Annotated in this window: 52 protein-coding genes and 1 pseudogene (2 of these 53 running past the window's edge); 22 read left to right on the top strand and 31 right to left on the bottom strand. The window is 47.5% G+C overall.

The features are described from left to right. A protein-coding gene (locus tag M8332_RS05800) for a restriction endonuclease subunit S (RefSeq protein ID WP_252779884.1) crosses the window boundary here: on the top strand, window positions 1-637 show its 3' portion. 56 nt of this gene lie to the left of the window's left edge; only the last 637 of its 693 coding nucleotides appear in the window; its start codon lies beyond the left edge, outside the window; its stop codon occupies window positions 635-637. Window positions 638-693: 56 nt separating this feature from the next. On the opposite strand, the gene M8332_RS05795 is transcribed toward M8332_RS05800, so the two are convergent. Further along, the gene (locus tag M8332_RS05795; protein WP_252779882.1) at window positions 694-1,623 is read right to left on the bottom strand and encodes a tyrosine-type recombinase/integrase; all 930 of its coding nucleotides are present in this window, start codon (window positions 1,621-1,623) and stop codon (window positions 694-696) included. A gap of 73 nt (window positions 1,624-1,696) precedes the next feature. Continuing rightward, complete coding sequence (locus tag M8332_RS05790) at window positions 1,697-2,341, bottom strand: restriction endonuclease subunit S (RefSeq protein WP_252779881.1); 645 nt, start codon at window positions 2,339-2,341, stop codon at window positions 1,697-1,699. 355 nt (window positions 2,342-2,696) lie between these two features. Here M8332_RS05790 and M8332_RS05785 point away from each other — a divergent pair, with 355 nt between their 5' ends. The 5 genes from M8332_RS05785 to M8332_RS05765 all read left to right on the top strand — a co-directional run bounded on the left by M8332_RS05785 (window position 2,697) and on the right by M8332_RS05765 (window position 12,033). Then, the gene (locus M8332_RS05785) at window positions 2,697-9,227 is read left to right on the top strand and encodes a mucin-binding protein (protein ID WP_252779880.1); all 6,531 of its coding nucleotides are present in this window, start codon (window positions 2,697-2,699) and stop codon (window positions 9,225-9,227) included. Between the two features lie 453 nt (window positions 9,228-9,680). Next, the gene (locus M8332_RS05780) at window positions 9,681-9,962 is read left to right on the top strand and encodes a DUF1492 domain-containing protein (RefSeq protein WP_252779879.1); all 282 of its coding nucleotides are present in this window, start codon (window positions 9,681-9,683) and stop codon (window positions 9,960-9,962) included. Window positions 9,963-10,112: 150 nt separating this feature from the next. Beyond that, on the top strand, window positions 10,113-10,358 hold the full coding sequence (locus M8332_RS05775) for a DUF2922 domain-containing protein (protein ID WP_353937862.1): 246 nt from the start codon (window positions 10,113-10,115) through the stop codon (window positions 10,356-10,358). Window positions 10,359-10,434: 76 nt separating this feature from the next. Then, window positions 10,435-10,926 (top strand): hypothetical protein, encoded by a 492-nt coding sequence (locus M8332_RS05770; RefSeq protein ID WP_252779877.1) that lies wholly within the window; start codon window positions 10,435-10,437, stop codon window positions 10,924-10,926. Between the two features lie 30 nt (window positions 10,927-10,956). Then, on the top strand, window positions 10,957-12,033 hold the full coding sequence (locus M8332_RS05765) for a hypothetical protein (protein ID WP_252779876.1): 1,077 nt from the start codon (window positions 10,957-10,959) through the stop codon (window positions 12,031-12,033). A 20-nt stretch (window positions 12,034-12,053) separates the two neighbouring features. Here the strand turns inward: M8332_RS05765 and M8332_RS05760 are convergent. The 5 genes and pseudogenes from M8332_RS05760 to M8332_RS05740 form a co-directional block, all read right to left on the bottom strand. Then, window positions 12,054-12,990 (bottom strand): annotated as a pseudogene (locus M8332_RS05760) (IS30 family transposase). 218 nt (window positions 12,991-13,208) lie between these two features. Beyond that, window positions 13,209-14,024 carry an IS3 family transposase gene (locus tag M8332_RS05755; RefSeq protein ID WP_252780820.1) on the bottom strand — a complete coding sequence of 272 codons (816 nt, stop codon included), beginning with the start codon at window positions 14,022-14,024 and terminating at the stop codon, window positions 13,209-13,211. Between the two features lie 35 nt (window positions 14,025-14,059). Continuing rightward, complete coding sequence (locus M8332_RS05750) at window positions 14,060-14,542, bottom strand: helix-turn-helix domain-containing protein (protein WP_252779875.1); 483 nt, start codon at window positions 14,540-14,542, stop codon at window positions 14,060-14,062. A gap of 127 nt (window positions 14,543-14,669) precedes the next feature. After that, on the bottom strand, window positions 14,670-15,461 hold the full coding sequence (gene map, locus M8332_RS05745) for a type I methionyl aminopeptidase (RefSeq protein ID WP_252779874.1): 792 nt from the start codon (window positions 15,459-15,461) through the stop codon (window positions 14,670-14,672). A 107-nt stretch (window positions 15,462-15,568) separates the two neighbouring features. After that, window positions 15,569-16,084, bottom strand: a complete 516-nt coding sequence (locus tag M8332_RS05740) for a hypothetical protein (protein ID WP_252779873.1) — start codon at window positions 16,082-16,084, stop codon at window positions 15,569-15,571. 156 nt (window positions 16,085-16,240) lie between these two features. Between M8332_RS05740 and M8332_RS05735 the strand changes: the two genes are divergently transcribed. After that, entirely contained in the window at window positions 16,241-17,182 is a 942-nt protein-coding gene (locus M8332_RS05735) for an alpha/beta hydrolase (protein ID WP_252779872.1), read from the top strand. A gap of 41 nt (window positions 17,183-17,223) precedes the next feature. On the opposite strand, the gene M8332_RS05730 is transcribed toward M8332_RS05735, so the two are convergent. The 10 genes from M8332_RS05730 to M8332_RS05685 form a co-directional block, all read right to left on the bottom strand. Continuing rightward, window positions 17,224-19,161, bottom strand: coding sequence for a M13 family metallopeptidase (locus tag M8332_RS05730; RefSeq protein WP_252779871.1), 1,938 nt, complete (start codon window positions 19,159-19,161; stop codon window positions 17,224-17,226). 79 nt (window positions 19,162-19,240) lie between these two features. Then, entirely contained in the window at window positions 19,241-20,149 is a 909-nt protein-coding gene (locus M8332_RS05725; RefSeq protein ID WP_435370790.1) for a glycine betaine ABC transporter substrate-binding protein, read from the bottom strand. A 16-nt stretch (window positions 20,150-20,165) separates the two neighbouring features. Next, window positions 20,166-21,041: an ABC transporter permease gene (locus tag M8332_RS05720; protein WP_252779870.1), complete on the bottom strand. Its 876-nt coding sequence runs from the start codon at window positions 21,039-21,041 to the stop codon at window positions 20,166-20,168. After that, complete coding sequence (locus M8332_RS05715) at window positions 21,034-22,257, bottom strand: quaternary amine ABC transporter ATP-binding protein (RefSeq protein WP_252779868.1); 1,224 nt, start codon at window positions 22,255-22,257, stop codon at window positions 21,034-21,036. The genes M8332_RS05720 and M8332_RS05715 overlap by 8 nt, the downstream gene beginning before the upstream one ends. A 198-nt stretch (window positions 22,258-22,455) precedes the next feature. Further along, a complete protein-coding gene (locus M8332_RS05710) occupies window positions 22,456-23,160 on the bottom strand; it encodes a VIT1/CCC1 transporter family protein (protein ID WP_252779866.1) in 705 nt (234 codons plus the stop codon). 28 nt (window positions 23,161-23,188) lie between these two features. Then, the gene (locus M8332_RS05705) at window positions 23,189-23,881 is read right to left on the bottom strand and encodes a VIT1/CCC1 transporter family protein (protein WP_252779864.1); all 693 of its coding nucleotides are present in this window, start codon (window positions 23,879-23,881) and stop codon (window positions 23,189-23,191) included. Window positions 23,882-24,001: 120 nt separating this feature from the next. Next, window positions 24,002-25,138, bottom strand: a complete 1,137-nt coding sequence (locus tag M8332_RS05700) for a DUF3290 family protein (RefSeq protein WP_252779863.1) — start codon at window positions 25,136-25,138, stop codon at window positions 24,002-24,004. A 108-nt stretch (window positions 25,139-25,246) separates the two neighbouring features. Next, window positions 25,247-25,690: a Fur family transcriptional regulator gene (locus M8332_RS05695; protein ID WP_252779861.1), complete on the bottom strand. Its 444-nt coding sequence runs from the start codon at window positions 25,688-25,690 to the stop codon at window positions 25,247-25,249. Between the two features lie 96 nt (window positions 25,691-25,786). Beyond that, the gene (locus M8332_RS05690; RefSeq protein ID WP_252779859.1) at window positions 25,787-28,141 is read right to left on the bottom strand and encodes an ATP-dependent DNA helicase; all 2,355 of its coding nucleotides are present in this window, start codon (window positions 28,139-28,141) and stop codon (window positions 25,787-25,789) included. Between the two features lie 75 nt (window positions 28,142-28,216). After that, window positions 28,217-28,558 (bottom strand): hypothetical protein, encoded by a 342-nt coding sequence (locus M8332_RS05685; protein WP_252779858.1) that lies wholly within the window; start codon window positions 28,556-28,558, stop codon window positions 28,217-28,219. Between the two features lie 188 nt (window positions 28,559-28,746). Here M8332_RS05685 and M8332_RS05680 point away from each other — a divergent pair, with 188 nt between their 5' ends. Together M8332_RS05680 and M8332_RS05675 are read left to right on the top strand one after the other, a co-directional pair. Further along, on the top strand, window positions 28,747-29,721 hold the full coding sequence (locus M8332_RS05680) for an asparaginase (protein ID WP_252779856.1): 975 nt from the start codon (window positions 28,747-28,749) through the stop codon (window positions 29,719-29,721). Between the two features lie 17 nt (window positions 29,722-29,738). Further along, a complete protein-coding gene (locus M8332_RS05675; protein ID WP_252779854.1) occupies window positions 29,739-30,908 on the top strand; it encodes a hypothetical protein in 1,170 nt (389 codons plus the stop codon). 94 nt (window positions 30,909-31,002) lie between these two features. Here the strand turns inward: M8332_RS05675 and M8332_RS05670 are convergent, their stop codons facing one another. Continuing rightward, window positions 31,003-31,833 carry an aldo/keto reductase gene (locus M8332_RS05670; protein WP_252779853.1) on the bottom strand — a complete coding sequence of 277 codons (831 nt, stop codon included), beginning with the start codon at window positions 31,831-31,833 and terminating at the stop codon, window positions 31,003-31,005. Between the two features lie 354 nt (window positions 31,834-32,187). Between M8332_RS05670 and M8332_RS05665 the strand changes: the two genes are divergently transcribed. Next, on the top strand, window positions 32,188-33,204 hold the full coding sequence (locus M8332_RS05665) for an NADP-dependent oxidoreductase (protein WP_252779852.1): 1,017 nt from the start codon (window positions 32,188-32,190) through the stop codon (window positions 33,202-33,204). A gap of 58 nt (window positions 33,205-33,262) precedes the next feature. Here M8332_RS05665 and M8332_RS05660 read toward each other — a convergent pair whose 3' ends face one another. Next, window positions 33,263-33,463 carry an LBP_cg2779 family protein gene (locus tag M8332_RS05660; RefSeq protein WP_252779851.1) on the bottom strand — a complete coding sequence of 67 codons (201 nt, stop codon included), beginning with the start codon at window positions 33,461-33,463 and terminating at the stop codon, window positions 33,263-33,265. A gap of 48 nt (window positions 33,464-33,511) precedes the next feature. Then, the gene (locus M8332_RS05655) at window positions 33,512-35,347 is read right to left on the bottom strand and encodes an FAD/NAD(P)-binding protein (protein WP_252779850.1); all 1,836 of its coding nucleotides are present in this window, start codon (window positions 35,345-35,347) and stop codon (window positions 33,512-33,514) included. 93 nt (window positions 35,348-35,440) lie between these two features. Between M8332_RS05655 and M8332_RS05650 the strand changes: the two genes are divergently transcribed. Next, window positions 35,441-35,761, top strand: a complete 321-nt coding sequence (locus tag M8332_RS05650) for a hypothetical protein (protein WP_252779849.1) — start codon at window positions 35,441-35,443, stop codon at window positions 35,759-35,761. A 224-nt stretch (window positions 35,762-35,985) separates the two neighbouring features. Beyond that, entirely contained in the window at window positions 35,986-36,408 is a 423-nt protein-coding gene (locus tag M8332_RS05645) for a DUF4231 domain-containing protein (protein ID WP_252779848.1), read from the top strand. A 51-nt stretch (window positions 36,409-36,459) separates the two neighbouring features. Here the strand turns inward: M8332_RS05645 and M8332_RS05640 are convergent, their stop codons facing one another. Beyond that, complete coding sequence (locus tag M8332_RS05640) at window positions 36,460-37,071, bottom strand: YdhK family protein (protein WP_252779847.1); 612 nt, start codon at window positions 37,069-37,071, stop codon at window positions 36,460-36,462. Between the two features lie 390 nt (window positions 37,072-37,461). On the opposite strand from M8332_RS05640, the gene glyA reads away from it, so the two are divergent. Together glyA and M8332_RS05630 are read left to right on the top strand one after the other, a co-directional pair. Continuing rightward, the gene (gene glyA / locus M8332_RS05635; protein ID WP_252779846.1) at window positions 37,462-38,697 is read left to right on the top strand and encodes a serine hydroxymethyltransferase; all 1,236 of its coding nucleotides are present in this window, start codon (window positions 37,462-37,464) and stop codon (window positions 38,695-38,697) included. Window positions 38,698-38,768: 71 nt separating this feature from the next. Further along, window positions 38,769-40,505, top strand: coding sequence for an ABC transporter ATP-binding protein (locus tag M8332_RS05630; RefSeq protein WP_252779845.1), 1,737 nt, complete (start codon window positions 38,769-38,771; stop codon window positions 40,503-40,505). Between the two features lie 119 nt (window positions 40,506-40,624). On the opposite strand, the gene M8332_RS05625 is transcribed toward M8332_RS05630, so the two are convergent. Then, a complete protein-coding gene (locus tag M8332_RS05625; RefSeq protein WP_252779844.1) occupies window positions 40,625-41,107 on the bottom strand; it encodes a methylated-DNA--[protein]-cysteine S-methyltransferase in 483 nt (160 codons plus the stop codon). Further along, window positions 41,107-42,357 carry a peptidase T gene (gene pepT, locus M8332_RS05620; RefSeq protein WP_252779843.1) on the bottom strand — a complete coding sequence of 417 codons (1,251 nt, stop codon included), beginning with the start codon at window positions 42,355-42,357 and terminating at the stop codon, window positions 41,107-41,109. The genes M8332_RS05625 and pepT overlap by 1 nt, the downstream gene beginning before the upstream one ends. Before the next feature lie 123 nt (window positions 42,358-42,480). Between pepT and M8332_RS05615 the strand changes: the two genes are divergently transcribed. Continuing rightward, window positions 42,481-42,852, top strand: coding sequence for a hypothetical protein (locus M8332_RS05615; RefSeq protein ID WP_252779841.1), 372 nt, complete (start codon window positions 42,481-42,483; stop codon window positions 42,850-42,852). A gap of 188 nt (window positions 42,853-43,040) precedes the next feature. Here the strand turns inward: M8332_RS05615 and asnB are convergent, their stop codons facing one another. The 7 genes from asnB to M8332_RS05580 form a co-directional block, all read right to left on the bottom strand. After that, window positions 43,041-44,942 carry an asparagine synthase (glutamine-hydrolyzing) gene (gene asnB, locus M8332_RS05610; RefSeq protein ID WP_252779840.1) on the bottom strand — a complete coding sequence of 634 codons (1,902 nt, stop codon included), beginning with the start codon at window positions 44,940-44,942 and terminating at the stop codon, window positions 43,041-43,043. Window positions 44,943-45,072: 130 nt separating this feature from the next. Continuing rightward, window positions 45,073-45,726, bottom strand: a complete 654-nt coding sequence (locus M8332_RS05605; RefSeq protein WP_252779839.1) for a helix-turn-helix domain-containing protein — start codon at window positions 45,724-45,726, stop codon at window positions 45,073-45,075. Window positions 45,727-45,806: 80 nt separating this feature from the next. Continuing rightward, complete coding sequence (locus M8332_RS05600) at window positions 45,807-46,274, bottom strand: universal stress protein (RefSeq protein ID WP_252750603.1); 468 nt, start codon at window positions 46,272-46,274, stop codon at window positions 45,807-45,809. Window positions 46,275-46,285: 11 nt separating this feature from the next. Next, the gene (locus M8332_RS05595) at window positions 46,286-46,795 is read right to left on the bottom strand and encodes a YbhB/YbcL family Raf kinase inhibitor-like protein (protein WP_252779838.1); all 510 of its coding nucleotides are present in this window, start codon (window positions 46,793-46,795) and stop codon (window positions 46,286-46,288) included. A gap of 77 nt (window positions 46,796-46,872) precedes the next feature. After that, on the bottom strand, window positions 46,873-47,460 hold the full coding sequence (locus M8332_RS05590) for a hypothetical protein (protein ID WP_252779837.1): 588 nt from the start codon (window positions 47,458-47,460) through the stop codon (window positions 46,873-46,875). Between the two features lie 78 nt (window positions 47,461-47,538). Further along, window positions 47,539-49,155 (bottom strand): APC family permease, encoded by a 1,617-nt coding sequence (locus M8332_RS05585; protein ID WP_252779836.1) that lies wholly within the window; start codon window positions 49,153-49,155, stop codon window positions 47,539-47,541. 35 nt (window positions 49,156-49,190) lie between these two features. After that, window positions 49,191-49,574 (bottom strand): VOC family protein, encoded by a 384-nt coding sequence (locus M8332_RS05580; RefSeq protein WP_252779835.1) that lies wholly within the window; start codon window positions 49,572-49,574, stop codon window positions 49,191-49,193. Window positions 49,575-49,694: 120 nt separating this feature from the next. Here M8332_RS05580 and M8332_RS05575 point away from each other — a divergent pair, with 120 nt between their 5' ends. Together M8332_RS05575 and add are read left to right on the top strand one after the other, a co-directional pair. Then, window positions 49,695-51,236 carry an ABC-F family ATP-binding cassette domain-containing protein gene (locus M8332_RS05575; RefSeq protein ID WP_252779834.1) on the top strand — a complete coding sequence of 514 codons (1,542 nt, stop codon included), beginning with the start codon at window positions 49,695-49,697 and terminating at the stop codon, window positions 51,234-51,236. A gap of 138 nt (window positions 51,237-51,374) precedes the next feature. Then, window positions 51,375-52,394 (top strand): adenosine deaminase, encoded by a 1,020-nt coding sequence (gene add / locus M8332_RS05570; RefSeq protein ID WP_252779833.1) that lies wholly within the window; start codon window positions 51,375-51,377, stop codon window positions 52,392-52,394. 70 nt (window positions 52,395-52,464) lie between these two features. Here the strand turns inward: add and M8332_RS05565 are convergent, their stop codons facing one another. Next, a complete protein-coding gene (locus M8332_RS05565) occupies window positions 52,465-53,370 on the bottom strand; it encodes a proline iminopeptidase-family hydrolase (RefSeq protein ID WP_252779832.1) in 906 nt (301 codons plus the stop codon). Between the two features lie 146 nt (window positions 53,371-53,516). On the opposite strand from M8332_RS05565, the gene M8332_RS05560 reads away from it, so the two are divergent. The 5 genes from M8332_RS05560 to xylB form a co-directional block, all read left to right on the top strand. Next, window positions 53,517-54,674: a cation:proton antiporter gene (locus M8332_RS05560; RefSeq protein WP_252779831.1), complete on the top strand. Its 1,158-nt coding sequence runs from the start codon at window positions 53,517-53,519 to the stop codon at window positions 54,672-54,674. After that, complete coding sequence (locus tag M8332_RS05555; RefSeq protein WP_252779829.1) at window positions 54,671-55,252, top strand: guanylate kinase; 582 nt, start codon at window positions 54,671-54,673, stop codon at window positions 55,250-55,252. Before M8332_RS05560 ends, M8332_RS05555 begins: the two co-directional genes overlap by 4 nt. A 42-nt stretch (window positions 55,253-55,294) precedes the next feature. Then, on the top strand, window positions 55,295-55,768 hold the full coding sequence (locus M8332_RS05550) for a hypothetical protein (protein WP_252779828.1): 474 nt from the start codon (window positions 55,295-55,297) through the stop codon (window positions 55,766-55,768). A 3-nt stretch (window positions 55,769-55,771) separates the two neighbouring features. Beyond that, window positions 55,772-56,569 (top strand): DUF6681 family protein, encoded by a 798-nt coding sequence (locus M8332_RS05545; RefSeq protein ID WP_252779827.1) that lies wholly within the window; start codon window positions 55,772-55,774, stop codon window positions 56,567-56,569. Between the two features lie 91 nt (window positions 56,570-56,660). Then, on the top strand, window positions 56,661-57,671 hold the 5' portion of the coding sequence (gene xylB, locus M8332_RS05540) for a xylulokinase (protein WP_252779826.1). Its footprint extends 489 nt past the window's final position; 1,011 of the gene's 1,500 nt are visible here — the first part of the coding sequence; it begins with the start codon at window positions 56,661-56,663; its stop codon lies off the right edge, out of view.

Raw genomic sequence — 57,671 nt, 5'->3', positions numbered from 1 at the left:
ACAATTAAGTCAGGTTACGGTTAACTTAGATGTTAAGCGAATTCCAATTGCTAAAAGTAAGCGAATTCCCGGCACGACTCCCTATTATGGCGCAAATGGTATTCAGGATTACGTTCAAGGCTTTACCCACCAAGGGAAATTTATTTTAATTGCTGAAGATGGGGCCCGGGATGTTAATGATTATCCAATTCAGCTGGTAAGTTATAGGATTTGGGTTAATAACCATACGCACGTCCTTGCCCCGAAAGAAACAGTAGATTGGTGGTTTATTGGGATGAGTTTGCACAAAGTCAACATGCGCCCGTATCTTACTGGGACAGGCAGAGTGAAGCTAACTAAAGCGGATCTACAGAGAATCACAATTACGATGCCGACTCGGGCTGAACAAACTAAAATTGGGGCGTTCTTTCAAACATTCACCCAACTTATTACTGTAAAACAGCGTAAGCTTGCTAAGTTGCGACAGCTAAAAAAGGCGTTACAACGCCATCTCTTCCCTGCTCCCGGCCAGTTAACCCCGGGCTTTAGATTTGCTAATTTCGCTGATAATTGGCAACAGCGAAAACATCATTTTTCCTGCAAAAATTTAAAAGTAACTAAAAAACACCAAAATCATAATTTAGTCCTTTCCTCATGAAAATTAGACAAACATCTAATTTTTGTGGTTAGCCTTATGATTTTGGTGTTTTTTAGTTAGTTTAATTTTGACATTTGGTGCATAATTTTCTCATTATCCTTGGCTTCTAGCTCACGAATAATGTGAATATAAGTTTCCTGAGTAGTCGTCATGCTAGAATGACCTAGTCGTTCGGCTACCGTAGCAATTGAAACATCTCCAAACAAGAGCAAGGAAGCATGGGTATGACGGAGCCCGTGGACGGTGATAACTGGGATATCGGCTTGCTTGCATAATAATTTTAAATGATTGTTAATCGTAGAATTAAAAATCCGTTTGTTGGAAATAAAAATGGGTTTCTCTGGTGGCATTCCGTGAATTAGCAACGAAAATTGCATGGATAATTGCCAGTCTAATTGGATGCTACGCACAGAAGCTTCATTTTTGGTTTTTTGAAAGCCCCCCTGAATGGATTTATAGTCCCAGGTTTTATTAATGCGAAGCATTTTGGAATTAAAATCAAAATCATTTGGAGTAACGGCAAGGGCTTCTGAAAAACGAAGGCCAGTTTTAATGATTAATAGTAAAAACCAGTCCCAATTAATTTCGTTACCTAAGTCCAACTGCTGGATCAATTTTTTTAGTTCAGCTTCATTTAAAAATTTTAATTTCTTTTTCCGGGGAGTTTTACCTTTAATGACTGCATTTCTGGTAGGGTTACTGGGAATTAGCCCTTCGTCAACGGCATCTAAAATCGCACTTTTAATTTGGTGATGAAAATCTAAAGTAGTCTGGTGTTCATGCGTAACGGCATATTCGTTAATAATTTCTTGATAGGTCCGTTTGGTTAGATCCTTTAAATATAAAGTGGGCGCAATTCTGCGGACCCATTTTAAGCTACTTCGATATTTATTAAGAGTTACGTCGCGGACGGCGTCTTGTTTATAGATTTTAATCCAGTCAGCAAGATACTCGTAAAATAATTGTGATTCTTTGTTTTTAGTCATTTCATAAGCTCCCTTGATTATCATACTGTGCACAAATAAATGCACCAGTAACATTATCTAGGAATATTTGCATTTATAAAATCATTTTTTGCAAAAGTGCTTTTTTTAAGCCTTCTAACTTGGCTATTTTCTGGTTAGTAATGGTGATTTGTTGATCCACTATGGTTAGAAGATCGGCAATCATTTTTTGTTCCTGATAGCTACCAAACTTTAATTTCATTTCAGCTAATTGTTCGAATGATAATGTATCGCGAATTCCACGATTTGATAATCTACGTCGTTGGTTAATAAAAGCATCTGTTTGTAACCATTCCCAAAAATATTGATCGTTGATACCTGGGATGGTATAGAACGAGACATATAATGGTGATACCAAACAAGCATGTGAACCGGTTTTATAAGCAATTGAGCCTACGTTAATTCGAGATGGATTGTAAGCAAAATAACCGGGGTTAACAATATAGTAGTTGCTTAAATTGGTTGGTGACAGTGAAGCATTTGGAAATTGACTGGTTTGTTTAACAAAACCAGATTGATTTGAAATTGATTCCACGTTGTTTAGGGTTGACTGTTTGTTTTTAGTTGTGTTGCGAATAATTAAATTAGCGATGTCTTGCTGTTGCCAATTATCAGCGAAATTAGCAAATCTAAAGCCCGGGGTTAACTGGCCGGGAGCAGGGAAGAGATGGCGTTGTAACGCCTTTTTTAGCTGTCGCAACTTAGCAAGCTTACGCTGTTTTACATCTACAATTAAAAGTGATTGGTTGATTAAAAATAACTGGGGTCTGGATAATTTGTGAAAGGCTAGTTTAGAAGCTACTGCGTACGGTCGTTTTGAAATTGAAGAATTAATTTTTGACTGCTCGTCTTGTTATAAAAACAAGGCGGGCAGTTTTAATTATTTATAGGTTTATTTTGCGAGCGTTAGGTTTTGCAATCGTATGTTGTACAAACAATGATTGCATAAAATCATCTTTAATCATATAGTGTGGGCAGTTATATATATAACCATTTTTATATTTTTGGCTCTAGTTAATTAAGGAGGAATTTTTATGCCGTTTAAAGACAGCAAAATGCATTATAAAATGTACAAAGCTGGGAAAAGATGGTTATTTAGTGCCATTACGGTAACTGCTATTTCTGCCAGTTTTTATTCATTCAATGTTAATGATGTGCACGCTGATACTAGTTCTTTACCCACCCAAGCGACGGCCGATTCCGGTGGTAGTTCTAATCAAGCGCAAAATAAGCTTGGGCAAGAACAGCAAGCTCCTGCCAAGCAACCGGCAGCGGTTCAACCACAAGTTGAGCCAGCTGCTCCGAAACCGAATGTCACTACGCCGGGTAGTGATTCAAATCCCACTAAAAACCCTGAACCAGCACCATCCACGACTGATTCTGCTGGCCAAGCCAGTTCAAAAACGACTGACCAGACCAGTAATGAACCGACTGTAAGTCAGCAGGGAAACCAGTCTAATTCTAAAGCAGACGAGCTGGATTCAAAAAGTACAGGTAAAACTGAGGATAAGCAAGCAACCGCTCAACAGGCGCTTACTCCGGTAAATCAAGCCCAACCAGCGGATGAATCAGCAACCACCAAGACCGATGTGCCAGCACCTGAGGCAGCTAAGCCGGAACCAGCCGTTCCAGAGTCGCAGACTGATTCCACCAGTGCACCAAGCTCCACCGCGCAAACCGCTTCTGAAAGCGAAGCCAAGGCTACGAACCCAGTTGCGAACCCAGTTACGAATCAAACAAAACAAGCAGTTGAGCAAATTAAGGCTGCCCAAACTAATTTAGCTAGTAACGTAGTTGATGAAAATGGATTAAAAATTGAAGTTGGTGATCCGGATTATGGCGGTCGTTGGACTGATCCAGATGCAAATCACTATACCTTTCAATATGACCGAGTAGTTAAGGGATTTAACCAAGCCAATGGAGTTCGCACGATCGTGTTCTCGACGGATCGAAATGGCGATGGAACCTTATATGTTTTTGAACTGGATGACGATAATCGGATTATCGGGCAGTACGTTCTGCAAAGAGATCCGGCTGGTCGACAAACGAGACAAGACTCGAAAAACTTAGAGGATTTCTATTACAGTAATAATGGTGATTTTACCGGGGGACTTGATACTAGTTCTTCCTCGCCAATTCGGTTTAACCGAGACTGGATGCTGGCTGATCACAATGGGAGCAAAATTGACTTAGGAATCGAAAAAGTGCAAATTCCACGCAACGTGGAGCATACGGTCCGCTACGTTGATCAACAGACGCACCAAACAGTTTATGAATCACACTTTAATGGCTTGACCGGGCAAGACTTTAAGGTAACGGGATTACCTAATAAAGTTAAAGATGGTTATTACTATATTAGTCAAATCCCAGATAATGCGAGTGGTAGTATTTCACCGTTTGGAAAAGTGGGGACGGTGTGGACGACCCATTATGGAGATGGATCTGTCCTCAAAATCACGGAAACTGATGATCATGGTGGAATGGACGCGCGCCTTTACAGTCCCGATGGAACCCAGTATGGCGAAACTTATCACATTGATGCTAACTACAAATTTAACGATCAAACCCGAGAATATGGTTGGGCAGTCCAAAATCGCAACCATGATGCTAGTTTACCTGGAACGGGATTCTACGCCCTTTATCCAATCTATGTTCCACAGACTAGAAACATCGTTTTTGAAATTAATAAATTAAGTAAGTTAGTTCCAGTTGACAAGCAAGGAAATCCGATTGACAACGGAAATCATGATGTTCCCTATACCCTTGATCCTAATGATCCAACGAAGGCTAACCCGACTCCATTGCCAAACATTCCAGGGTACGTTCCGTTAGATCCAAATGATCAGAGTAAAACGACTACTCCGGGAACCAAAGTCCCAATTACCAATCCTGGAGCAGAAACCCGGGTGCCCTATGTAGTTGATCAGCAAAGTGCTGTGATTCACTATATTGATGATCAGGGGAACGAACTCCACACCGATCACGTTAGCGGCAAGCTCAATGAAAAGTCTAATTATTCACCTGCTGATGAAACTAAAAATTTGGAAAATCAGGGCTACAAACAAATTAGTAGTGATTTTCCTGAAAATGGGATTATTCTTTCTTATAACGATGGCAATCAATTAGTCTATACAATTAAGTTTAAGAAAACGGTCGAACAGATAACCGATAATTCAGGAGTTTCAGACGTTACCATTAAGTATACTTATGGCGATGGCCCACAGGCAGGAAAGCAGGCCGCTGCCGATAAGACTTTCCGGTTTACTTATCACCGATTCGGAACTAGAAACCTTGAAACTAATAGCATTACCTGGGGTAACTGGATTCCAAATGAAGATAATAGTTATGATGTTCCGTCACCGCAAATTGATGGTTATACTCCAGATAAACCACGAGTAGTCTCGCAAAATGTGCTTGAAGGTACTGAAGAAACGGTTATTGTTCGCTACATTACTAATTATGAAAAAGCAACCGTTCAATATATTGATCAGGATGATCACGATAGAGTTATTAGTAGTGATACGTTAACGGGTAAGTTTGGGGATACGTCGGACTACTCCACAAAGACGAAGATCGCTGACCTCGAAAAACAAGGTTACGAACTAGTAAACGATGGCTACACGCCAAACTACAAGTTTGGGACGGATGAACCGACGTTCAAGGTAACGTTGAAACACAAGACGAAGACGGTGACGCCGGATAATCCAGGTCAACCAGGACAACCAGTTGACCCGAACAATCCGGAAGGACCAAAATACCCGGATGGAACGGACGAAAGTCAGTTAGTGAAGAACATTACGCGGACGATTCACTACCGGTACGCGAACGGGCAAACGGCCGCTAACGACGTAACGGAAACGGTGAAGTACACGCGGAGCCTGACGTTTGACCAAGTAACCGGAAAGATCATTGAAACCGGCAAGTGGGAAAGCGACAAGGACAGTTACGACGAAGTAAACTCGCCAGCGATCCCTGGTTACACGGCTGACCAACCGACGGTTGGGGCGGCTACAACGACTCCGGATGATCAGGATCGTGAAGTTACGGTTACGTACCACGCTAACGACGAAAAAGCCCACGTTGTTTACGTTGATCAAGATGAAAACAACAAGACGATTAGTAGTGATACGTTAACGGGTAAGTTCGGGGATACGTCGGACTACTCCACGAAGACGAAGATCGTGGACCTTGAAAAACACGGTTACGAACTAGTAAACGATGGCTACACGCCAAACTACAAGTTTGGGACGGATGAACCGACGTTCACGGTCACGTTGAAACACAAGACGAAGACGGTGACGCCGGATAATCCAGGCCAACCGGGACAACCAGTTGACCCGAACAATCCGGAAGGACCAAAATATCCGGATGGAACGGACGAAAGTCAGTTAGTGAAGAACATTACGCGGACGATTCACTACCGGTACGCGAACGGGCAAACGGCCGCTAACGACGTAACGGAAACGGTGAAGTACACGCGGAGCCTGACGTTTGACCAAGTAACCGGAAAGATCATTGAAACCGGCAAGTGGGAAAGCGACAAGGACAGTTACGACGAAGTAAACTCGCCAGCGATCCCTGGTTACACGGCTGACCAACCGACGGTTGGGGCGGCTACAACGACTCCGGATGATCAGGATCGTGAAGTTACGGTTACGTACCACGCTAACGACGAAAAAGCCCACGTTGTTTACGTTGATCAAGATGAAAACAACAAGACGATTAGTAGTGATACGTTAACGGGTAAGTTCGGGGATACGTCGGACTACTCCACGAAGACGAAGATCGTGGACCTTGAAAAACACGGTTACGAACTAGTAAACGATGGCTACACGCCAAACTACAAGTTTGGGACGGATGAACCGACGTTCACGGTCACGTTGAAACACAAGACGAAGACGGTGACGCCGGATAATCCAGGCCAACCGGGACAACCAGTTGACCCGAACAATCCGGAAGGACCAAAATATCCGGATGGAACGGACGAAAGTCAGTTAGTGAAGAACATTACGCGGACGATTCACTACCGGTACGCGAACGGGCAAACGGCCGCCAACGACGTAACGGAAACAGTGAAGTACACGCGGAGCCTGACGTTTGACCAAGTAACCGGCAAGATCATTGAAACCGGCAAGTGGGAAAGCGACAAGGACAGTTACGACGAAGTAAACTCGCCAGCGATCCCTGGTTACACGGCTGACCAACCGACGGTTGGGGCAGCCACAACGACCCCGGATGATCAGGATCGTGAAGTTACGGTTACGTACCACGCTAACGACGAAAAAGCCCACGTTGTTTACGTTGATCAAGATGAAAACAACAAGACGATTAGTAGTGATACGTTAACGGGTAAGTTTGGGGATACATCGGACTACTCCACGAAGACGAAGATCGCAGACCTTGAAAAACACGGTTACGAACTAGTAAACGATGGCTACACGCCAAACTACAAGTTTGGGACGGATGAACCGACGTTCACGGTTACGTTGAAACACAAGACGAAGACGGTGACGCCGGATAATCCAGGCCAACCAGGACAACCAGTTGACCCAAACAATCCGGAAGGACCAAAATACCCGGATGGAACGGACGAAAGTCAGTTAGTAAAGAACATTACGCGGACGATTCACTACCGGTACGCGAACGGGCAAACGGCTGCCAAAGACGTAACGGAAACAGTGAAGTACACGCGGAGCTTGACGTTTGACCAAGTAACCGGCAAGATCATTGAAACCGGCAAGTGGGAAAGCGACAAGGACAGTTACGACGAAGTAAACTCGCCAGCGATCCCTGGTTACACGGCTGACCAACCGACGGTTGGGGAGGCCACAACGACCCCGGATGATCAGGATCGTGAAGTCACGGTTACGTACCACGCTAACGACGAAAAAGCCCACGTTGTTTACGTTGATCAAGATGAAAATAACAAGACGATTAGTAGTGATACGTTAACGGGTAAGTTTGGGGATACGTCGGACTACTCCACGAAGACGAAGATCGCGGACCTTGAAAAACACGGTTACGAACTAGTAAACGATGGCTACACGCCAAACTACAAGTTTGGGACGGATGAACCGACGTTCACGGTTACGTTGAAACATAAGACGAAAACGGTGACGCCGGATAATCCAGGCCAACCAGGACAACCAGTTGACCCAAACAATCCGGAAGGACCAAAATACCCGGATGGAACGGACGAAAGTCAGTTAGTAAAGAACATTACGCGGACGATTCACTACCGGTACGCGAACGGGCAAACGGCCGCTAACGACGTAACGGAAACAGTGAAGTACACGCGGAGCTTGACGTTTGACCAAGTAACCGGCAAGATCATTGAAACCGGCAAGTGGGAAAGCGACAAGGACAGTTACGACGAAGTAAACTCGCCAGCAATCCCTGGTTACACGGCTGACCAACCGACGGTTGGGGCGGCCACAACGACCCCGGATGATCAGGATCGTGAAGTCACGGTTACGTACCACGCTAACGACGAAAAAGCCCACGTTGTTTACGTTGATCAAGATGAAAATAACAAGACGATTAGTAGTGATACGTTAACGGGTAAGTTTGGGGATACGTCGGACTACTCCACGAAGACGAAGATCGCGGACCTTGAAAAACACGGTTACGAACTAGTAAACGATGGCTACACGCCAAACTACAAGTTTGGGACGGATGAACCGACGTTCACGGTTACGTTGAAACATAAGACGAAAACGGTGACGCCGGATAATCCAGGCCAACCGGGGCAACCAGTTGACCCGAACAATCCGGAAGGACCAAAATACCCGGATGGAACGGACGAAAGTCAGTTAGTGAAGAACATTACGCGGACGATTCACTACCGGTACGCGAACGGGCAAACGGCTGCCAAAGACGTAACGGAAACGGTGAAGTACACGCGTAACCTGACGTTTGACCAAGTAACCAGCAAGATCATTGAAACCGGCAAGTGGATTTCTCAGGGTGGTAGTTGGAACGAAGTGAAGTCACCAGTGGTTAATGGCTACTACACTAAAACTCCAGTAGTTAATGCTGTTACGGTTACCCCGGAAACGCAAGATGCTGAAGTCACAGTTATCTACCTACCACTAGGTCACTTAGTTCCGGATGTTCCGGGATCTAATCCGGAAATCTATCCTAACGATCCGAATGATCCAAGTAAGATCAACGATCCGTTGATTCCAGATATTCCTGGTTACACGCCGGTTGACGGAAATGGGAACAAGTTGGTTCCTGGAACGCCTTATCCAATTGCACCAGAAAATATTGGAAAAGATACCCCAATTCATTACATTAAAAATGAAGTTCCAACGAAACCAGTGGAACCAACCCAACCAACTCCGGATCAGCTAGGTGAGCCACAACAGCCAAGCACTCCGGTTCAACCCGATGCACCCGTTCAGCCACAACCGGCTCAACCAATGGCGCCAGCACCAGTAACTCCAAAAGCTACGTCGGCACCACAAAAGCAAATGTTGCCACAGACTGGTGAAGACCAAGCAACTGGGATTTTGAGTATGATTGGGGCATTGTTACTAGCGTTCCTTGGAATCTTTGGTTACAAGCGTCGTGAAGAGAAATAATCCAATCTAAAGAGGTGATAAAAACTGCGTAGCGCATAAAGCTCAGCTACCAAGGATTTAATAAAAAAAAATATGATTTCATTTTTAAGGATTTATGCCGATGGTTATTCGGGATAAATCCTTTTTTATTTTTTGAAAATAACCGAGCACCTCAGTAACCCCCAAATGTAGTGAGAAGTAACTATGATCAAAATAACGGATAAATTATTATAATCTTTTTTATTTTACACCAACTGATGGTGATTAATTAAGAATTCAAATTTTTATAGAGTAACATAGTAAGGTTCGATGTGGAGGAAGCCGAGCACCGTCAAGGCAAAGTCATTAAGTTAGTGGGCAGGACGCGAACCGTTTGAATTTACGGAGCTGTTTTCGCCGTTGCCCTTGCCTTGCTACGGACGCATTTTCAGTAATTAACAAGTCGGCAACGTGGTTGGCAAAGAATGGGTTTGAATGTCATTCCAAGCTGGCAGAAGCTTTCTGGGCAACCTTGCCTTTAATAATCATGCTCAAGATGACTTGGATACTAAAATTTATCTTGAACTGGTATTAAGTCATCTAACTGATCATGAACAACGATTATTACAGTTATTGTATATAGATGGAAAAACGATTTTGTTAATTTCCGCAGAACTAAAGGTATCTCGCAAAACTTTTTATCAATGGTGGAAAAGCATCCAACAAAAATTAATTTCAATTCTGGGTAACACATTTATGAGAAGAAAAGTTGGTTAAAAACGACTGCAACGTACACGATGGTAGGATTAGGACACTAAAAAGGAATGCGACGTGGTTTTGAAAACCTTACTGATGATCTAACTGCTTACCAAGTGAGTTTGGGGAGATTTTAGCGGAACTAACCGGCGATACGGCGTAAACAGGAGGATTTTATATGAAAATTTTATAATTAGTATTGTATTCAAGACGGAACAATACAAGGTTCGGACGTTACAATTGAACTATGCAAATCAGAATTCAGAAGTGGCAAAAGTGGAAGATTTGATGAATCTAATTTCAGCTTTGGAAATGTTTAAAAAGGATGGAATAAATCTTTATGCTACTCCGGTGGCTACCCGATATGCGGAAAATAGTAAGTACCCAATTTTTGGATATTTTAAGCAAGTTGCATAAACAATGTTAAAATTAGTCATATAATTATATTATTAAAAATAAAATATATTTTTAGAATAAATTCATGGAGGATTTGATGTATTCTAATAACTCAAATAAAAAAATAGGTTTTCTTTTCGGGGCAGGTGCTGAAATGAGTTATGGTATGCCTAGTGGAAGTAAGTTTGCATTAGATATATTTCGACAACCGGTAACTGAAAGTAAAGATAAATTAAGAACAATGAGGGAAAATGTTAATGCTAGCTCAAATTACGCATCAACATGGTTACCTAAAGATTATGGAAAGAAAAGTATATCATCCTATGGGAAATCTGTATTCAATACAATAATTAAAGATACTATTGGGAATAACAGAAAATTAATAATAGAAAAAATAAATAATTTTGATACTCTGGCACAAAAAGCTATTAAAGATGTATTTACTGAAAATGACAATGATAATAATTCTGATAGTATCAGCCAGACAGATAAATTTAAAAAAATTATTGCAGAAAAGTTAAAAGATAAAGAAGACGATAAAGGACATAAAATTAAAATAGAGAATATGCATTTATCTCAACTTATTTAATATGATAAATTTTTTGATGATGGAAATGAATTGTTTGAAAGTGATTACTTTGGGATGCTTATATTCTACTATAAATATAACGATTTTAATGACTCAATAAATATTAAAAATTTTTTAAGGGATCTTTTAACTGCAATTTTCCAATTACAGCTTGGAGCATTGAGTGAAAATATTTCAAGACAAACTGAAGAATCTGTTTTTGAAAAAAATGAATTAAATCTTGATTTTTTCGATGATCTCGGAGGTACTCTAAATATTAATTATGATGCTGCTGGTATTGCTGGACTTAATTTACTCTCTGAAAGCTATGATGATAAATTATATCCAGATCCAATTATTAAAGTAGCTTATAAAATAGTTGAACAAATATATGCTGATGTTATTGATTATAAAACGTTGATTGATTCAAATTGGCATTATTTATATAACCCTAAAAACGAGTGGGCAAAGTTTTCTAAAATCGTAGTGTTTCTTTACACTGTTAGAGATTATATAGAAAAAAAGTCTAAGCACATGAGAATAAATAAGGGTGGTTACTACTCAGATTTACATGATCATTCATCTTTAATTAATGTTATTGCGACAACTAATTATAGTAATTTTATTGATGAAGCTTTGAATGAAGGTAAAGAAGACAAAGATAAAAAAAATATACTTTTTTTAAATGGAGGTGTAGATATTTACTATGATCCATATATAAACTCATTAGTTAATAAATCGGATGAAAATGATCATATAATTGTTCCATTATTATTTACACAAAGTGGAACAAAGCCAATGACATCAATCGATATGCTTAAAAAATATGTTGACTTTTTTGATAGATTAAAAGCCTCTGATTATATTTGTTCCGTTGGATTTGGGTTTCATCCTGATGACGAACATATAAACGGTATAATTAGAACTTTAATAACTAGATTTAAAAAGAAGTTAGTTATTATCGATGTTAGTTCAGATGATTTAGATAAAAAAAGGACAAAATTAGCTGAAAAATTAAAAATAGAAGAAAAAAATAATATAAAATATATAAGAGTTAATGCTAATACTAGATGTAACAATGAAGGACAGAAATGGATAGATTTGTTAGAAGAGGAAAAATTTGAATAAGTCAAATTACAAATTTATTTCTAACGGTCTTTAAAAACCGTAATTGTAGTACAATAATAATGAATTTTTAACTGCCACTTATTAATTAACTCTAAGGCTTCAAAAAGTTCATCATCAGAAACATTTTCAAATTTAGTTTGCTTTGGGAAAAAACATCGTAATCTTCGGTTGAAATATTCATTACTACCTCTTTCCTAAGGCGAATAGGCGTAACAGAAATAAACATCCACCTTATATTTACTTTGTAATACCTGATTAACCATAGAATTCTTTGTTGTGGTCGACTGTAATCGATTTAACGTTTGAACCAAAAATGTCCATGAATTTTTCAAAAGCAGTGTTTAATGACGATTAAGTTCAATCAGAAATTTTAATTGCTCAAAGTAAGCTGGAACTTCGTTCAACAAAGGTTGCTAAACTGTTTTTAGCTTTTCCACGTTCAGATAAACCTGGATCTAATTCTTAGTGACCTAAGTCACCGCAATCATTAATATCGTTAGGTCTGGTTTCAATGGTTTGATTGATTTTGAAGGTTCCACGCTTATCTGATTTTCGCTTTCGTCTAACATTTTGATTAGGTAAACAAGCTAAACTGAAATCAATCCAACCGCGGTTTAACCAATTATAAATAGTGACCGTATCTACTCCATAAAAACGTTTAATCAAGGCTGGTGACCACGTTAATTTCAACTGATTCTCCACAACTTGTTTTAACGAAACAGTTAATTTGGTTTTTCTACCACATTATTTTTTCCGTTTATAATCTGCATCAGCTTAAGTTAATCCTGGATTATAAGTAGTTAATCACGATAGTTCATAATGAATCGTTGATTTAGAAAAAACTATTTTATCAGTCATTTCACGAAGTGAAAGGCCTTCATTAACTAATTGTGTTAACGCACCGCGATCATAAGATGCTAAAATGGAATATCTCCTTACTGGTTTTTTTTGGTTAATACCATTGTAAGTTATTACTTTATTTTTTTATTTTATTTAGCGTTTGAAACAATTATAGAATTTGCGTAAGTAAATACAATATTTTTATCATTTTTTGTTACCTCAAATATTACTTTAAATAGTCGTATTCACTAATTAGATGGTTTTCCTCCAATTTAAAATAAATAGCAAAAGAAATTGAGGTGTACCCCATAAGTTAAAGTAAATATTTGTCGCGATTAGGCGGCTTGTTTCTGATATTTTATCGGCGACAAGCCGCCTAATTTTGTTTGAACTCGTTCCGTGTTGTAATAATTAATCCATTTTTTGATTTTCACAATTAATTCCTCAGAGGAATTGAATTGTTTAAGATTGCCAATTTCTACTTTCAATTTGTTGAAGAAACTCTCAATACAAGCGTTATCTAAGCAACAACTTCTTCGTGACATACTTTGTGTAATTTTAGCTTTTTTAAGCTCCATCCGCCATCGTCGATGGCGATATTGCCAACCCTGATCAGTATGAAGCATTAGCTTATAACCGGTTTTAGGTAGCTTAAGCCGAAGATCTTCCAGTGGTTTAACTGCAAATTTTAAATCAGGACTTTCATCTGTGATTGAATAAGTCAAAATTTGATTGTTATATAGATCCATAATTGGTTCCAAATAAACCTTTTCTCCGTTTTTAACTTTAAATTCTGTTACATCTGAAACCAGCTTTTGATATGGTCGATTACTATAAAACCGACGGTTTAATTTGTTTTTAACTCGTTTCCCTTCTGGTCCCTTGGAAGAATCATATTTCCTAATTTTTTTCGTGTATCCAATTCCGAAAATATTTAGTTCATTCATGATTCTTTTAACCCGCTTATGATTAATTTTAAGTTGGTATTTGTTTTTTAGGATAGCAGTAATCCGTAGGATTCCTAAGTGTTTATCTTCACTCCAAATCCGATAGATTAAGTCATTCAAATTGATTTCTTTGATATTACAATTTTTAAATTTACGTTTCCAGTAACATAAGGTATTCATATTGATTGGAACAACTTTTAAGATATCAACTAATCTAAATTCCGCCTCGAGTTGGCATACTACTTGTGCTTTTTGTCGGTTGGTTGCTTCATCGAGGCGAATAATTTTAAAGCTTTATTTTTAATACGAAGCTCTAAATTTTCTTGTTCTAATTGTTTAATTTTGTTTTGTTCTGGAGTTAATTCTTGCTTGTTTTTCTTTTGTTTTGTCATTTTGGGTTCCCGTCCTTTTTTTAAAGACAATAACCCATTTTGACCATTTTGGCGATATATTTTTTCCCATTGATAAATTTGAGCGATTCCTAAATATCCAAATTTTTTAGCTATTTGAATATAAGAGGCATTATTTCTGATTTTATATTCAGTAAGCATGATTCTAAAGGAAGCAGTTACTTGGGGTGGTTTAAACAATACATCTGAACCGAAGGTTCTAAACCCACTGATTAACATTCTAAGTGCCATACTATTGAATACATATTTTTCTCTTATATATCTACGAGACTTGTTTTCATAAAAATACTGCATCATTGCTTTATACTTCATTTGTTTTGAAATTTTAGTCATAAAAAATACCCCATAGGTTAAAGTAAAAACTTTAATTTATGGGGTATAGCTCATTATATAAAAACTAGTAAAGAAGCTTTTTTCTATACTTATTATTAATTCAATCTTACAAATACTTCGCATCTGCCTCCGGATCCTGCGACGTCAGAATCTTTGGGCCGTCTTCCGTAATCGCCAGGGTGTGTTCATACTGGGCTGAGAGGGAACCGTCTTCGGTAACGTAATAGGTCCAGTCATCTTTGTCGTCGAAGCGGTCTTTGATTCGCCAGCCCCCGAGCGTCACCATCGGTTCAATCGTGATCGTCATGCCAGGCCGTAGCCGTAGCCCACGGCCTTTTTCTCCGTAGGCCGGAACGGCTGGGTCTTCGTGAATCGTGGGTTGGATGCCGTGACCGATTAGTTCCCGCACGTCGCCCATGTGGTTTTCGTTTTCGACGTAGTGTTCGATGGCGTAGCCAATGTCACCAATCCGGTTGCCAACTTGGGCCTGGTCGATTCCCTTGTACAGGGCTTCCTTGGTGACGTCCATTAGTTTTTGGGCTTCAGGACTAATCTTACCCACGGCATACGTCCAGCAGGAGTCACTTTCAAAGCCGTCCTTGTTGACACACATGTCGACCTTGACGAGGTCCCCGGACTTGAGCTTCAAGCCCTTGCGGGGGATGCCGTGGGCCACTTCGTCGTTGATCGAGATACAGGTTCCAAACTTGTAGCCGTCAAAGCCCTTTTCAGACGGGGTCGCCCCGTGGTCGGTGATGTATTTATCCGCGAATTCTTCGATTTCCCAGGTATCTAAGCCCGGCTTAATTAACTTTTGCAGGCCTTTGTGAACCCCCGCTAGGACGGCGCCGGATTCGGCCATTTTCTTAATTTCACGTTCTGATTTTAAAGTTATCAATGTTGTTCTCCTTTGGTGCTAGTGCAGTAGTGCTTCTGAGTCGCTATCATCACTATACCACGAATGTGGCGGTTCGGGTTCTCACGCCGTCGAGGCACCGCTTACTGCTATTGTTTATTCTTAATCGTGTTTTTGACGATCGGGAGCATTCGCTTGATGAAGCGTTTTTCCCGTTTGCCACTGGTTAGGTAACTAACGAAGTAGTGACCCGCGAAGAAGATGAGCAGGCTGACCACGATAAAGATCACGATTCCGATTCGACCGAGGGCGAGCTTTTCGATGATTAGTTCGTACGTGGAACAGACCCCGTTTAAAAAGCCGGCGTAGGACACGAAGTACCACGCGAGCCCTTTGTTATAAAAGCTGTAGAAGTTTTGAAAGTCTTCTTTGTTATTAATCAGATCATTGATTTGCGCCTTGCCCGCCGTGCGTTTAATCCGCCGGAACAGGAGGGGGGGAATCATCCATTCCAACAAGCTGGCGTTTTTGGGTTTGTGGCCCTTGATTTGATACTTGGCAAACACGGAGTTTGACTCCATCAGCTCCATTTGGCCCTGGTAGAGGGGAAAGATGAAGAGTAGCCAATCTCCGATAAAGCCTAAAATTCCAATAACTACTTCCATGATTAATCTGACCTCCAAAATATTTGTCTCCTACCTATTAAATAATTAATTAGTGAAAAATGCAATTCTTGCCTGGTTCAACTAGGGGCTTCGTAATGATCTGTGGTAAGATAAGCATAGACACTTTTAGTCGAAACTAATGTAAAAGGTGATTTTTTGAACAAAAAAATATTTCATAAATGGGACTTCGTGGTCCTTGTCATTGGCTTAACTGCCGCTTTCTTAGGTTTTTGTTACGTTCACTACGGTAGCTTTACCCCGAGCAAGTTGCACAAACCCCAGCAGGCACCCATCATGTTTGTGTCCGACCAAAACCGCACGTCAACCGCGGCTCGGCACTTGGTGACGACGGCGAGTCGCTCTGGCGGTTCCGTTGCCATGCACATCGACGTGTTGAGTGATGGTCAGATTAACTACTACCCCAATGGCAATTTAAAGGCGAAACAGCCGATTATAGAGGTTAATTTCAGTGACCGGAGTAAGACCACTAAGGAGCAATCAGTGGCCTTAAATCGCATCCTGCGCCATTTAAACCGTAAGTATCAGTACGAACAGTATGATGCGATTGGATTTGGTTCGGGAAGCCTTGCGGTCTTTACGAACGCGACGACCTACGGGCTGAAGCAGAACCGGATGAAGTTAAAGCACTTCGTGTCGGTCGCTGGTCCGTACCAAGGGGTAACGGTCAACGTCCCGCCACTGAGACAGCAACCGGGCCAACCCGGCAACGGGAACCAACCAACCCAGGCCAAGCCTAACCAGGCGCATCCCGCAGGCCCCACTCCAGCGTTACTCCGGCAACAAGCTCTGGAACGCCAGCAGGCGATTAACAGCCGCTATCCGTCCTATGCGGAATTAAAACAGATGGCGAAGCATTTAGAGCAAAATACGCAGGTGCTTAACATCTACGGGGTGATCGACAAACGGACGAACTCCGACGGACGGGTGTCAGCCAAGTCGGCGACGGCATTGCAGCACCTTGTTCCGACCAAAAACTATGAGTCGCTCCGGCTGACTGGTCCGATGGCGGAGCACTCCCAGATCTTAGACAATCAGGTTTCTGAACGCATCATTAACCGCTTCTTATTTAACGAATAACAAGGCAAAAGCCCGCTGACTGGTGTCAGTGGGCTTTTTGCTTACCAAATTTGGACGCGTTTATCTGGTTCAAGGTACATGGCATCACTGGGTTGGATGTCAAAGGTGGTGTAGAAGTCGTCGAGGTTTTTCACCTGCACGGTCGCCCGCAATGGACCGGGCGCGTGGACGTCAATCGTCAGTAACAGTTGTTGATATTCCGCTGTTGCCTTCATGCGCCAGATCCGGGCCCAGTTCGTGAAGAACTCGTAGAGATCGGCCTCCGGTTCTTCCTTCGTGGCCGCTTCGGCACAACTAAGTCCCCCGGCGTCTGCGATGTTTTCTGAAACGGTCAGCTTCCCGTTGACTTGCCCCCCGGCATACGGCAACCCGTCGAATTCATTGATCATCTGTTGGGCGAGCTGGGTGAAGTGCTGGCGGTCGGCGTCCGTCCACCAGTTGTTCAGGTTCCCAGATTCATCAAAGAGGGCACCGTTGTTATCAAAGGCGTGCGAGATTTCGTGGGCAATCACGGCTCCGATGCCCCCGTAGTTAGCACTCGCCGACTGGTCGAGACTGTAGAAGGGAGCCTGGAGGATCGCCGCTGGGAACACGATGATGTTTTTAAACGGATGGTAGTAGGCGTTCACCGTGTTCGCGCTCATTTCCCACTTATCCCGAGCGACCGGTTTGTTCCACTTGGAGAACATGTCCTTTGTTTCGAGGTAGTCAAAGTGGAGCAGGTTGGCAAGGAGGCTCGCCTTTTCGTCAACCTTGAACTGGTAGTAAATTGGCTCGATGATGTCTGGATAGCCAACTTGAATTCCGAGTCGTTTCAACTTCTTGATCGCCATGGCCTTTGTTTCGGCACTCAACCACTGGTTATCAGTGAGTCGTTGTTGGTAAATGCCGATCATTTTTTCAACCATGTGGTGGACGTCGGCCTTGGCTTCTGGTCCAAAGTAACGTTTTCCGTAGTAGTCTCCGACCACATGTTTAAAGGTCCCAGAAGCGAGGTAGAAGGCTGCTTTTTCGGGTTTAACGGCTTCCTTTTTCCCGGAGAGGGCCCGACTGAACTGCCCGCCGACCTGCCGGAAGGCTTCGGAGAGGGACCCGGCGAGCCCGTTGACCGTCTTTACCAGCATCCAGGCCTTCAGGTTGTCAAAGTTTGCGTCCGTTAGCAGGTCGTTTAGGTGGGTAAAGTAGTCCGGTTCCGTCACGATGATTTTCTCCGGGACGGCGCCGACTAAGCCCCGGACGGTCTGTTGCAAGTTGACCGCGTTCGTACTGGCCGCTAGTTCAGCGGTCGTGTACGGGTTGTAAGTCTTACTGTAATCAGCGGCTTCTTCGGCGGACTTCACGTGGGGGGCAATTTGGGCATCAAAGTCCTTGGCTGCCGCTACAAGTTTCTGGGCCTCCGGGGCTGAGTAGCCCGCCATGGTTAGCAACTGTTCACTCATCTTGGTAAAGACGGGCATCAGTTGGGTGTAGGCCTGGTTTTCGGGTTCGTAGTAGGTTTTGTCCGGCAGAAAGAGCCCCGGACCACTCGCAAAGAGGGCGTTGACCTGGGCGTTCTTCATGTCGGCATCGATGTCGAAGCTAACCGGGGTCGGGTAGCCCTGCAGTACGAGGTCTGCTAGTTGTTGGTTGAGGTCGGCATAGTCGGCCAGTCCTTCGATCCGTTTTAAGCGGGGCCGAAGGGGAGTGGCACCTTCGGCGTCGCGGCGGGTAAAGTCCATCGCCTGCCGGTAGAACTTGACGTATTCACTCATTTCGGGAGTCGGGACGTCTAAGTCACCCTGCGCCAAGGCATCGGAGTCGTGCATCAGGGTTTTGTCGATGTCATCGACCAGGTCCATGAAGCCGCCGACCGACGAGTGGTCAGCGGGAATCTTAGCCTGTTTAACCCTGGCACCGTTGACGGCGTCGTAGAGGTTCGTTTTAATTTCCGCTTGGTTAACGGGGAAAGCTGCTTGTACCATACTAATTCCTTCTTTCATTGGTTAGGTTACTGGCTATCTTACCAAAAAAAGCGGCGTTAAGGAAAACTTAACGTCCGCTTTTCGAATGCTACCAACTTTATTTTTTCAAATCTTCGATTGAGTTCACGTTCTTCATGTACTTCGGCACGGCTAAGCCGACCCGAGCGCCCGGACAGTTGGTCCCGACCACTTCGACCTGATCCTTGAACTTAGCGTACAAGGGACCGGAAGTGACGGGCATCCAAGCAGCGGTCGTAACGTCGGCAGATCCGCGCGCAATGGAGGACCATTCTGGTTGGGCTTCCATCGCGGTCATCGTAACCTTGTACCCCTTATCTCGCAGGATTTGGGCGGTAACGTTAGTCGAGGCAATCGCATCATCCCACGTTACGTAGGTCATGCGGACTTGCTTCCCGTTTCCGTCGGGGACGCCGGCCGTCCACTGGGCAACTTCCTTGGGGTGTTGCTTGATGAACTGTTTCGCCGTCTTTTGTGGATCGGCCCCCTTAAAGTTGGCGTACATTACGTCACCCATCAGGTCCGGATTCCACTTGAACTGCTGGAAGAACTTGTAGGCCCCAGGATTATCCTTTTGAAAGCCCTTGCGTGCGACCGTGTCGATCTGTTCGGACTTACCGTAGATTCCCTTCGGATCCTTCAAGAACTTGATTGGGTACTTTTTGAACATCCAGTGGGGTTGCCAGGCGGTTACCACGATCGGTTGCTTGTACCGAATCGATTTTTCTAACTGGCTACACATGGCCGCGGTCGAACTGGTTTGGAGTTGCCAGTCCTGTTGCTTTAAGCCGTAACCAGTAAGCGCCTTTTGCGTGGAAGCCATGATTCCAGCTCCCGCGTCAATCCCAGTGATCGTCTTGTGAACTTGGGGTCCGACGCTTTCGTGAGGATTATACTGCTTCGGGGTCACACTACAAGCTGATAGTGTGATTGCCAGAATACTTAAACTGACGAGGCCGATGCAGCGTTTCATCGTTGATTTTTTCATTTGACCGCTCCCTCCTTTACTCGTTGTGGGATTGGTTACTACCGCTAACCCCTTCGGATAGGCGGTCCAGGATAATGGCCAAGATCACGATGGCGATTCCGGCTGCAAATCCAGCTCCGGCATCGTTGCGACCAACGGCGAAGTAAACGAGGGAACCAAGTCCCAACGTTCCAATCATGGAAGCAATTACGACCATGGAAAGGGCCAACATCATGCCCTGGTTAATCCCGGAAATAATCGTGGTTTTTGCCAAGGGAAGTTCGACCTTAAACAGTTTTTGCCAAGGGGTACAACCAAAGGACACAGCAGCTTCGTTTAGGTCAGCCGGCACCTGTTGAATCCCGAGGCAGGTCGTACTAACAATCGGAGGGAGGGAGAAGATCACGGAAGCAACCACTCCGGGGACCATTCCGATTCCAAACAAGGCCACGGCTGGAATCAGGTATACAAAGGCGGGCATCGTCTGCATGAACGAGAGGATTGGCCGAACAATCACGTTCACCATGTGACTCTTAGCCATCCAGATTCCGAGCGGCACCCCCAACACGATGATGATCAAACTCGTTGCTAACACCAGGGTTAACGTTTGGGTCATGTCGTGCCAGTAACCCTGGTTCCAAATTAAGCCCAGCCCGAGGACTTCAAAGAGCATGAAGCCCCAGTGCTTCGTCTTGCGGAGGATAAACCAGGTTAACAGTAAGATTAAAATAATAAAGAGCCAGGCGGGGAAGAGGTCTAAGACCCATTGGATGGCATCTAAGATGGCTCCAATCCCAGCCGTGAGGGCGTTGAAAAAGCCCGCGAAGCCAGTTAGCCAGTTAACAAAGGCGTTAATCCACTTTGCAATTGGTAAAACGGGCACGCCACTTAAAATTGCCAGAAAACTATTCATTAGTTGCGCCTCCTTCATCGTTACCATTTGAACCAGACATTGCTTCTAGAATGGTACTCCGTAGGATGATTCCTTCTAAGCGATCGTCCTTGTCGACTACGGCGTATGGCAGTGGTGACTTGGAAATCTTGTTAAAGAGGTCAGCGATCGGAGTATCCGGACTAGTGGTTGGTAAACCAGTCTTTAAGACCGTTGACATGTCTCGTTGCTGATTTTCAATCAACTTGATCACGTCGTCAGCATCGATTAAACCGAGTAAGTGCTGGTCGTCATCCACCGCAAAGATACTGGAGATGTGGTCTTCCTTCATTCGCCGAAGCGCCAGTTTTGGTCCGTCCTTTTTGATGTTAATCGTGTTTGGATGAATCATCACGTTTCCAGCGGTCAAGATCTTGGACCGGTCCACGTTTTGGATGAACTTCTTGACGTAGTCGTTCTTTGGATGCGTCAAGAGGTCTTCTGGCGTATCGATTTGTACGACGTCTCCGTTGTGCATCATCAAGATCCGGTCGCCGATTCGTAAGGCTTCGTTTAAATCGTGACTGATGAAGATGATGGTTTTGTGGAGTTTGTGTTGCAAGTCGATCAGTTCGTCCTGCATGTCGCGCCGGTTCAACGGATCCAGGGCGGAGAAGGCTTCGTCCATGAGGAGGATGTCCGGGTCATTCGTGATGGCCCGGGCTAAGCCAACCCGTTGTTGCATTCCACCGGAGAGTTCGCTAGGTAGTTGGTGATCGTAACCCTTTAACCCAACCATTTCGAGCGATTCGTGGGCCTTAGTTTCCCGTTCTTCCTTCGCCACGCCCTGCACTTCGAGTCCGAAGGCCGCGTTTTCTAAGATGGTCCGGTCGGGTAAGAGGGCAAAGTTTTGGAACACCATGCTCATCTTTTTCCGGCGTAATTCGAGCAACCCCTTTTTATCGAGTTGCATGATGTTTTCACCATCAACGTAGATAGTTCCCAACGTGGGTTCAATCAGCCGGTTAAACATCCGGAGCATGGTTGATTTCCCAGAGCCAGAGAGTCCCATGATGACAAAAATTTCGTTGTCATTAATTGTAAAGTTAGCGTTATCGACTCCGACCGTACTCCCGGTCTTGGCTAAGATTTCTTCTTTGCTTTTTCCTTCAGATAAAAGCTCTTGTGCTTTATTAATATGCGGACCAAAGATTTTGGTCAAGTGATCAACTTTGATCTTTTCGTTATTTTCTGTCACAGAACTTCTCCTTTCTATTCGTGGGTCAATTTAAGTAAAAATAAAAAACCCTCTATCTAACATAACAAGTTCCTGTTTGGCTTGTCAAATAAACGGCAAGGCAAAACGGCGCGATAGGGGGATTTTATTAGTGTTTCACGGATGAAAAAGGCTGGGCATTGCCAAAAAATTCGGATTTTGGAAAGGCTTACACGGAGGTTAGATAAAGTGATCGAGCATGATTCCGACGAAGTAGTGAATGAACATCGTGAGGATCCCGACGATCACGTTTCGAATGATGGCAATCTTCACTAGTCCGTTCCCAAGTTTAGCACTGCAAAAACCGGTCAGAGCCACTGCGATGATGACGGCAACGATTGTCCCACTCCATTTGAGCTCCTGGGGTAACATGGTCATGGCAAGTAGCGGGAGGGTGCCCCCTGCGGCAGCTGAAACCAGCGAGGAACCGGCGGCCGACCAGGGATTCATGTACTTTCCGAGCTGAAGGTCATACTTAACGGCGACGAGCGTTTGCAAGGGGTTCTTTTGTAACAGGTCATCGGCGATTTCCTGGGCCGTTGTGGCGGAAATGCCCCGACTTTGGTAGTAGTCAATCACGTCCTGGCGTTGACCAGCGTAGTCAGTCGTTAGCAGGCGTTGTTCTGCGGCCACCGCGGATTCCTCGGTGTCACGCTGGGAACTAACGGAGGCGTACTCCCCACCGGCCATCGAGAAGGCACAGGCGAGCAGGTCGGACAGCCCCGCGATGAAAATGGTAAAGGGATTGGTGGTGGCCACGCCGACGGAGAACAGCACGCCGACGACGGTTAAAATCCCGTCGTTGGAGCCGAGGACGCCCGCCCGCAGGTTATTTAACTTTTCGTCCATCGATTGCTTGGATTTTGCTTTTACTGGGTGCTTCATGAGAGGTTCCTCCTTTGATAACGATAACTTAGGCGACGAGTCCAACGAGGGCGCCGATTAGGTAGGTGACGGACATGGTGACAATGCCTGAAATGACGTTGCGGAGCACGGCCCGAACCCGGTTCGCCTTACTCAGAATGGCAGCCAGGTAGCCGGTGATGGCAAGGGCGATGATGACCGCGCTAAAGGTGGTCAAAATGTGCCAACGGGCGGGTCCCACAAAGATGGAGATCAGGGGTAGCAAGGAACCCAGGGGAAAGGAGATCAGGGAGGCCACGGCGGCCGCGTAGGGGCTCGTGAACTTGCTTGGGTCAAAGGAATAGCGTTCCCGGACCACGGTGGTCAGCGGATCATCAGCCATCATTTCGCTGGTCGCTTGGTGGGCAAGGGTAGCGTTCATTCCGGTTTGGCGGTATTTATGTTCGACGTAATCGAATTCGGCTTGGTAGTTCGTTTGCAGCGCGGTGCGCACGGTCGTAATGGCCTGGCGTTCCGAATCTTTTTGGCTGTTGACGGAAACGTATTCACCCATTGACATCGAGACGGTTCCAGCGAGCATCCCGGCCAGCCCGGAAATCAGGATGGCCCAGTTACTGGTGGAAGCGCCGGCGACCCCGAGAACGATCCCGGCAATCGAGAGGATGCCATCGTTAGCGCCCATCACACTCGCCCGTAAGACGTTGATTTTTTGGGCAAGCGACATTTTTGCTTGGTTAGCCATAAATAAGTCAGTCCTTTTGTAAAGTTTATAATTTTGTAACAAATATATTGTAATCGATTAGGGTAAATTAGTAAAGGACCAAATTGAAAAAGCTCCCGAATTTGGCTTCGGGAGCTTGACTTAGGGTTTAAATTTGCTGGTAATGCGTTCGTTTTGTGGGTAGAGAACGAGGTTTAACTTCCCGTTTTCAAACTGTCCCAGGTACACGTTTTTTAACGTGACGTGCTGGTCTTTTAACAGCTTGTTAACGTCATCCGTAGTTAGCTTGAGGTGTTTCAAGGTCGTCAGATCAATTTGACCATCGGTGATAATCGGGTAGTTCACGCTATCGTCATTGTAGGTGGTAGCCGTCAACTGACCATTTTGTTCCAACGTTGCGGTTTTCACGTTACTAATGTCATTAATGCCGTCGGTCCGGAGTTTAAACGACAGTTCGTTGGCGTTGATGCCATTTTTTAGGGCGCGCCGGACGTTCACCTTCCCGTCTTGAATGAGAACCTGGGGCGTCCCGTTGACGATGCTGTCGAGGATGTTACTCTGGCTGGTAAAGAACTTAATCGCAAAGACGATGACCGACCAGATTAAGAGGATGGCGACGAATTGGAGCACCGTAATCTGTGAGTTGTAGATGACCCCACCAATGATTCCCCCGAGAATGTAGTTTTGTAGTTGATCCAGGGCGTTAGACGGCGCGAGGTTTCCCTTCCCGGAGAGGTTGATTTGTAACACAATCATGATGAACCCGACGATGAACTTCAGGGCAATCGTGCCGTAATCGACACCGTTGTTATCTCCGCCCCCGAATTTAAACTGGCCCTTCGTGATGTACTTCGGGTGACTAACGAGGCGAGTTTCTTTCATACTATAGTTGGTTTTATCGTTATTAAAGTTTAACACGTAGAAGTGCTTACCGACCTTGATGGTCATCCCATCGCTTAGCGCATTACTACTAGAGTAGACCTGGTTAATCGGGACGTGCTTTTGCTTGGCGATGCTCTTTAGGATCTGCACGGTCTGACCAGTTTGACTGTCACTACTGCGCTGTTCGTTGATCCGTCCGGCTTGGAGCGCGATTACGAGGGCACCGACGAGCGACACCAGGATGAACAGGTTCCGGAACCGGAAGTCATTTTGGTTACGGTAGTAGATGTACCCAGTGATGAGAATGAAGGCGGCCACAAAGATGATGAGGCCGAGATACAGGTAATTCACGATGCTAAAGTTGTGAATTAAATATTGATACGAATAAAGGTTCACGATTGTCACTCCTACAATTAAATTTTAAGTTCATTATACTGGACTTAAATCGGAGTTCAAAGCGAAAAAAGACCATTGTAGGTCACAATGGTCTTTTTTTAATCGAAATTATTCAGCTTTAGCTTGGCATTCGGCACAGATTCCGTGAATTTCAACGTTCGTCACCTTCGGATCAAAGCCGGTTTTTTTGGCGAGTTCCGTGAAATGCTCGTTAATTTTGTCGAAGTCGGGGTCATCGATGTCAAAAATCTTGTTGCACTGGTCGCAAGCAGCGTGCAAGTGGGGGTGATCGAAGAAATCATACCGGTACCCACCGTCAGAACTAGGCATCTCGATGATTAGGTTCAACTTCTTAAATAACCGCAGGTTGTTGTAAACCGTTGCCATACTTAGGTTAGGAAAGGTTTTTTCCAGGATGTGGAAAATGGTTTCCACTGACGGGTGTTCATCCGTTTCAATCATGTATTTCAAAATAATTTGCCGTTGGGGAGTGATACGCACGTTATTCTCCTTTAAACGGTTCATTGCTTCTTCGTAACGTTTGTCAGTCATAATGACGATACCTCTTTCTTAAAAATAAAAGTATTAAAATCTCAAAAGTTAATTATATCATAATCACTAACTAAATGGGATTTCAAGTAATAACAATTACAAATCGTGGTGTTGGTGCCAAAAAAACTGCAACTGCCGCTGTAACTCGGATAAATTGTGGACGAGGTGGTAGTGCTTCCAGGTCGCTGGAAACCAGGTCCGGTACCGAGTTTGGGCAAAGCGTTGGTCTAACAGTAACACCACCCCGTGATCCTGCATGCTACGCACCACCCGTCCGGCCGCCTGAAAGACGTGGTTCAGACCTGGGAGTTGGTACGCAAAGGCAAAGCCCTGGCCGGTTCGGGCTTCATAGTAAGCTTGAATCAAGTCGGTTTCCGGATTGAGTCCCGGCAGACCAACGCCAACAATCGCAACCCCAATCAGTTTGTCTCCGACCAAATCAATTCCCTCCGAAAAAAGGCCCCCCAATAAGGCAAAGCCGACCACGGGTTGCGTTGCGGGTTGCTGAAACGCAGCTAGGAACTGGTCCCGCTCGTCCGTGGTCATAGCAGCAGTTTGGACTACGACGGTTTGGGTGGGGAAGTGCTGACGATAGGCGGCGTAAATTTGCTCTAAGTAGGCATGGGATGGAGCAAAGATGAGGTAGTTACCCGGTCGACTAGTAACTAATTCATGGATACTGGCTATAATTTTTGCTAAACTATTGGTTCTTTGATTATAAGTTGTATTAATGTAAGTTGCAATCAATATAGTTTGTGAATTAGTGGGAAAAGGGGATGGAAGTTGATATTTCAAGGTTTCGGGATTATCACCTAAGACTTGTTGGTAGTAGTCTAAGGGCGAGAGGGTGGCGGAAAACAGAACGGCGCCCCGCCCGGCGTCTAATTGTTCACTAATGAACGGAGCGGCATCCAGACAAAAGAGACGCACGGTGAGGTGGTGCTCCTGCTGGACCAAGCGAAACCGGAAATTGGAGCCGAAAAGTTCGGTGATTTTTAAATAGGTCGTGCAGGCAAAGAAAAACTGGAGGATTGGATCAAGCTGGGGTTTCGCGGGCTGCTGGGGGAGCCACTGGCGCAGCGCAGTGGTGAGTTGGTTCACGGCGCTTGTGAAGCCGTCGTCGAGGGCGACGTTGTTGGACTGGAGTTCGCCTGCTTCCAGGGCGGTTTGCAACCGGCGAAAGTGGCGCCGGAGGTTTTTCAACTTTAGTCGAACGGCATGATTAGCCTTATTTTCTGGAATTAGCGCTAGGATGGGCGTGAGGTCTTTTGCGGATAAACTCGTGGAGTACATTGCTCGTGCGCGGTCGACCAGGTTATGGGCTTCATCCACCAAAAAGAACTGGCGGTCATTGGTAGCCGCAAAGAAGCGTTGTAACCGGACGACGGGATCAAACAGGTAGTTATAGTCGCCGATGATGACGTCACAGAACTGGCTGACGTCTAACGAAAATTCAAAGGGATCCAGTATGTATTGACGCGCGTAAGTTTGAATGAGAGCCGGAGTCAGGTGGCGGTGCTCGGTCAAAATCGCTTTGAGGGCGGGTTTTAACCGGTCATAGTATCCTAAAAAATAGGGATTTTCTTCGGGGGGGAGCGTTTGTTCCTCAAGAAATTGGATCTGCTCCTTAGCAGTGAGTGTGATGCTTTTGAGCCGGAGCCCATGCTGACGCAACTGATCCAGGGCGGCTTCGGCAACCCGTCGGGTACTCTGTTTGGCGGTTAAGTAGAAAATGCGTTCCAGCGGAGTCGTGGCGAAGGCCTTGATGGCTGGAAACAGGGTGGAAATGGTTTTCCCGGTTCCGGTGGGGGCTTCCGCGAGAAGTTGCTTTCCCCGGACCGCAGCTTTGTAAACGGCAGCTGCCAGTTCCCGTTGCCCGGCTCGATAGGCAGGAAAGGGGAAGGTGAGGGTCTGCGCGGACTGCTGGCGCTCGCTGGCCAACCGTTGTTGGAGTTTGCGCCACTCGCCGTATTCGTTAACAATGGAAGTTAAGAAGTTGAGCGCCGCGTCCCGCTCAATCAGTTGCTCCGTCTGCGTCGTGATTTCATCGGGAGTTTGGACGTAGGTTAACGTCATCGTGACCTGAGTCAGTTGGGGTTGCTTGCGCATTAATAACGCCGCATAGAGCTTCACCTGCCCCCAGTATAGGGTGAGTTGGTTAGCGGGTAGCTGGCTAAACTCGACGTCCGACGATTTGATTTCCTCTAACTCGGCACTGGTTTCATGAAGGATAGCCCCATCGGCGCGCCCGTGAATCAGCAACGGGTCGCCTGCACAGGTCACTTCGGTTTGCAACGCATACTCCGCCTGGTAAGCCTGGGGTCGCTTGCGTTGGAGGCGCTGGTGAATCCTAGCCCCAGCCTGGGGCGTGTTAAAACTACTTAACGCACTGTTTAAATCGCCACTGCGCAGCATAAAGCCTACGAGTTCACGCACCCCCACCGTTTGCATGGTTGCCCCTCCTTTGGTCCAGAAAAAAAGCAACGATTGCTACGAGCTAGCAAGTTGCTTAACGTCAGGTTGCAATTATTCCTTAATCCAGCGGTTTAACTGGTCTTGATGCTGTCCCAAGTAACGAACGGCTTCGTCAATCAGTTTCTGTTGTTCAGCGGCACTGTCCGCGGGTTCAAGGTGGTAGTAGTCACAGATGAACCCTTGGGCGATGTTTTGGTAGCGTTCCTTGCGACCGTAGCCATCGTCTTTGAACAGCTGATCTAGGCCCGTCACGTCTGCTTGAGCCGCTTGGTAAAGCTCAGAGGCCAGGTTAGCGTCGGCGGGGAGAATTGATTTCGCGTACGTGATTAGGAATTCGTTCATATCAGTTACAATTTTTTCGCGTTCTTGCCGTTCCAGTTTCTTTTTCGACATTAAAAATCACCTCAGCTTTAATTGTAAAGCAAAAACGAAGTTAGTCATACCATTAATGTTTAAAACGAATCAATCTTTGATAATTTTTAAAAGTTAGGGTGGCAGGAATGTCGGAGGGCTAATGTTGGTGACCCCCGGAATATGGTAAGATTGGTGGAGATGATCGCGAATAGGAGTAGGGAGTTGAAATGAAAAAAATTTTAGCAATCCACACTGGTGGAACGATTTCCATGTCCCTGAATGAGCAGGGGGGCGTGGTGCAAAACGAACAGAATCCGCTTGATAATAATGAAGGATTAGGGTTAACGGGGATTGAAGTCGAAACGGATGAACTGTTGAACCTTCCGTCGCCCCACATGACCCCCAACGCCATGTTAAAGATTAAAACCCGGATTCAACAAGCAGCGGCCGCCGGGATTGATGGGGTCGTCGTGACCCACGGAACCGATACCCTCGAAGAAACAGCCTACTTTTTGGATTTGACGTTACCCAACACGATTCCAGTGGTGGTGACGGGGGCGATGCGCTCTTCTAATGAAATTGGTGCCGATGGAGTCTTTAACTTTAAGAGTGCCGTGGAGGTAGCAGCTTCCGATGCCGCTCGTAACAAGGGAGTTTTAGTGGTCTTTAATACGGGGATTTATTCGGCTCGGTACGTGACGAAGACCCACACGACGAGCGTCGACACCTTTAAAGATCCGATTTATGGGACGCTGGGGACCGTCGACCATGACCAAGTGATTTTTGCCCAACAATTAATTGGAAGCGAGTATACTGAGATTGACCATGTGGTCGAAGGGGTTTACCTGGTGAAAGCCTACGCTGGCATGACGGGCGAACTCTTTGACGCCATTAATGCGGCCAAGCCACGGGGCGTGGTGATTGAAGCAATGGGCGCGGGGAATTTGCCCGCAGTGACGCTCCCCGCTGTGCAACGGCTGTTAGATCAGCAGGTGCCGGTGGTGCTTGTGTCCCGGTGCTTTAGTGGTTATGCCCAACCCATCTACGCCTATCCCGGCGGGGGCATTGAGTTACAGTCCATGGGAATCGTGTTTTGTGAGCAACTCAACGGTCCCAAAGCCCGGATGAAGTTGATCGTGGGTTTGAGCTGTGGCAAATCCGGTCGCACCCTAGCAGAGTACATGGCCAACGCACTTTCGTAGATAACGAGGTGATGACAATGGAAAACTATCAAACAGAAGAAATCCGGCAAACCCTGCAGACGGCCCGGCGGAATCACACGCTGGTAAACGTCTTGCAGAACAGCTCGTCGATTTTTTACACCGGGATGGTGGTGGCAACGGACCGGGTGGGCGTGATTATCACAACCTATACCGAAACGGGGCTAGCCAACGGACTGGTCTATTTGACCTACCAGGATATTTTTGATGTGGACTTTGAAAGTGACGATCTGTTGCGGATGGAGATGCGCATCCGGTCGGCTCAGCAACTTCACTTATTGGGAACGACGCCGAGTACCATTAAATTAAACGACCGGGTGGATTTATTGACCCAAGTGTTAGGCAATGCCTATGTCTACCAACAGGCGTTGTTGCTCATCAAACAGGACGGGCAGATGCTCGAAGGGTTCGTGAAGCAGCTGACTTCCGGTCACCTGGTGGTGACGAGTTTTGATAAATTCGATAACCGGCGGGCGCACGAAGTCGAGTTAACCAAGGCTGAAGTTCGGTCCGTTGAATTTTTAGGGGCCGAATTACAGCTTTTATCCCAGTCCCAAACGCAGTTATTTGCTCCGCACCAAGCAACGGTGGAGGTTACCGGGGCGTTGCCGATCTTTGCGAGTTTGCACCGGGCCGCAGAAACCGGCCAGCGGCTCATCATGGTTCCAAAGGTGCATCCCGATTTGTTTTTCATCGGGCAGGTCAAGGCTGTCAACGCGGAGGTTCTCATTATGTCCGTAGTCGATATGAACGGGCAGTTTGGGGGCTACGAACTAATCCGGTTGGGGGAAATTCAACGCTTGCAGTTGAAGTGTGACTACCTGCGCTTGATTAACCACCTGGTTTCGTTGAACCTGGCACACGGAACCTACCGCCAACCATTGTTAAACGCTGACCGCAGTTTTGACCGCAGCGTTGATTTGGTCTACACCACGTTACGGCAGGCGATTTACTTCCGGCGCTTTGTGCGGTTTAAAACCAAGAAGGGCAAGACTTACTTGGGCATTCCGTATCAGTTACAGGGCGGTAAGGTCACCTTCCGGTACTTAGACCAAGACGACCCGACCCGGACGAAGCGTAAGACACTTGAGCTGAGTAAGATTGATGAACTAGCCTTTGGCTACTTAGATGCGGAACTAACCCAACGATGCATTCGGGGCGATCATTAAGTACCCGTCCACCGATTAAATTAACCAAAAACCAGTCCCCGGCGTAGCTCCGGGAGCTGGTTTTTTAAGTTGATGGCAGTATTTTTAAGCAGGGTTAAAATTCTTCGTAGGTTGCGGGATCCTGGTCGTGCGTCCGACCATCGGGCTTGGTTAGGTGGTTGATTTGGTCCATGTCCGCGGCGCTGATGGTAAAGTCAAACAGATCCAGATTACTAAGCTGATTTTGATCACTAGAAGCCTTGGGAATCGGCAAGGTGTTTAATTGGATTTCCCACCGTAAAATCAACTGGACGACGCTTTTATCGTACTTTTGCGCCAGCTGCACGAGCGTGGGATCAGCTAACAGCTCGTTCGCTCGCCCTAACGGACTCCAGGCTTCGGTGAGAATCTCATGCGCTTCGTCGTACTGGCGCTGTTCGAGCTGGTTGAAGTACGGGTGGAGTTCCACTTGGTTAATTTGCGGGAGCACCCCGGTTTCCCGGCTGAGGCGGTCTAAATGAGCTGGTAAGAAGTTGCAGACCCCAATGGTCCGAACTAAGCCAAATTGTTGGGCGGCAATTAATGCTTGCCAAGCTTCCACGTAGTGATCGTCCTTGGGGTTTGGCCAATGAAGCAAATAAAGATCAAAATAGTCCAAGCCACTACGATAAAGTGATTCTTGAATGGTCCGAATGGCGGCGTCATAGTGATAGTAACGGCCGGGTAACTTAGAGGTGACCAGTAAGTCAGACCGACTGACGTCCGCATCCCGAATCCCCTTGCCGAGCGCGCCTTCGTTTTCATAGTTATAGGCACTATCGAGCAGGCGATAACCGTGATTAATGGCAGATTTGATGGCCATGGCACCGCTAAACCCTGTTAATTTGTACGTGCCAAAGCCAAGCTTTGGGATCTGCATCCCGTTGGCTAAAGTATAAGTTTCCATGCTGGAACCCCTTTCATCACTAAACTGAATTGATTTGCTGTAATCGGGGTCATCTTAACATATTTTTGAAAACGATGAGAGTGAGAGACCTGCTAGTTGGGGTTGGCTATTTGTTGGAAGCGGTTTTTAAGCATATGATACACTGGTTACTTAACCCGCCCGGCCCGTCGAGTTACCGGATGCCTCTAAACCGGGGGCTGCCCCCGAATTAATTGCGTAAACGGTTCAAAAGGCGTTAGAATCGAAGCATCCACGCTCCCGTTATGTAGTGGGGTACCTAGCGAAACCGCTTGTCTGGTTGCCAACGTGGCGCCAGGATTGGTTAGTTTCGCAGTTAATGTAAGGAGAAGTAGTATGGAAATTCCCAAGCAAATGAAAGCCTTTCGTTTTAATCATTACGGTGACATCGCCGAGAACCAGCGCACGGCGGTTCCCACCGTTGGACCGCAGGACGTGCTAGTGTACGTTCGTAATTCCGGGTTAAACCCGGTCGACTATAAAATTCAAGCGGGGAAGCTTAAACCCCTCTTTTCGTTTCAGTTACCCCTGACCATGGGAAATGAGTTTGCAGGAGAAGTCGTGCAGGTTGGCAGTCAGGTTCAGAACTTTGTGGTCGGTGACCGGGTCTATGGTCGTCCGGATAACGAGCACACGGGGACGTTAGCCGATTACATTGCGGTTCCCGCGCAGGAAATAGCCCGGTTACCCGATGATCTAGACTTTCAGGCGGCGAGTGGAGTCCCCCTGACGGGTCTGACCAGTTATCAGGCGCTCGTTGAACTGGGGCACGTGCAACCCGGGCAAAAGGTCTTCATTCAAGCCGGCGCCGGAGGAATTGGAACGATGGCTATCCAAATTGCGAAAGCGTTGGGTGCCTACGTTACCACCACGGCGAGTCCCGAGAAGACCGCGCTGGTGCGCTCGCTGGGTGCCGACCAGGTGATTAACTATCACGAGAACTACTTTGCGGATGTGTTGTTTCACTACGATGTGGTGTTTGACACCCTCGGTGGCAAGTACCTCCGCGACAGCTTTAAAATCGTGCGTCCCGGTGGGCACGTGGTCACGATTAATGGGTTACCAACCTATCAATTCGGGCAGCAACACGGCTGTGGCCTAGCGAAGTCTTTGTTGTTTGGGGCGGTTAGTGCCCCGCTGCGACGCCTCGCCCGGAAACACCGAGTGCACTATGACTTTTTGATCATGCATCCGAGTGGCCCCCAACTGCAAGTGCTTAGTCAGTTAATCGAAGCCGAAACGTTACTACCAATCATCGATCGGATCTATGCCTTTGGCGAAACCCAGGCCGCCTATGACTACCTTGAAAGTGGGCACGCTCAGGGGAAAGTGATTGTAAACGTGAATAACTAGCCCTGGCAAGGCGGTTAAAGCCAACAAAAAAAGGCGGTTCCGAAGGGAACGGCCTTTTTTATTTATTGTGAAGTAAGAAGTCCTGAATCAGCTTGGTTTCATCCGCGTCTGGTTGGGACCACATGCTTTTGATGTCATGGTAGCGTTCCACCGTCATGTGGAGGGCAACGGCCATTTGATTGTCATCAAAATTATGCTTTTCTTCGTATTTAATTAGTTCAGTGGCGAGGTTACTAAACGCTTCGTCAATGTGTGCCATGGTAAAGCCTCCTTGGGGCGTTTTCTATCATTATAGCAGTTTGAGCGCTTATTGATGGGCTAATACTTGCTTGGTAATCAAGTTGGCAACGGCAAAATTATGGTCGTTGGCGACGGGATGCGGGAGGGCAGTGGTCATCCATTCCAACCCGCTAAGTGGTAATCCCCAGATAAACAAGCCGGGCATGGAACTACCGTCAGCTTGGCGCGCTTGATAGGTCGCTAAATCGACGTCGATGGCGCCACTTTGAAACAACTGGCCTGTTTGCAGTGGCAGGGAAGCGGGACGCACAAGGCCTTGCTGGCGCAGGTTTTTCAGCAGGGGACTAGCGGTCCGCTCCAGGTTTTGGTTGGGAACCCGTGCTTCGAGTAGTGCTTGGGCATGAAAGCGCTCGTGAGGGTAGAAGTGCGAGAAGGCGTTAAACTGTTGCTGGGCACCGACAATGCGGAGTTGGGGACCGACGATGGTGACAATCTGCGCCTTGATCAGGGCAGCTAGTTGGCGGTAACGCAGTAAGGGTGGCCCGGCAGTGAGAAAACTACTGCTGGGCACGAACCGGCCCACAAAGTCGTGCACGTAGTCATCTGGCGTGAACGTTCCCGTAATCACCAGCTGTTGGAGCAGGGGTCGCAGTTCAATGACTAACGTGAGTGCGCCCGTGATAGGGGCCTGGTGCGAACCTTGCTGGGCATCAGCCATGATCTGATCCATCCACTTTAAGAGGGTCTGCTGGTACGTCTGCGTTGTTTCAATCTTGGTGCCCGCCACGGGGTTTAAAATGGTGTCCCAGTTCCACCGCTTATCGGCGGGGATTCCTGCACTTTGCACGAACTGAGCGCGGTCCGGTGCTGTGACAAAACCATTTGTGAAGTCATTAATTGTCTTTTCCGACTGGTCCTGATTGGCGAGCAGAATTTGGTAGTAGCGCAGTTCAATTTCTGCCTGGAGCAGTTCTAAGAAAACGGGGCCCGGCAGATGGCCGTTAACCAGATGCTGGTCGATGTTAGCCGGGGTCAGGAAATAATGGGGATGGGTTTCGCCAACTTGGTCCTGATTAATCGGTTTTGGGTAGTAAGGAACGCCCCGCCTGGAACCGGCGATAATCTGGGGTTCCTGCCCACTCGGATGGTATTCTAGTTGGTGTGCGCTAGTTTCGGTAAAGTGGCCGCCGCGGCCCGTGGTGAGCTTGGTAACGTAGTCAAAGAAGGAGAGACCGAGTCCCCGGATGATGACCGGTTGGTGCGGTTGAACGGCCATTAGGTCCGCCTGGTTCGGGAGTTTGGGACCAAGATACCGGAGTCCATGGTCAGTTCCATAGTCGGCCAAAGCGGTTTCGGCTGGGCTTGGTTGATTGGACGTATTGCCCGTGCTTAAAACGATTTGGTCGGCCGGATACGTTGCGGTAGCAGTGTGCACCAGATAGCCGGCGGGTTGCCTAGTAAGGTTCGTAACCGCGGTCTGGTGGTAAGTGACGGTTAAGCCCGCCGGGAGCTTCGCCAGAAGCTGCTCCGTGACCCACTGGGCGTACGCACCAAAGAGGGCACGCGGTGCATAGTCGTTGGCTTGTAAGGCTGTGGCGCTCGCGGCAATTTCCGGGTTGAAGCGCTTGTGCTGTAAGAACAGTTGGGTAGCTGCGGCTTGGGTCCACTGGTAAAAGGTAGGACCACTGGGGGCTGCTTGGTCGTAATCGTTATACAGGGTAACTAGTTGAGCCGGTGAATTCATAATGAGGGTAGGGTCTTGGCCTGGATCCCACACGGCGCCACCGATGGGGGCCGGATCAAACCAGTCGACGTGAAGGTGCTGGTTCGCGGAGGAGTGGCGCTGTAAGTTCGCGAGGATCAGGATCCCCCGGGGTCCCGCCCCAATTAATGCAATGTTCATACACGTAACTTCCTTTCTCAGTTTTACTTTACCATAGTGGTCTTTACTTCTCACATATGTTTATAATGAAGCAGGAAAGAGGGGCGATTTACGATGATTCCAGAAAACATGGAAGAAGTCCACCAGCGGTTGGCGGAGCGCCAGGCCACGGGTGATACAATTACAGAAACCGCGTTAGTGTACGAAACGATTTGTGATTTATTGCAAAATTACTTGGATAACGCCGAAGACGGGCACTACGATTCGGTGCAACCAGTTGATGATCAGACGTTAGCGTTTGTGAGTGTCATGGGGCGTCCATTAGGGACCTACCACGCTCAGGGGAAGAGCCTCGTGGACGACTTTAAAACCAATTCGTTGCAAATGCTGTTGGACCTAGAAGCCGCTGCGCTGAAAATCGCGGGATCGCGCTAAACCACTGGTTGCAAAGTGGGGATGAAATCAGTAAAATAAACAACGTAAGGCGTCCCTAGTGTAACGGATAGCACATGAGATTTCGGTCCTCATAATCTCGGTTCGACTCCGAGGGGACGCATCCTTTACTCACAATAACAGCAAGGAATTAAGAACGGGATTTTAGGTAGGGTGACTACTTAAAACATCGTTTTTTTTATGAAAAATTTAGAGGAGAGTAGATTATGACAACTGAGATTCCCACAGAAGTACAAATCATTGACCAGGCCAAGGGGACCGTCGAGCGGTTACGCAAGAAGTTAACCTATTACCGGGTGTTGTCGAGCATTAGTAACATTACCCGAATCGTGTTATCGGCGTCGATTCCGCTCCTGGTTTCGATGTCGTCTCACGAGATTAAGTACCTTGCAATCGTATCCCTGTCTGGGGTGGCGATGAGTATTATTCAAGGAATTGATTCGTTCTTTGACTTTTCCGGTCGCATTTCTGATTTGAAGCAGTCAATTTTATCGACGAACAAGGAAATCCTGTTACTTTCGTCGCATAACGATCCGTATGACGAAGATAGCGAAGTACAAAACGTGCAGAAGTTCATGGCGAACCTGGCGGATGCGCTGGATGGCATGATGGATAACATTGATAATTAGCAAGCAAAAAATCCTGAACTGGAACTTCCAGTTCAGGATTTTTAGGTTAAATTAGTCTTTTTTCATTTCTGCTTGACTTAACCACTTGTGGTTAGTGTACTTTTCGCCACCGTTAGTAGGGGTAAAGTTAACGGCGTAAGCGGGACCGTCACAAACCTTCACGATCTTACCCTTGGCCCCCTTCATCCCGGCCATGTGGTCAGCTTTGATGGTAACCTTGGTTCCCTTCGCTAATTTGTGACCCTGGTCAGCCTTTAATTCGGACTTAACCACGTACTTGTGGTTCTTAACTTCTTGGTTAGTCTTGGTGTCTTTGAAGTCAATGACATAGAGTGGGGAGTCATAAACGCCGGCAACCGTCGCCGTAGCACCTTTCATCCCTGGCATGTGGTTGGCAGTCAACTTAACTGTGGAGCCTACTTTGTACTTTGGATGACTGGCTTTTTTCAGATCAGTTGGTAACTTACCGTTGTGATCCATTTCCATCTTCATGCCCTTGTCCATGTTCTGGTCGTTCATGTTCATGTCATCGCTCTTGTGATCCATCTTTTTGCTACTCATTTGCTGGTTGCTAGCGGCATTAACCGTAGGAATGATTCCCGTAGCGGTCGAAAGGCCTAAACTAGCTAAAGTAGCAACTGTAATTAACTTGTGTTTCATCATCAGTGACAGCTCCTTTAGAAATTTAATTTTAAATATCGACAATTTAATTGTATGCTTTGCAGTTTGTGATTACCAGCATTTAGTTTGCAAGGTGGACCTAGCGTTTGAAAAGACATTGACAAGCCGAACTCCGTTTAGTATCCTAAGACCAACTTAAACAGAGTACCGGGAACGGACCTAGTTCAGGGAGCGTTTGGCAACTGCAAAAAACGTCTAGGGAACCCGGGAAGGCAGTTAAGGATGCATTATTATAATCTAAATAGTGGTCTTAATGACAAGACAGTGAGGCCGGTTGCGTGAGTAAGCGGTAAAATAAGTTGGAACAGTGCACAGACGCCCTTGTACGAATCAGTACAGGGGCGTCTGTTTTTAATTAGGGAGGAATTGCAGATGAACAATGATTGGCAGGCCCAGGATCCAGAGCTTTGGCAAGCAGTTCAGGCCGAGGCCACGCGGCAGGAACACGTGATTGAACTAATTGCATCAGAAAACATTGCTTCTCAAGCGGTGCGAGCCGTGCAAAGTTCGGTGTTAACCAATAAGTACGCCGTGGGCTATCCGGGCGCCCGAATTTATCCCGGGAACGAAGCACTTGACCGCATCGATGAAATCGCGCGCACACGAGCCCAGGATTTGTTTGGAGCGGAATATGCCAACGTCTTTCCGCACTCGGGAACGCAGGCGAATCAGGCCGTGTATGCAGCTTTCTTACAACCAGGGGATCGGATCTTGGCGATGAGCGAACACGCCGGTGGCCACTTTACCCACGGGCAAGCCCATAACTTTTCGGGGCAACTGTACGATGCGCAATTCTACGGAGTTGATCCGACCACGGAATGCCTGGATTACGCTCAGATTGAACGGCAGGCCCGCGCATGGCACCCCCGGCTAATCATTGCAGGAGCTTCCGCGTACAGTCAATTAATTGACTGGGAGCGCTTTCGGGCGATTGCGGATGACGTCGGTGCTTACCTGATGGTTGACATGGCCCACATTGCTGGGTTAGTTGCAGGGGGTGTTTTGCCGAGTCCGGTTTCAGTCGCAGACGTAGTGACTTCGACGACCCATAAAACATTACGGGGACCACGCGGGGGCATGATTTTAGCGAAACACCAGTATGGGGCCCAAATTGACCAAGCGGTTTTCCCCCGCTCCCAGAGTGGGACCTTAGAACAGATTGTGGCCGCTAAGGCGATTGCGTACCGTGAGGCGCAGCAACCAGCGTTTCGGCAGTACGCTGTACAAGTGGTACAAAATGCGCAGCTAATGGCGCACGTTTTGCACGAAACCCCGAATATCCGGGTGGTAACGGGAGGAACGGTCAACCACGAGCTGACCCTTGACGTGCGGGCGACCGGGATGACCGGGGCAGCTGCGGCCGATCTCCTCTATTCGGTGGGGATTGCGACGAATAAGGAGTTACTTCCCTTAGAAAACGGAAATACAATGGGAGGAATTCGAATTGGAACTCCGACGATTACTAGTCGGAATTTTTCGGCAACAGCGGTGCAGGAGGTGGCGGAACTAATCGGAACAGTTTTAAATTATCCTCATGACGAAGCCAAACTAACGACGGCCCGAGGAGCATTGCAACGCTTGACCCAGCAGTTTCCAGCCACGCGATAAATTAGTTGTATTTTGGCGACAATCCGCTAAGATAGAAGTATTTCTAATGATTAGGAAGCAGGAGGATTATTATGCAGAAAGAAGCACCGAAAAAGTTTCAACTCCGGAGTTTCATTAAGCTAGTGCGTGATACACATCCGAAGTACTGGCAACTGTGGCTGGGACTCGGACTGGGGTTGATTGCGACACTCGGTCAATTAGTGGTACCAAAGTTTGCCCAGACGTTGGTTAATAATTTTAAAAACGGCGTGGACGTTCGGCTCCTGGTCGGGATCATTGCGTTGTTCATTGGCAGTGCCGTGATTAATGCTGTTTCCGGGGGGTTACTCGGTTCGTTTGGAGAACGGGTGGTAGCGGATTTGCGCCGTCGGGTGTGGAATAAATTGATTCATCTCAAAGTACCCTACTTTGATAACGTGAAGGTCGGCCAGTTGACTTCCCGACTCGTGAACGACTCAGACCAGATTAAAGACTTATTAGCAAGCTCGTTTCCGAATGCCGTGACGTCGATTTTCCAACTGGTGGGCGCCTTTCTCTTCATGATCATTATGGACTGGAAGATGACGGTCATCATGCTGATTGCGGTGCCCCTCGTTTTTGTATTGATCCGACCATTGATGAACCGGACGATGAAAGTAGGGCGGGAACGACAACAGACCCTAGCTGATTTTAGTGGTCAGGTAGACGATACGTTGAGTGAGATCCGTTTGGTCAAGGCCTCTAACGCTGAAAGCTACGAAAAGAAGAGTGGGGCAAGTTTAATTCACCGACTCTACCGAGTTGGCTTGAAGGAAGCCATCTACGAAGCCATTACCTATCCCTTAATGGGAACCACCATGATGGCCCTAATCGTCGGTATTTTAGCTTATGGAGCACACCGCGTTGCTACCGGAACGATGACGATGGGGACCATGTTTGCCTTCTTAATGTACCTCTTTCAAGTGATCTCGCCCGTTTCAATCTTAGGACAGTTCTCGGTTCGGCTAGCGAAAGCGAGCGGGGCGACTGAACACCTCCAAGCGATTTTGCGGGAACCAGAGGAAGTCTTTGAACAGACGACCCAGCCAGAGCTTGAAAACCAACCGTTAGCTTTGCAACACGTAGATTTTGCCTATGGAGATGGACAGCCCGTCTTAGAGGACGTCAATGTGGTTGCCCAACCCAACACCACGGTCGCCTTTGTTGGACCCTCTGGAAGTGGAAAGACCACGATTTTGAACCTGATTGAACGCTACTACCAACCCACGGCGGGACAGATTACGATTGGGGATCAGGACATTAACCAGTTGGACCTCGCGGCTTGGCGCCGGGCAATTGGGTTTGTGAGTCAGGATTCAGCGATTGTCGCCGGTACGATTCGCCATAACTTAACCTACGGACTAGACGAGGAGTATTCCGATGCCGAACTTTGGCACGTTTTGAAGTTGGCCTACGCGGACGGCTTTGTCCGATCGATGGACCAGCAGTTGGATACCGAAGTCGGAGAACGGGGGATTAAAGTTAGTGGGGGACAACGGCAACGGTTAGCGATTGCCCGGGCCTTTCTGCGAGATCCCGAGCTGTTGATGCTGGACGAAGCCACGGCGAGCTTGGATTCGGAGTCCGAGGCGATGATTCAAAAAGCCTTGCAACAGTTGATGCAGGGGCGTACCACTTTGATTATTGCGCACCGGTTGAGTACGATCGTGGACGCCGATGAAATTTACTTTATTGATAATGGGCAAGTTAGTGGCCACGGAACACATGAGCAGTTGTTGGAAACGTTGCCAAAGTACCGTGAGTACGTGAAGATTCAGTTTAAAGAATAAATTGTTAAAACGTAAAGAAAAAACTCCCCTAAGTGCAGGTGCAATTAGGGGAGTTTTTTAGTTGGGATTGGAACAAGCGGAACATAACCCGATTAAGGTTGCTACTTAACCGCCTCTCGTTAGAATCGTTGTTCTTGTTGTAATAGGGCTCGTTTACGTTCCAAGCCCCCCGTGTAACCAGTGAGTTGACCGTGTTTGCCGAGAACCCGGTGGCAAGGGATTAACAGGCTAATCGGATTGTGACCGATTGCATTTCCCACCGCTCGGGCTGCTGGGGTTGAAACCACCATCGCGAGGTCACCATAAGTGGTCGTGGTCCCATAGGGAACTTGTTGTAGGGCGGTGAGCACCCGTTTTTGAAAGGGAGTAACCTCAAGTTGGAAGGGGACTACGCCAGGATTGGGATTCTGACCCGCAAAGTACTGATTGAGCCAATTTTCCGCTAGTCGGATTGGTTTGGTCAGCCGACTAGGAATTTGGTTGAGCTGGTAGTGTGCGCCGTAGTAGCGTTGGTCCTGGAACCAAAGGCCAACTAACGCATTTTTAGTACTCGCTAACGTGATTGCCCCCAAGGGCGAGTGGTATGTTTGTTGAACTAGCATTACTTAGTCTTAGTGGGAACGTCTTCGCTGATTTGCACGATTAAGTCCACGGCCTTTCCCATCGTTTGGAGGGAAACGTATTCAAAGCGCCCGTGCATGTTTTCCGGACCGGCAAAGATGTTGGGCGTTGGAATCCCTAAGAAGGAAATCTTGGATCCGTCGGTCCCGCCCCGAACTGGGAAGACGTTTGGTTCGATGTCCAGTCGATGCATCGCATCCTTGACGAGGTTAACCGGGGTCAGGTCCTTTTCCAGAATTTCGCCCATGTTGTAGTACTGGTCTTGCATGTCAAGATCGACGCGGTTGGCTCCGTATTTGTTATTCAGTTGGTGGGTAATCTTTTCCAGTAAGGCTTTCCGGTTCTCAAAGTTGTTCTTGTCAAAGTCCCGGATGATGTAGTCCAGCTTGGCCTCATCACAAGTTCCGGTCATTTCCACCAGAAAGAAGAAGCCGTCGCGCCCATCGGTATTTTCGGGACGATCCGTGGCGGGTAACTGGTTATGAAACTCAATCGCGAGTTGGGAGGCGTTCACCATCACGTCCTTGGCATCGCCAGGATGAACGTTGGTACCGTGGAAAGTGACCGTGGCAGCGGCCGCGTTGAAGGTTTCGTATTCCAAATCTCCGAGTGGTCCGCCATCAACGGTGTAGGCATAGTCAGCCCCAAAGTCCTGAACATCGAAGTGGTCGGCACCAGTGCCGATTTCTTCATCGGGACCAAAGGCAACCACGATTTTGCCGTGCTTGATTTCCGGGTGGTTCACCAGGTATTGCATGGCGGTCATAATTTCGGCCACCCCGGCCTTATCGTCCGCGCCCAACAAGGTTTCCCCGTTAGTGGTAACTAAGGTGTCACCTTGATACTTCTTTAAACTGGGAAAGACGGCTGGATCTAGTTGGTATTTTCCGTTCTGGTCTAGATCAATCACACGGTGGCCGTCGTAATCTTCGACCACTTGTGGTTGAATGTTGACGGAGTTAAAGTCCGCCGTATCAACGTGGGAGATGAAGCCCACGACCGGACGGGGAGTATCGTCTGTGGCTGGTAGGTCAGCGAAGACGTAACCAGTTGCCTGATTGGTGCGCACGTTGCTGAGACCGATGCGCTTGAGTTCAGCAGCTAGTTGTTGTAGAAATTCAACCTCCTTGGCATCGGATGGCACCGTCGTTGAATCTGGATTGGAACGGGTATTTTGCTTCACGTAGCCCAAAAAGCGGTCGAGTAGTTGATGTTGTAGGGAATTTTCCATGATAATGACCTCCAATTATTTACTTAATATCATAATATAAATGAATCATTAGGGGAATTAATTGGGTTTTTGGCTAGCCTTCGCTATAATGAGGGTAAATTAGGCAGACAAAGGAGTAGCACAATGGAAATTTCAATTACCCTCAACGATGGTCGCTTAGATATTCAAGCTCCGTTCAAACTGGATACAGCTGCAGGGCAACAAGAATTTGGCAACTTTTGGCAACAATTTATTACCCAACAAATTCGGAAAATCTTGGACGAACTGGGGGATGACCAGTTTTCTAAGATTGTGCAGGAATCAGAAGCCGTCCAACTGGCTGCTTTGCCAGCGACCTTGCAGTTAGAGATTAAGCTCAGCGCTGAAACCGGAGCAACAACGCAGGACCAGGCGCAACTGACGGTCAAGAGCGTGGAAGTAACACCGGCTTTAGATGATGCGCAGTTTCTCTTCTTCCTGGGCTATGTGGATGCGGCGGTTAAGGGAATGAAATAGTAGATACAAGAACTTTTTAATATTAATTAATAGATTAACTAATATTATAATATCTTGACTATCGGATGTTTTCGTTTTGCCAATCTTAAATGGAAAAGTATTATTTTTGGCTAATTGTATCCCAAGAGCAAAATTGGATAGAAAAAGGCAGATGCACTCGCATCTGCCTTTTCCTTTAATCTATTTAATTACCGATCATTCGGCGTTAAAACCACTTTTTGATCGTAGTGCATGTTGGTGTTTTCTGGGAAGTAAACCCCGTACCACAGAATGAACGTGTAGATCGTAAAGATCTTTTGCATGCTGGATTTACCGTGCGCATGTTGTTCCAAAATGTAGTCTAACTGGTCCACGTTAAAGAAGCGTTGGGCAATGTCTGAGTGGAAGGCTTCCACAATCCGACCATGGTACTTGGGATCGTTGATCCATTGGGCGATTGGGGATGGGAACCCGAGCTTTTCTTTATCGGCCACCACTTCGGGAACTTGGGAGGCAGCGGCTTTCCGGAAGGAAGCCTTAGTAACCGGTTTGCCATCCTTGAACGTAATCCGGGTCTTCGTTGGCATCGTCGCCGCAAAGTTAGCTACGACCTTATCAACTAACGGCGTCCGCACTTCCAAACTATTGGCCATGCTCATCCGATCGGCCTTTTGCAGGATATCGAACGGTAACCAGGTGTTGATATCGAAGTATTGTTCCTGCGTCACCTCATCGTGACCAGCCACTTCATCGAAGATGTGCTTTGAGTATTCGGCCGTATCCCGGTTGAGGGCCGGGTTCTTTAAGACCTTGGCCCGATCAACTTCGTCAAAGACGTAGTTCACCCGGTAGTAACGGCGCCACAGTGGTTCCGCCCCCCGGATTAAGAACCGCCGACCGTGGAAGCGTGGGAACTTAGCAGCAACGTGGCCGAGCATGCTCCGAAGAAATTGTGGGACCCACTTTTGGTAACGTTCGAACGTGAAGGCTTCGAGGTAGGTGTTGTAGCCCCCGAAGAATTCGTCGGCTCCTTCCCCAGAGAGGGTAACCGGAACGTCCTTTCTAGCGCCACGGGATAAGAAGAATAGTTGGGGAGCCGAAGGATTGGAAAGCGGTTCATCCATGTAGTACATCATGGTTGGTAAGAAGTCGAAGTAATCGTCACCGGTCATGGTAATCGGCGTATTTTCCTGCTTGATTTCCTTCGCGAACTTCGTGGACCAAGCTAATTCACTGAACTTCGAGTCGTTAAATCCTAACGAGTAGGAGTGAATTGGTTGTAACTTCGCAGCTTCGTTGAACACGTAACTGGAATCCACCCCACTGGAAAGGAAACTACCAACGGGCACATCTGCAATCATGTGGGCTTTCACGGAGTCGTCAACCAATTTTTCAATTTGTTGTGCATCTTCAGCAATGGTTTGGTGATTGTCAATGTGATCGTAATTGTACTTGTAGTAAGTATCGGTCGTTACCGCACCGTCTTTGTACACAAAGTATTGACCGGGCATCACCTTGTAAACGTGTTTGAACATGGTTTCCTTCGAGGGAATAAATTCAAAACTCAGGTGAACAGCGAGGAGGTCTTCATTGAGTTCTTTCTTAAAGTTGGGATTACCCAAAAAGGCTTTAATTTCAGACCCCCACATAAAGTTGGTGCCGTCATCGTAGTAGTAAAGGGGTTTAATCCCGAAGTGGTCTCGGGCTCCAAATACCTGGTGCTTGGTTTGGTCATAAATGACGAACGCAAACATGCCCCGTAACTTACTGAGTAACTTCTTGGGACCCCAGGCTTCGTAGCCCCGGATCAAAACTTCTGAGTCACAATCAGTTTGGAAAGTCTGACCCTCATTAATTAGTTCTTTTTGTAATTCTTGGTAGTTGTAAATTTCACCATTAAAGGTTAATGCCAGCGATTGGTTGTCACCATACATTGGTTGGGCACCGTGGGCCAAGTCAATGATGGAGAGGCGCCGAAAGCCGAGTGAGACATCTTCGTTTTGGAAGTAACCACTGTCATCGGGTCCCCGGTGTTTAATTTTATTGGCCATGTTTTCGATGGCTTCTTTGGGAATCCCCGCTTGGTTAATGTAACCACAAAATCCACACATAGTAAGCTTCTCCTTTTTTCTGATAAATTAAAAACGCTAGTATTAATTGTATGTAATTTAAATTATTTTTCCAGTGAAATCTCTGTTCCATTTGTCTAATTAACGGTTACATCCCCGGTTACATCAGCAGTTACCGGGATGAACGCCGCACGGTGAGGCGTTTGAGCGGGAAGATGATCGTCATCAATGCGCCCGCGGTGACGGTTCCGGCCAGCAGGAGTAAGCCCCACCAGTTGGCAGGGTTATGCATAAACGCCGGCGCGTGGTAGACGTATTGGTTCAATAAGTAGCCGGTTAGATACAAAGTGACAAACAGGACGGGCGTCACCACCCCTAATTTCCACAGCAGGGGGCGGTTGGTTGTAATCGTCCACCAGTTTTGCTCGTATAGAATGATGATCCCGAGGGTCAACACGAGAGGAGGTACCAGCAACAGGCTCGTTCCCCGATACGGAAGCACTAATAATAGTAGGCCCAGCATGGTAAAGCCCACGGTGCCAAAGTAGGCGTACTTACTGAAATACCCCCAGCGTTTATACCGAATGAATCGGTCCCGGTAGCGCCGGGGCGTGGCCGGATGACTGGGAGCCGGTTCACCCAGGAGCGTGGGCAAGTCGACCTGATACAGGTCTGCGAGCTCGCGGAGCACGTCTAAGTTAGCCGTACTGCGGCCGGTTTCCCAACTAGACACGGTTTTTCTGGAAACGTGCATGTGGGCGGCGACCTCCTGCTGGGTCAGGTGTTGTTGGGTGCGGGCTGCTTTTAAACGTTGGGCAAGCTCCATGCTCCGAGCTCCTTTCGGTGGTGGTCAGAAAAAAAGCTTACTGAAAATTTCCAGTAAGCAAATTACAGGGTTAACGCGATTTATTCAGCAGTTTGGTTATCCATGCCCGTCCGGACGACCGCGACGTCACAACGAGCGTGGGTATTAACAAAACTCGTTACGGAACCAACGAGGAGGCGTGAAACCGCGTTCTTGCCGGTTGCCCCCATCATGATCAGGTCCACTTGATAATCGTGGGGAAAATCATAGGTAATCACGTTTCGTGGGCTTCCAAATCGCAGGTGCATGTGGATGTCTTCGATACCCGTGGCTTTTTTCACCCGTTGAATCAGTTTTTTGAGGTAGTCGAGTTCGTCGTTCACCATGTCGGTAATGGCATCACCATCAACGACCCCGTACGAAAAGCCGAAACTAGTGGTGTTTAAAACGTTTAAGACATCTAACCGGGCTTCGTTCCGAATTGCGACCTCCGCGGCTTTGAAGAGGGCGGCTTCGGCTAACTTCGAGCCATCCACTGGAACTAAAATGTGTTTATATTCATTGTACATGATGATTCCCCCTAGTTCTTTACTGGTAGGATGGCCGTTGCGGTAGCAAGGACATGACCAGGCAGCTTACTTTCTAATTGGTTGAGCCAGAAACCGTCTGGTAACGCTAACTTTTGGTCGAGCGCGTAGACGGTTAACCGATAGTGGTGGGGTTGATCTGGTGGGGTCGGCCCGAGGTAGTGCCGGTTCAGTTGCTGGTCGGTAACGTGTAAGAGTCCCCCGGCTAAACTGTTGTTACCGTACGTCATTGCCACGGCTCCAGATTGACTTGCATCGGCTGGCAACTCGGTCAACTGGGGATCTAGATTGGCGACCACCCAGTGGATGTACTCAAAGCCACAGACCGGTATCGAATCGGGATCCAGGAGTGTGACCGCTAAGGAAGCTGCTTCACTCGGAACCTCCTGAAATTCGATTGGAAAAGAAACCACCGGATATGTGCCAACTTTATTCGCTGCGTCAGCGTGTTTGGTGTAACGATCCGGTAAGAATCCAGCTTGGAGAGGAACGTTAATTTTCATCTCGAAACGCCTCCTTTTTATTTTATTATAACTTAATTGGCGTGAAATGAAAAAAATAAGCAGTGCTACGGCACTGCTTATTTAGTAAAGACTAACACGTAAAAATTTTGCCCGTTTTGCGTTACGGTATAGTTATTGTAACCAGCGGCTAACCACTGTGATTGGGTGGCTTTAGCCCAGTTTTTGGCATCTTCCACCGAACTAAACGTCCGCGGTTGACTAAAATCGTTGGAGGCTGATTCGTGACTAGTTGAGATGGTGTCATCATCATCCGTGGTCTTCGCCGTCGCCTTCGTTGCTGATGTAGTTTCTGGTTCGGTTGCTGGCGCGGACTGGTTATCATCAGCATCAGTTGTGGCTTGGGTCGCCTCGGGATTCCCGCGGTTTTGCTCTGGCTGGGTCTTGCTGGTGTCTGATTGCGCCGGCCGGGTCGTGGCGTTAGTCTTGGGTTTTGACCGCATGGTTTGGTGCGTGCGGGGTTGCGTTGCTTGCGACTTGTTGGTCTTACTAATCGCATACCGCAGACCAAACGCGAGAACCAAGACGACGACCACGAGCATGAGAATCCACGGCCAAATCAGGGGTTGCTTGGGCTGGGGTTGGTCAGTTGCTTGGTTGCCAAAGTTATAGCGTTGGTACCTTGATTCTGGATCTGGTTTTTGCATTAAGCGCTCCTCCCTCCGTTTCAAGTGAGTTGAAGAATGGCATGGGAGTTAAATTCCCATGCCATTCTACTTGTGATTTTAATTTGGTTTTACTTTGTCGTTAACTTGCTTAGCATGGGTCATTTCATCGGTGTTTTGGTAACTGTTAACACCCCAGAAGTAGAACAAGAGGGATGCGACGATGATAATCACGAAGTCAAATGGATAGTGCACCCAGTTTTGACCATGGAATGGCGTAGAACCGATGTACGAGAAGAACGACATGAAGACTAGGTAAACGAGCATCCAGAGACTACCGTTGAACTTCTTTTTCGAATCCTTCCAGTTCAGCTTTCCTTCATAGAAGAAGTAGAATGGCAACCCGAGGGCGATCACGAGGATTACTTCCACCGTGGTTGGCCACATTGCCCAGTAAATCGCTAAACTAGCGAGCACGAAGGCAACCGGAGCCACAAGGTTGGCAATGTTAATCCGCACGGGCCGTTTGAATTCGGGAGCATGGCGCCGGAGGGCCACCAAGGTCACCGGACCCGTCAGGTAGGCAATCAAAGTGGAAGTAGAAATTACACTAGCTAAGACGGCCCAGTTTTTAAAGACGGAAACCAGGATACAACTGATAATCCAGTTGGCAATCATGGCAATCCGAGGAGTTCCCCATTTCTGGTCCATTTTCCCTAAGAACTTCGGTAAGTGACCGGTTTGCGTCATGGCGGCCAGTGTCCGACTAGTTGAGGCAACGAAGGAAACTCCGGTCCCAAACGGCGAAACAAAGGCATCCAGGTACAAGAGAATCACTAACCAGTGAATGTTTAGCATGATGGCCAGGTCAGCGAAGGGGGATTCAAAGTTAATTCCGTGCCAACCAACTTGTGCTAACATCGAAGGTTTGATGGCCCCGATGAAGGTAAATTGGAGCATTACGTAGATTACGATACTAACTAAGAGGGCAATCACGATTCCCCGCCAGATGTTTTTCTTCGGGTTAGTGATTTCGTCGCCCACGTTAATCACCGTTTGAAAGGCGTTGTAGGAGAAGATAATCCCGGAGACCGTCGTTGCAGCAAAGATTGGAGCAGTTCCGTAAGGTAAGAAACCGCCAAACTTCGGATTAGTAAAGTTGCCGGCGTGGAACCCAGAAACGAGTAGCATGATGATCGTCACGGTTGGCACCACGAGCTTAAAGATCGAAGTCAGACTGGTAAACCGCGTTAACAGGTTTACCGACCAGTAGTTTAAGAGTGTAAAGATCAAGATGAAAACGAAGACGGCGAATAACCCGAGGGTGGTCACCGTTCCGTTGGCAACAAAGCCGTGGGTCCATTTGGACCAACTCCAGGGCCAGGAGCTCATGTATTGCACAGCGGCCACCGCTTCGATTGGTAACAGGGTAACCAAGGAGACCCAGTTGGCCCAGGAGGCAATGAATCCGAGCAGTGGACCGTGGGTGTAACCGGCGTACTTACTCATTCCCCCACTTTCGGGGAACATGGTTCCTAATTCAATGTAGATGTAGGCGATTGAACCAATTACGATGGCGCCGATGATCCAGGAAATAATGGCTGCTGGACCAGAGATTTTAGCAGCTTCCCAGGATCCAAAGAGCCACCCAGAACCAATGATGGAACTCAGGGCTAACATCACTACACTAAATAAGGACATTTTTGTCTTTTTGACTTTAGTAGTGTTTTTTTCCATAAAGTTTGAAGAAATCCTTTCTTTAAAACAAAACGTTAATTCGATTGGTATTCTTTAATTTCCAGTAGGTTACCAGCGGGATCCTTAATGAACAAGGAGTGGACCTCGTGTTTAGCAGTTTGCCGTTCGATGGGACCGGCGACGATGTCAATGAAGTAGTTGGCTAGGTGCGCTTGAATCGTGGCTAAGGAATCCTTAGTTAAAATGCTAAAGGCCGTTGAACCGGCCGTGGGATGAGCAGCAGTGAGTCCTGAAGCACTCGGGAGTTGGCAAACTAGGGTTTGTTTTCCGAGCTGGAATAACAGCTGATCAGCGGTTTCCTTTAGTAAGGGGAGGTCTAGAACTTCGTGGTAAAACCGCAGGGCGGCTTCCAGTTCATCAACCGTGACCACCACTTGATCGACGTCTCGTACGCGCAAATATTTCAACTCCTTTCAAAATGATACATACCAGTATAACATTAATATGGATTGACTCCAAATTAGGCCAAATGCTATTGTAGGAGTTATGGATTAAAACACGGAATATGAGGGAGATTAATGGCACTTTTAGAAGTATCCAATTTGAGCATGAGTTTTGCAGATAAGCAACTGTATTCGAATGCCAACTTTCAATTAAATAAGGGCGAACACATGGGGGTCGTCGGGCAAAATGGGGTTGGCAAATCGACGCTGATCAAAATTTTGACCGGGCAGGAACTGCCGGTGACGGGCTCCGTCCAGTGGCAAAAGGGGACGAAGGTTGGGTACTTAGACCAGTACGTTGATATTCCCAAGGGGATGACCCTGATTGATTTCCTCCACACCGCCTTTTCCGATTTGTACGCCATGAACGAACGAATGACGGAGTTATACACCGAGTATGCTGAAACGATGGACGAACGCTTGATGGAGAAAGCGGCCCGCTTGTCCGGGCAACTCGATGCCAACGGGTTTTACGACGTTGAAACCCGCGTTGAACAAGTAATTACGGGGCTCGGCCTGGATGATCTGGGGCGAGCACAAGAAATCGCAACGATGAGTGGGGGACAACGGTCTAAGATCATTCTTGCCAAGTTGATTCTGGAACATCCCGACGTCTTACTCTTAGATGAGCCGACCAACTACCTTGATACCGCCCACATCAAGTGGTTGGAGGACTATCTGAACGACTTTGACGGCGCTGCCCTGATTATTTCCCATGATTACGACTTTTTAGAACCCGTCACGAACTGCATCATTAACCTCGCCTTCGGGAAGATTACGAAGTACCGGGGCGACTTTAAAGCAGCGATGCGGCAACGGGATGAAAAGGAAAAGACCCAGCAACGTGAGTACGAAAAGCAACAGGTTGAGATTGAGAAGGCCAAGAAGTTCATTCAAAAGAACAAGGCCGGTAGTCGATCGACGATGGCGAAGTCCCGGGAAAAGATGTTGGACCGGATGGACGTGATTGAACCGCCGAAGAACAACATTCAAGCCGAATTTGACTTTCCGTATTCAGAGACCGGTTCGCAAAATGCACTAGTGGTAAAGCAACTATCCGTGGGGTATGACGCCCCCTTGCTAGAACCGGTGACCTTCTCCGTGGACACGGATCAAAAGGTGGTTTTACAAGGCTTTAACGGAGTGGGAAAGTCGACGCTAATTAAAAGTATTCTCGGCATTATTCCGGCGCTCGGGGGTTCGGCCGAGTTTTCCCCCTCGGCCAAGGTAAATTACTTTAGTCAGGACCTGGTCTGGGATGATCCGAACCAAAAGCCGATGCAGCTGATTCAGGATCAGTATCCGAAGCTGACCCAAAAGGAAATTCGGAGCAAGTTAGCCCAAGTCGGGTTGGACACGGCCAACGCCTTTAAGCCGATTGGAACCCTCTCTGGAGGGGAACAGGTGAAGGTCAAGCTGGCATTAATGGAATTTGTCCCGAGTAACTTCTTAATTTTGGATGAACCATCTAACCACTTGGATGATGAAACGAAGGCCGCCCTGCAGGCTGCCATCAAACGCTTCCCCGGTAATGCAATCATCGTGAGTCACGAGGCGAGCTTTGCTTCCGGACTGGCCGATAAAACGATTGACGTGGAAAAACTTAGTTTGCACTAAACCGAATGGAAAAAGGGTGAACCCGCACGAAGGTTCGCCCTTTTTTGGTGAGCAGCGCTTAAGGCAAGTTGCATTTAATGCTGGAATCCGGTAACATAAATGCAATTTATGCAAACGTTGTTCTAAGGAGGAAGTAAGATGTTAACTCGAGCTGAGATCCAAAGATTCCCCAAAGCCGAACTTCATTGTCACCTAGATGGCTCCATTCGCCCCCATACGTTACGGCAAATTGCCCGCAGTCAGGGGATGGCAGTTGAATCCAATTTGATGGAATTAACCCGCAAGATGGTGGGACCACGGCAATGTCGTGATTTAAGCGAATATCTCCAAACCTTTGACTTTGTGCTGCCGTTTTTACAAACGGTTCCGGCGCTACAACGCGCCGCGTATGACGTGATGGAACAGGCCCATCAAGACGGAGTTTGTTACATCGAGTTGCGGTTTGCACCGAGCTTATCAACCCAGGGGCAACTTACCATTCCAGAAGCAGTGCAAGCGGTGGCCGCGGGAATTGCTGAAGGGGAGCGAACCTATGGAATTACGGGGAATTTGATTGTGTGTGGCATGCGGACAAAGGCTGGTTCGGCAGTGCACCACGACTTTGAGCAACTGGAGGAGGTTCGTGATCAGCTCGTTGGGATTGACCTTGCCGGGCCGGAAGCTGATGATTATGTTCCAGAATACGAGGACACGTTACAGGCGGCCGTCGCCGATTTAGGCGTCCAACTGACCCTGCACGCGGGTGAGTGTGGTTGCGCCCACAACGTGGTAGAAGCAGTGCAGGCGGGGAGCCAGCGAATTGGGCACGGCATCGCGGCGAACGGTGATGAAACCGTGGAACGGTTATTAGCTGACCGGCACATTTGTATTGAAGGCTGTCCCACCAGTAACTGTCAAACGGGGAACCTGGCCCGGATTGAGGACTATCCGTTGCAGCGGTGGTTAGGGCAGGGTCAAGCCCTCTGCATCAATACTGATAACCGCACGGTCTCAGACACGACCCTCACGGAAGAATACTTCCAACTGGCCCAACACAACGGGTTAACCAAGGAGCAGTTGCGCCGGTGTAATCAAACGGCGATCCGGCATTCGTTTGCAGCTCCGGCAAAGAAAGCGACGTTGCTGGAGCACATCACAGCGTTTGAAGCGGACGAATGAGGATTAGCCGTCAGAAGCAAAAAGGCCTAACAGCATGAATGCTGTTAGGCCTTTTTAGTTGGATGTTGCGTTAGAATTGACCGGTTTCGACGTCGCGAAGGAAGCTGGCCAGGTGATCGTAGTACACGGGTGCATTATCAATCATGTGGTGATGTCCCCCATTGGGCGTGGAGGCAAAGCGAGCGTGGGGAATCATGCTGGCCATGCGCTGTCCCGTAGCCAGGGGCATCGTTTCGTGTTCACCAAAGGTTACAAGGGTGGGGACGTGAATGTCTTGCAGGTGATCCGTGAAGTTCCAGTCCTTGAGCTTGCCGGTGATTACGAACTCGTTGTCACCCTGAAAGGCGTGGTACAACGGGACACTCATCGGATTGATCAAGTGGGCAATTGCGGCCGGTTGCTTGCGGTCCACGTATTCCTCGTTGAGCCGGGTCACTAAGGCCTGGTAACGGTCGTTATCATAGTCATTGGTCGCTTCACACTGTTGCATGTAGGCGAGTTCATCGGGGGTCAGGGCGGTTTTACGAAGCTCAGCTAGGTGATCCGTGTAATCGCTAATCCGATCAACCATGGATGAGATGATGGCACCCTTTAAATGGTCTCCGTATTTGGCCGCGTACATTTGGACGAGGGCGCCTCCCCAGGATTGACCAATTAGATAAAACTGATCAAGCCCCAGTTTTTGCCGGACTTCTTCCACCTCATCGACATAGTAATCGTAGGTTTGGATGCGCTTGGCAACGTCTGGATCGTCCCAATCTGGAGTATCGGAGTACCATGATCCGAGTTGATCGTACATATGCACCTGAACGTCTAACCCCTGTTTGTGTAACTGTTGGGCCGTGTCTTCCCAGTATTCGTGGGTTCCGCCGGGACCACCGTGGAGGGCCAGTAAGTGAATCGTGCCCGTGCCCTGGGTGTTGGTCCATAAATGGTAACCGTTGTCGAGGGTAATAATTTTCGTACCTGTTTGCATGTTCTTCCACCTGCTTTGCTTAGTTTATCCTCATCATACCACGATTACTGGCGGTCGACACCTTAGGAGCAACGAAGTACCCAAATCGAAAAAAAGTGTGTAAAATAGTAAGTAGAATGAATTTTTAAGCAAAGAATGGAGTAACGATGGAATACTTAGGTAGCATCTGGATGGTATTAGTTGCCGCCCTGTTATTTGGCTACTTGGCGAGTCGCATTGGCCTGCCCAGTGTGGTGGGGCAGATTATCGCTGGGATCGTGATTGGACCGGCGTTGTTAAACTGGGTCAAGCTGAACGAAATTTTATCGGTGAGCGCGGACTTAGGAATTATTTTGTTAATGTTTTTGGCCGGTTTGGAGTGTGACTTTAAACAGGTGAAGAAGTACCTGGTCTCTGCCACGGGGATTGCCGTGTGTGGGGTCGTGCTCCCCCTGGTGGTCTTCTTTGGGATGGGAATGTTATTTCACCAGGGCATGGTTGAATCCCTCTTCTGGGGGGTCATTTTTGCCGCCACTTCCGTTTCAATTAGCGTGGCCGTGTTACAAGAATACGGCAAGCTGCAAACGGTTGCCGGAGCGGTCATCTTAGGGGCCGCCGTGGTTGATGACGTGATTTCAATTGTATTGTTAAGTCTGTTTACCAGCTTCTTCACGAGCGGGGGCAACCTGGCCGTTATCATCGGCTTACAAGTTCTCTACCTCCTGTTCTTAGTGGTTATGGTGAAATGGATTGTACCAGAGATCATTAAAATTGGGATGCACTTTAACGATGAGATTGCGCTGGCCATCATCGGGATCGTGCTCTGTTTCTCACTCGCTGAACTGGCGGAAGTTTGTCACTTGAGTTCCGTTCTCGGGGCCTTCTTTGCCGGGATTGCCGTGGGCTTTACGCCCGCCCGATCGACCATCGAACGGAGCACCAATATCATTGGCTATGCCTTATTGATTCCGATTTTCTTTGTGTCCGTCGGGCTTGAGTTAAAGCTAGTGACCAGCTGGCAGGGGTGGCTAATTGTCATCTTACTGACCGTCGTCGCTCTGTTAACCAAGTGGGTTGGTTGTGGCCTCGGCGCCCGGGCGCTCGGTTTTAGTTGGCAGGATAGCAACGTGATCGGAGCCGGGATGGTTTCGCGTGGGGAAATGGCTCTCATTGTAGCCCAAGTGGGGCTCAGCACCCACTTATTATCAAATCACCTGTACTCAGAAATTATTTTCGTTGTAATTTTAACCACCATTTTGTCACCAATTATGTTAAAGTGGGGTCTTAAAAAAGCGGGGAACGAGAAACGGAGGTCCCGGGAATGAAACGAGGACAATCAAGCACAGAACGACACATCATTGTGATCACTGGTCCAGCTGGGGCGGGCAAAACCACCGTGCAGGACTACTTAGAAACGACCTATGGCATTCCTCCAATCATTACCCATACGACGCGAGCTCCCCGCGCCCAGGAACAAGACGGGGTCGATTATTACTTTGAAACCCCAGCTAGCTTTGCCGCGCTTGACCTTTTAGAGGATGTTCAGTACGCCGGAAACCGGTATGGTTCCTCATGGGATGGGGTGGAGAGGGCCTGGCAGCAGCATTCTATCGCTTCGATTGTACTTGACACGAAGGGAGCGACAACTTACCAGCAACGCTTGGGCGACCAGGCAGTGGTGATTTACCTCGCGGTTCCAGATCCCCAGCAACTGCGGTCACGAATGCTCAAACGGGGGGATACACCCGCCGCGGTCCAAGCCCGGTTACATAGTGCCGAAACCCAACGGGACTTGGCATTGCCCCGCGCCCTGCAACAAACGGGCATTTACGTTCCCAACCAGGACTGGGAACAGACGACCCAGCAGTTAGCCCAAATTATTGAAAAATTAAGCAACGATTAAGTAATTCTTAACCCCAATTTGCGATACTAGGGGATAAAGGAGATGAGGTTTATGAATCGGGTGCCACCGTTGATCACGCCGTTTGCAATCTTTGCCATTTGCTTGGCCTTAGGGGCAACGAACGTGGTTACAAATCAAGTTACCAATACGCGTGAAGGGGTTAAGGTCACTGACCATAAATCAGAACCAACGAAGCAAAAGGATGAGCAACAGCAAACGCCCACCGAGCAACAGAACCAGGAAAACAAGCAGAATTCGGATCAAAAGACTGATCAAACTAATGCAAACGAACAACCAAAGCAGACGGAGCAAACGGGCAACCAAGACCAACCAAAGCAGTCCCAGGACCAGGCAACGACCACAACTAATCAGCAACCGGAGGGACAAAAATCGGATTCAAAACCAACTACTGGAAACGGAACTACGACCGGAACCACGAATAATCAGGAGAATTCGAACTCAACGGGACAGACGAATACCACGAATGGTAGTCAACAGTCAGAAGGGGGGCGGTAACAGATGTTCACTTTTCTCGATGCGATTAATTCCTGGCTCGGTTACATTAATATCGAACCGAAAACGAAGGGGCGCCTGTACGACGTACTTTCGTTTTTAGGGGAACTTTACCTGGCTTACATTACCTATCGCTTTTTAGCCAATGGATTTTGGACGCGAGGCGTGCTTCTGTTGGTAGTTACGATAGTGTTAGCGTATTTCTTGTATTTAAATACCATTTATTACTTCACGAATCGGACCTCGCGGTTGGACCTGACTCCGTGGATTTACCGCCTGTTACACATTAAACCCCAAGCCCAAACAGCGACAACGGCCCCTAAAGTCAGAAACATTCCGGCTAACGGAATTTATGACAACCGCAAAACCATGCCCGGCAAGTTGGTATCGACACCGACTGAGCAACAGTTTATCAACCAGCTAGCGGGGCAGTTGCTTAATCATGGCTTGATGACGGCGGACTACGCGGGGGTGAGCGACCGGGAGTTAAAACAACGCTTGCAAACCGGTAACCAGGTGAATGCGATCGGCAGTGGAACGTTACTACCGTATTTTGATATGCAGTTTAAAGACGGCCAGCACGTGGTGTATGCGGGTGTGAACCAGGCCGAAGCTCAACCAGTGGGCACGATTACCCAGGTTGGGTTACAGGCGATTGCCGAGGTTGATGCCGCCCACGTTGAAATCTTTTTAGCCGCCGCCTACCTGACCGGGGGGAAGTTTAAACTCCTTGGCCGGCGTGGAATCATGGAAAAAGCCGCGGATTATCACATTGAAGTGGAAATCGCGTCACGAACTAAATAACCACTGAAAAACCATCCAAACCGGGTGGTTTTTTCGTTGCCAAGCCTAAAAGCGACTATACTGGAGATAAAAGTAGTAGGAGGACAACGTTATGACAGCGTGTGTGTTAGGAATTGATTTGGGAACTAGTGCGGTAAAGGTGTCAGCGGTGAATCGGACGGGGACGGTGCTGGCGCAGGAGGCTTTTGATTATCCTTTAAGTCAGCCCGAGCCGGGCTACAGCGAGCAAAATCCCAATGATTGGGTGATGGCCACGACGGTTGCGATTGTGCGCTTAATCCTGGATGATCACATTGACCCTGCGGAGATTGAAGGGGTTAGTTATTCAGGACAAATGCACGGATTAGTGTTATTAGACCAGGAGAAGCAGGTGTTACGCCCCGCCATGTTATGGAACGATACCCGAACGACCGCGGAACGGGCTGACATTGAAACCCAGCTTGGAACCGAATTTGTCCGCATCACTGGGAACCGACCCTTGGAGGGCTTTACCCTGCCGAAACTCTTGTGGGTAAAAAAGCATGAACCAGCCATCTTTAAGCAGACAGCAGTTGTGTTAACCCCCAAGGATTACGTTCGCTACCGCATGACGGGAAAGTTAGGGATTGATTATTCGGATGCCACGGGAACTACCATGCTGGACATTCATACGAACCAGTGGAGTCAAACGATCTGTCAGCAATTTGGGATTCCAATGCGGATCTTACCACCACTGTTGCGATCGATTGATCGGGTTGGCACCATTACGCCGGAGTACGCGGAATTTTCCGGACTAACCCCGGCGACCCAGGTGTTTGCCGGGGGTGCCGATAATGCGTGTGGAGCCTTGGGGGCCGGAATTTTACAGCCAGGCATGGGTTTGTTAAGTATCGGGACATCGGGAGTGCTGTTACGTTATGAGGAGCAACCCACCGATCGGTACCACGGGCAACTTCAGTTAGAAGATCACGTAGTTCCAGATGGATACTATTCGATGGGCGTCACCCTGGCGGCCGGGTATTCGCTAAGCTGGTTTCACCGCACCTTTTGTTCAGACTTGACGTTTGCCCAGATGCTAGCCGGGGCCACCACCGCTCCCCTAGGAGCTAAGGGGTTACTGTTC

The organism is Fructilactobacillus ixorae (assembly GCF_024029915.1).
In the GTDB taxonomy this organism is placed as follows: Bacteria; Bacillota; Bacilli; order Lactobacillales; family Lactobacillaceae; genus Fructilactobacillus; species Fructilactobacillus ixorae.
This window is presented reverse-complemented; position numbering and strand designations above follow the sequence as displayed.

Coding starts and splice junctions, on each gene's coding strand:
- M8332_RS05785 (WP_252779880.1), top strand. CDS start 2,697: ATGCATTATAAAATGTACAAAGCTGGGAAAAGATGGTTATTTAGTGCC.
- M8332_RS05780 (WP_252779879.1), top strand. CDS start 9,681: ATGTCATTCCAAGCTGGCAGAAGCTTTCTGGGCAACCTTGCCTTTAAT.
- M8332_RS05750 (WP_252779875.1), bottom strand. CDS start 14,542: ATGAAGTATAAAGCAATGATGCAGTATTTTTATGAAAACAAGTCTCGT.
- M8332_RS05660 (WP_252779851.1), bottom strand. CDS start 33,463: ATGGCACACATTGACGAAGCGTTTAGTAACCTCGCCACTGAACTAATT.
- M8332_RS05655 (WP_252779850.1), bottom strand. CDS start 35,347: ATGAACATTGCATTAATTGGGGCGGGACCCCGGGGGATCCTGATCCTC.
- M8332_RS05645 (WP_252779848.1), top strand. CDS start 35,986: ATGACAACTGAGATTCCCACAGAAGTACAAATCATTGACCAGGCCAAG.
- M8332_RS05585 (WP_252779836.1), bottom strand. CDS start 49,155: ATGGAAAAAAACACTACTAAAGTCAAAAAGACAAAAATGTCCTTATTT.
- pepT (WP_252779843.1), bottom strand. CDS start 42,357: ATGGAAAATTCCCTACAACATCAACTACTCGACCGCTTTTTGGGCTAC.
- M8332_RS05670 (WP_252779853.1), bottom strand. CDS start 31,833: ATGGAAACTTATACTTTAGCCAACGGGATGCAGATCCCAAAGCTTGGC.
- M8332_RS05630 (WP_252779845.1), top strand. CDS start 38,769: ATGCAGAAAGAAGCACCGAAAAAGTTTCAACTCCGGAGTTTCATTAAG.
- asnB (WP_252779840.1), bottom strand. CDS start 44,942: ATGTGTGGATTTTGTGGTTACATTAACCAAGCGGGGATTCCCAAAGAA.
- M8332_RS05695 (WP_252779861.1), bottom strand. CDS start 25,690: ATGACTGACAAACGTTACGAAGAAGCAATGAACCGTTTAAAGGAGAAT.
- M8332_RS05555 (WP_252779829.1), top strand. CDS start 54,671: ATGAAACGAGGACAATCAAGCACAGAACGACACATCATTGTGATCACT.
- glyA (WP_252779846.1), top strand. CDS start 37,462: ATGAACAATGATTGGCAGGCCCAGGATCCAGAGCTTTGGCAAGCAGTT.
- M8332_RS05625 (WP_252779844.1), bottom strand. CDS start 41,107: ATGCTAGTTCAACAAACATACCACTCGCCCTTGGGGGCAATCACGTTA.
- M8332_RS05650 (WP_252779849.1), top strand. CDS start 35,441: ATGATTCCAGAAAACATGGAAGAAGTCCACCAGCGGTTGGCGGAGCGC.
- M8332_RS05605 (WP_252779839.1), bottom strand. CDS start 45,726: ATGGAGCTTGCCCAACGTTTAAAAGCAGCCCGCACCCAACAACACCTG.
- M8332_RS05590 (WP_252779837.1), bottom strand. CDS start 47,460: ATGCAAAAACCAGATCCAGAATCAAGGTACCAACGCTATAACTTTGGC.
- M8332_RS05725 (WP_435370790.1), bottom strand. CDS start 20,149: ATGAAAAAATCAACGATGAAACGCTGCATCGGCCTCGTCAGTTTAAGT.
- M8332_RS05690 (WP_252779859.1), bottom strand. CDS start 28,141: ATGCAAACGGTGGGGGTGCGTGAACTCGTAGGCTTTATGCTGCGCAGT.
- M8332_RS05550 (WP_252779828.1), top strand. CDS start 55,295: ATGAGGTTTATGAATCGGGTGCCACCGTTGATCACGCCGTTTGCAATC.
- M8332_RS05560 (WP_252779831.1), top strand. CDS start 53,517: ATGGAATACTTAGGTAGCATCTGGATGGTATTAGTTGCCGCCCTGTTA.
- M8332_RS05730 (WP_252779871.1), bottom strand. CDS start 19,161: ATGAAAGAAGGAATTAGTATGGTACAAGCAGCTTTCCCCGTTAACCAA.
- M8332_RS05615 (WP_252779841.1), top strand. CDS start 42,481: ATGGAAATTTCAATTACCCTCAACGATGGTCGCTTAGATATTCAAGCT.
- M8332_RS05680 (WP_252779856.1), top strand. CDS start 28,747: ATGAAAAAAATTTTAGCAATCCACACTGGTGGAACGATTTCCATGTCC.
- M8332_RS05545 (WP_252779827.1), top strand. CDS start 55,772: ATGTTCACTTTTCTCGATGCGATTAATTCCTGGCTCGGTTACATTAAT.
- M8332_RS05720 (WP_252779870.1), bottom strand. CDS start 21,041: ATGAATAGTTTTCTGGCAATTTTAAGTGGCGTGCCCGTTTTACCAATT.
- M8332_RS05575 (WP_252779834.1), top strand. CDS start 49,695: ATGGCACTTTTAGAAGTATCCAATTTGAGCATGAGTTTTGCAGATAAG.
- M8332_RS05740 (WP_252779873.1), bottom strand. CDS start 16,084: ATGGAAGTAGTTATTGGAATTTTAGGCTTTATCGGAGATTGGCTACTC.
- add (WP_252779833.1), top strand. CDS start 51,375: ATGTTAACTCGAGCTGAGATCCAAAGATTCCCCAAAGCCGAACTTCAT.
- M8332_RS05640 (WP_252779847.1), bottom strand. CDS start 37,071: ATGATGAAACACAAGTTAATTACAGTTGCTACTTTAGCTAGTTTAGGC.
- M8332_RS05770 (WP_252779877.1), top strand. CDS start 10,435: ATGTATTCTAATAACTCAAATAAAAAAATAGGTTTTCTTTTCGGGGCA.
- M8332_RS05685 (WP_252779858.1), bottom strand. CDS start 28,558: ATGTCGAAAAAGAAACTGGAACGGCAAGAACGCGAAAAAATTGTAACT.
- M8332_RS05600 (WP_252750603.1), bottom strand. CDS start 46,274: ATGTACAATGAATATAAACACATTTTAGTTCCAGTGGATGGCTCGAAG.
- M8332_RS05595 (WP_252779838.1), bottom strand. CDS start 46,795: ATGAAAATTAACGTTCCTCTCCAAGCTGGATTCTTACCGGATCGTTAC.
- M8332_RS05675 (WP_252779854.1), top strand. CDS start 29,739: ATGGAAAACTATCAAACAGAAGAAATCCGGCAAACCCTGCAGACGGCC.
- M8332_RS05710 (WP_252779866.1), bottom strand. CDS start 23,160: ATGAAGCACCCAGTAAAAGCAAAATCCAAGCAATCGATGGACGAAAAG.
- M8332_RS05705 (WP_252779864.1), bottom strand. CDS start 23,881: ATGGCTAACCAAGCAAAAATGTCGCTTGCCCAAAAAATCAACGTCTTA.
- M8332_RS05665 (WP_252779852.1), top strand. CDS start 32,188: ATGGAAATTCCCAAGCAAATGAAAGCCTTTCGTTTTAATCATTACGGT.
- M8332_RS05795 (WP_252779882.1), bottom strand. CDS start 1,623: ATGACTAAAAACAAAGAATCACAATTATTTTACGAGTATCTTGCTGAC.
- M8332_RS05565 (WP_252779832.1), bottom strand. CDS start 53,370: ATGCAAACAGGTACGAAAATTATTACCCTCGACAACGGTTACCATTTA.